Annotated in this window: 47 protein-coding genes and 2 pseudogenes (2 of these 49 cut by a window edge); 34 read left to right on the forward strand and 15 right to left on the reverse strand. The window is 52.5% G+C overall.

The annotated features are described in order from the left end of the window. From hscB to sseB, 6 genes are all read left to right on the forward strand, one after another. On the forward strand, positions 1-174 hold the 3' end of the coding sequence (gene hscB / locus OGV82_RS08750; RefSeq protein ID WP_047462000.1) for a co-chaperone HscB. The gene continues 342 nt to the left of window position 1, outside the view; the window shows 174 of its 516 coding nt (coding positions 343-516); its start codon lies beyond the left edge, outside the window; the stop codon is at positions 172-174. Between the two features lie 15 nt (positions 175-189). Continuing rightward, on the forward strand, positions 190-2040 hold the full coding sequence (gene hscA / locus OGV82_RS08755) for a Fe-S protein assembly chaperone HscA (RefSeq protein ID WP_047462003.1): 1851 nt from the start codon (positions 190-192) through the stop codon (positions 2038-2040). A 1-nt stretch (position 2041) separates the two neighbouring features. Next, a complete protein-coding gene (gene fdx / locus OGV82_RS08760) occupies positions 2042-2377 on the forward strand; it encodes an ISC system 2Fe-2S type ferredoxin (protein WP_012131251.1) in 336 nt (111 codons plus the stop codon). An 11-nt stretch (positions 2378-2388) separates the two neighbouring features. Beyond that, positions 2389-2589 carry a Fe-S cluster assembly protein IscX gene (gene iscX / locus OGV82_RS08765; RefSeq protein ID WP_012131252.1) on the forward strand — a complete coding sequence of 67 codons (201 nt, stop codon included), beginning with the start codon at positions 2389-2391 and terminating at the stop codon, positions 2587-2589. A gap of 59 nt (positions 2590-2648) precedes the next feature. Continuing rightward, positions 2649-3932, forward strand: coding sequence for an aminopeptidase PepB (gene pepB / locus OGV82_RS08770; RefSeq protein WP_049010618.1), 1284 nt, complete (start codon positions 2649-2651; stop codon positions 3930-3932). Positions 3933-4026: 94 nt separating this feature from the next. Further along, positions 4027-4803 (forward strand): enhanced serine sensitivity protein SseB, encoded by a 777-nt coding sequence (gene sseB, locus OGV82_RS08775; protein ID WP_012131255.1) that lies wholly within the window; start codon positions 4027-4029, stop codon positions 4801-4803. A gap of 90 nt (positions 4804-4893) precedes the next feature. Here the strand turns inward: sseB and sseA are convergent, their stop codons facing one another. Then, positions 4894-5736, reverse strand: a complete 843-nt coding sequence (gene sseA / locus OGV82_RS08780; protein ID WP_024130118.1) for a 3-mercaptopyruvate sulfurtransferase — start codon at positions 5734-5736, stop codon at positions 4894-4896. Positions 5737-5946: 210 nt separating this feature from the next. Between sseA and OGV82_RS08785 the strand changes: the two genes are divergently transcribed. The 12 genes from OGV82_RS08785 to OGV82_RS08840 all read left to right on the forward strand — a co-directional run bounded on the left by OGV82_RS08785 (position 5947) and on the right by OGV82_RS08840 (position 24673). Then, on the forward strand, positions 5947-10881 hold the full coding sequence (locus OGV82_RS08785; RefSeq protein WP_101744312.1) for an alpha-2-macroglobulin family protein: 4935 nt from the start codon (positions 5947-5949) through the stop codon (positions 10879-10881). After that, positions 10882-13194: a peptidoglycan glycosyltransferase PbpC gene (gene pbpC, locus OGV82_RS08790; protein ID WP_101744313.1), complete on the forward strand. Its 2313-nt coding sequence runs from the start codon at positions 10882-10884 to the stop codon at positions 13192-13194. It abuts the gene before it with no gap. 148 nt (positions 13195-13342) lie between these two features. After that, entirely contained in the window at positions 13343-13774 is a 432-nt protein-coding gene (gene ndk / locus OGV82_RS08795; RefSeq protein WP_012131261.1) for a nucleoside-diphosphate kinase, read from the forward strand. 285 nt (positions 13775-14059) lie between these two features. Beyond that, entirely contained in the window at positions 14060-15226 is a 1167-nt protein-coding gene (gene rlmN, locus OGV82_RS08800; protein WP_012131263.1) for a dual-specificity RNA methyltransferase RlmN, read from the forward strand. 290 nt (positions 15227-15516) lie between these two features. After that, positions 15517-16530, forward strand: a complete 1014-nt coding sequence (gene rodZ / locus OGV82_RS08805) for a cytoskeleton protein RodZ (protein ID WP_047462013.1) — start codon at positions 15517-15519, stop codon at positions 16528-16530. Between the two features lie 26 nt (positions 16531-16556). Then, entirely contained in the window at positions 16557-17675 is a 1119-nt protein-coding gene (gene ispG / locus OGV82_RS08810; RefSeq protein ID WP_012131265.1) for a flavodoxin-dependent (E)-4-hydroxy-3-methylbut-2-enyl-diphosphate synthase, read from the forward strand. A 109-nt stretch (positions 17676-17784) separates the two neighbouring features. Then, positions 17785-19059 (forward strand): histidine--tRNA ligase, encoded by a 1275-nt coding sequence (gene hisS / locus OGV82_RS08815; RefSeq protein WP_024130119.1) that lies wholly within the window; start codon positions 17785-17787, stop codon positions 19057-19059. A 13-nt stretch (positions 19060-19072) separates the two neighbouring features. After that, positions 19073-19693, forward strand: a complete 621-nt coding sequence (locus tag OGV82_RS08820) for a YfgM family protein (protein WP_012131267.1) — start codon at positions 19073-19075, stop codon at positions 19691-19693. Between the two features lie 10 nt (positions 19694-19703). Then, positions 19704-20882 (forward strand): outer membrane protein assembly factor BamB, encoded by a 1179-nt coding sequence (gene bamB / locus OGV82_RS08825; protein WP_047462014.1) that lies wholly within the window; start codon positions 19704-19706, stop codon positions 20880-20882. Between the two features lie 118 nt (positions 20883-21000). Further along, positions 21001-22473 (forward strand): ribosome biogenesis GTPase Der, encoded by a 1473-nt coding sequence (gene der, locus OGV82_RS08830; protein ID WP_047462015.1) that lies wholly within the window; start codon positions 21001-21003, stop codon positions 22471-22473. A gap of 300 nt (positions 22474-22773) precedes the next feature. Further along, positions 22774-24327, forward strand: coding sequence for a peptide MFS transporter (locus OGV82_RS08835; protein ID WP_012131270.1), 1554 nt, complete (start codon positions 22774-22776; stop codon positions 24325-24327). A 130-nt stretch (positions 24328-24457) separates the two neighbouring features. After that, complete coding sequence (locus OGV82_RS08840; RefSeq protein ID WP_047463957.1) at positions 24458-24673, forward strand: zinc ribbon domain-containing protein; 216 nt, start codon at positions 24458-24460, stop codon at positions 24671-24673. Here the strand turns inward: OGV82_RS08840 and xseA are convergent. Continuing rightward, complete coding sequence (gene xseA, locus OGV82_RS08845; RefSeq protein WP_047462018.1) at positions 24670-26043, reverse strand: exodeoxyribonuclease VII large subunit; 1374 nt, start codon at positions 26041-26043, stop codon at positions 24670-24672. The two genes, OGV82_RS08840 and xseA, sit on opposite strands and share 4 nt — an antisense overlap. A 161-nt stretch (positions 26044-26204) precedes the next feature. Between xseA and guaB the strand changes: the two genes are divergently transcribed. The 6 genes from guaB to OGV82_RS08875 all read left to right on the forward strand — a co-directional run bounded on the left by guaB (position 26205) and on the right by OGV82_RS08875 (position 33052). Continuing rightward, positions 26205-27671, forward strand: a complete 1467-nt coding sequence (gene guaB, locus OGV82_RS08850) for an IMP dehydrogenase (protein WP_012131273.1) — start codon at positions 26205-26207, stop codon at positions 27669-27671. Between the two features lie 68 nt (positions 27672-27739). Next, positions 27740-29317: a glutamine-hydrolyzing GMP synthase gene (guaA, locus tag OGV82_RS08855; RefSeq protein ID WP_047462021.1), complete on the forward strand. Its 1578-nt coding sequence runs from the start codon at positions 27740-27742 to the stop codon at positions 29315-29317. Between the two features lie 308 nt (positions 29318-29625). Further along, a complete protein-coding gene (locus OGV82_RS08860; RefSeq protein ID WP_001297323.1) occupies positions 29626-30834 on the forward strand; it encodes a tyrosine-type recombinase/integrase in 1209 nt (402 codons plus the stop codon). Between the two features lie 282 nt (positions 30835-31116). Further along, positions 31117-31347 (forward strand): helix-turn-helix transcriptional regulator, encoded by a 231-nt coding sequence (locus OGV82_RS08865; protein WP_021542196.1) that lies wholly within the window; start codon positions 31117-31119, stop codon positions 31345-31347. A gap of 80 nt (positions 31348-31427) precedes the next feature. Continuing rightward, positions 31428-32486, forward strand: a complete 1059-nt coding sequence (locus OGV82_RS08870; protein WP_001297333.1) for a replication initiator protein A — start codon at positions 31428-31430, stop codon at positions 32484-32486. Between the two features lie 455 nt (positions 32487-32941). Next, positions 32942-33052 (forward strand): hypothetical protein, encoded by a 111-nt coding sequence (locus tag OGV82_RS08875; protein WP_232192652.1) that lies wholly within the window; start codon positions 32942-32944, stop codon positions 33050-33052. A 740-nt stretch (positions 33053-33792) separates the two neighbouring features. Here the strand turns inward: OGV82_RS08875 and OGV82_RS08880 are convergent. The 5 genes from OGV82_RS08880 to OGV82_RS08900 all read right to left on the reverse strand — a co-directional run bounded on the left by OGV82_RS08880 (position 33793) and on the right by OGV82_RS08900 (position 37492). Further along, positions 33793-34101: a hypothetical protein gene (locus OGV82_RS08880; RefSeq protein WP_001297325.1), complete on the reverse strand. Its 309-nt coding sequence runs from the start codon at positions 34099-34101 to the stop codon at positions 33793-33795. A gap of 166 nt (positions 34102-34267) precedes the next feature. Continuing rightward, complete coding sequence (trbL, locus tag OGV82_RS08885) at positions 34268-35767, reverse strand: P-type conjugative transfer protein TrbL (RefSeq protein ID WP_021542195.1); 1500 nt, start codon at positions 35765-35767, stop codon at positions 34268-34270. Positions 35768-35993: 226 nt separating this feature from the next. Beyond that, on the reverse strand, positions 35994-36785 hold the full coding sequence (trbJ, locus tag OGV82_RS08890) for a P-type conjugative transfer protein TrbJ (protein WP_001297334.1): 792 nt from the start codon (positions 36783-36785) through the stop codon (positions 35994-35996). A gap of 270 nt (positions 36786-37055) precedes the next feature. Further along, on the reverse strand, positions 37056-37280 hold the full coding sequence (locus tag OGV82_RS08895; protein ID WP_001565720.1) for a hypothetical protein: 225 nt from the start codon (positions 37278-37280) through the stop codon (positions 37056-37058). Positions 37281-37282: 2 nt separating this feature from the next. Beyond that, complete coding sequence (locus OGV82_RS08900) at positions 37283-37492, reverse strand: TraC family protein (RefSeq protein WP_000101768.1); 210 nt, start codon at positions 37490-37492, stop codon at positions 37283-37285. Between the two features lie 736 nt (positions 37493-38228). Here OGV82_RS08900 and OGV82_RS08905 point away from each other — a divergent pair. From OGV82_RS08905 to OGV82_RS08925, 5 genes are all read left to right on the forward strand, one after another. Next, positions 38229-39305 (forward strand): SIR2 family protein, encoded by a 1077-nt coding sequence (locus OGV82_RS08905; protein ID WP_001297336.1) that lies wholly within the window; start codon positions 38229-38231, stop codon positions 39303-39305. 7 nt (positions 39306-39312) lie between these two features. Beyond that, positions 39313-41103: an ATP-binding protein gene (locus OGV82_RS08910; protein WP_001297331.1), complete on the forward strand. Its 1791-nt coding sequence runs from the start codon at positions 39313-39315 to the stop codon at positions 41101-41103. 61 nt (positions 41104-41164) lie between these two features. Beyond that, positions 41165-41362 carry a hypothetical protein gene (locus OGV82_RS08915; protein ID WP_001297329.1) on the forward strand — a complete coding sequence of 66 codons (198 nt, stop codon included), beginning with the start codon at positions 41165-41167 and terminating at the stop codon, positions 41360-41362. A 302-nt stretch (positions 41363-41664) separates the two neighbouring features. After that, a complete protein-coding gene (locus OGV82_RS08920) occupies positions 41665-42918 on the forward strand; it encodes a tyrosine-type recombinase/integrase (RefSeq protein ID WP_047462025.1) in 1254 nt (417 codons plus the stop codon). A 52-nt stretch (positions 42919-42970) separates the two neighbouring features. After that, positions 42971-44629: a hypothetical protein gene (locus OGV82_RS08925; RefSeq protein ID WP_047462028.1), complete on the forward strand. Its 1659-nt coding sequence runs from the start codon at positions 42971-42973 to the stop codon at positions 44627-44629. 65 nt (positions 44630-44694) lie between these two features. Here OGV82_RS08925 and OGV82_RS08930 read toward each other — a convergent pair whose 3' ends face one another. Next, a complete protein-coding gene (locus tag OGV82_RS08930) occupies positions 44695-45570 on the reverse strand; it encodes an integrase domain-containing protein (RefSeq protein WP_101744314.1) in 876 nt (291 codons plus the stop codon). Positions 45571-45806: 236 nt separating this feature from the next. On the opposite strand from OGV82_RS08930, the gene OGV82_RS08935 reads away from it, so the two are divergent. Beyond that, positions 45807-46394, forward strand: coding sequence for a hypothetical protein (locus OGV82_RS08935; RefSeq protein ID WP_127891259.1), 588 nt, complete (start codon positions 45807-45809; stop codon positions 46392-46394). Positions 46395-46602: 208 nt separating this feature from the next. On the opposite strand, the gene OGV82_RS08940 is transcribed toward OGV82_RS08935, so the two are convergent. The 4 genes and pseudogenes from OGV82_RS08940 to OGV82_RS08955 all read right to left on the reverse strand — a co-directional run bounded on the left by OGV82_RS08940 (position 46603) and on the right by OGV82_RS08955 (position 50713). Further along, positions 46603-47205, reverse strand: coding sequence for a site-specific integrase (locus OGV82_RS08940; RefSeq protein ID WP_047462037.1), 603 nt, complete (start codon positions 47203-47205; stop codon positions 46603-46605). Between the two features lie 179 nt (positions 47206-47384). Next, the gene (locus OGV82_RS08945) at positions 47385-48752 is read right to left on the reverse strand and encodes a LysM peptidoglycan-binding domain-containing protein (protein ID WP_047462041.1); all 1368 of its coding nucleotides are present in this window, start codon (positions 48750-48752) and stop codon (positions 47385-47387) included. Between the two features lie 62 nt (positions 48753-48814). Beyond that, positions 48815-49780, reverse strand: coding sequence for a hypothetical protein (locus tag OGV82_RS08950; RefSeq protein WP_127891260.1), 966 nt, complete (start codon positions 49778-49780; stop codon positions 48815-48817). Positions 49781-50068: 288 nt separating this feature from the next. Then, positions 50069-50713, reverse strand: a pseudogene (locus OGV82_RS08955) (hypothetical protein). 301 nt (positions 50714-51014) lie between these two features. Here OGV82_RS08955 and OGV82_RS08960 point away from each other — a divergent pair. Continuing rightward, positions 51015-51248, forward strand: coding sequence for a type II toxin-antitoxin system Phd/YefM family antitoxin (locus tag OGV82_RS08960; protein ID WP_020801504.1), 234 nt, complete (start codon positions 51015-51017; stop codon positions 51246-51248). A 30-nt stretch (positions 51249-51278) separates the two neighbouring features. Beyond that, the gene (locus OGV82_RS08965; protein ID WP_047462046.1) at positions 51279-51611 is read left to right on the forward strand and encodes a type II toxin-antitoxin system RelE/ParE family toxin; all 333 of its coding nucleotides are present in this window, start codon (positions 51279-51281) and stop codon (positions 51609-51611) included. 119 nt (positions 51612-51730) lie between these two features. On the opposite strand, the gene OGV82_RS08970 is transcribed toward OGV82_RS08965, so the two are convergent. Beyond that, the gene (locus OGV82_RS08970) at positions 51731-51922 is read right to left on the reverse strand and encodes a YfgG family protein (RefSeq protein WP_012131276.1); all 192 of its coding nucleotides are present in this window, start codon (positions 51920-51922) and stop codon (positions 51731-51733) included. Positions 51923-52041: 119 nt separating this feature from the next. Here OGV82_RS08970 and OGV82_RS22945 point away from each other — a divergent pair. Together OGV82_RS22945 and OGV82_RS08975 are read left to right on the forward strand one after the other, a co-directional pair. Further along, positions 52042-52110 (forward strand): annotated as a pseudogene (locus OGV82_RS22945) (hypothetical protein); the annotation flags it as partial. A 164-nt stretch (positions 52111-52274) separates the two neighbouring features. After that, positions 52275-54524, forward strand: coding sequence for a sensor domain-containing phosphodiesterase (locus OGV82_RS08975; RefSeq protein WP_101744315.1), 2250 nt, complete (start codon positions 52275-52277; stop codon positions 54522-54524). 7 nt (positions 54525-54531) lie between these two features. On the opposite strand, the gene ppx is transcribed toward OGV82_RS08975, so the two are convergent. Together ppx and ppk1 are read right to left on the reverse strand one after the other, a co-directional pair. Next, positions 54532-56073, reverse strand: coding sequence for an exopolyphosphatase (gene ppx, locus OGV82_RS08980; RefSeq protein ID WP_101744316.1), 1542 nt, complete (start codon positions 56071-56073; stop codon positions 54532-54534). Positions 56074-56077: 4 nt separating this feature from the next. Continuing rightward, on the reverse strand, positions 56078-57671 hold the 3' portion of the coding sequence (gene ppk1 / locus OGV82_RS08985; RefSeq protein WP_012131280.1) for a polyphosphate kinase 1. 473 nt of this gene lie beyond the right edge of the window; 1594 of the gene's 2067 nt are visible here — the last part of the coding sequence; the start codon falls outside the window, past its right edge; it ends in the stop codon at positions 56078-56080.

Here is a 57671-nt window from a genome sequence, read left to right on the forward strand (position 1 = left end):
GAAAGTTTCATCAAGCGCGTGAAAACAATGTTTGATACCCGCCATCAGCTGATGGTGGAACAGTTGGACAACGAGACGTGGGATGTGGCGGCGGACACCGTGCGTAAACTGCGTTTTCTCGATAAACTGCGAAGCAGCGCCGAACAACTCGAAGAAAAGCTGCTCGATTTTTAATTCCCGGAAGCGAATATGGCCTTATTACAAATTAGTGAGCCTGGTCTGAGCGCTGCGCCGCACCAGCGTCGTCTGGCGGCAGGCATCGATTTAGGTACTACCAACTCATTGGTTGCGACCGTTCGCAGCGGCCAGGCAGAAACGCTGGCCGATCACGACGGTCGCCATCTGTTGCCGTCAGTCGTTCACTATCAGCAGCAGGGCCACACGGTCGGTTACGCGGCGCGCGCGAACGCGGCGCAGGACACGGCTAACACCATCAGCTCGGTAAAACGCATGATGGGCCGCTCGCTGGCGGATATTCAGACGCGCTATCCCCATCTGCCGTATCAGTTCCAGACCAGTGAAAATGGTCTGCCGATGATTGAAACGGCGGCAGGTCTGCTCAACCCGGTACGTATTTCTGCCGATATCCTGAAAGCGCTGGCGGCGCGGGCGACGGAAGCGTTGTCGGGCGAGCTGGATGGCGTGGTCATTACCGTGCCCGCTTACTTTGACGATGCACAGCGCCAGGGAACGAAAGACGCGGCGCGTCTGGCGGGGCTGCACGTCTTGCGTCTGCTCAATGAACCTACGGCGGCGGCGATCGCCTACGGTCTGGACTCCGGCAAAGAAGGCGTTATCGCGGTTTACGACCTCGGCGGCGGCACCTTCGATATCTCTATTTTGCGCCTGAGTCGCGGCGTGTTTGAAGTGCTGGCGACCGGCGGTGATTCCGCGCTCGGCGGCGACGACTTCGACCATCTGCTGGCCGATTACATCCGTGAGCAGGCGGGCATTGCCGATCGCAGCGATAACCGCGTCCAGCGTGAACTGCTGGATGCCGCCATCGCGGCAAAAATCGCGCTGAGTGATGCCGATTCCGTTAGCGTCAATGTGGCGGGCTGGCAGGGCGACATCACCCGTGAACAGTTTAATGACCTTATCGCCGCTTTAGTTAAACGTACTCTGATGGCCTGTCGCCGCGCATTGAAAGATGCGGGCGTTGAGGCGCAGGAGGTGCTGGAGGTGGTGATGGTCGGCGGCTCCACTCGTGTGCCGCTGGTGCGCGAACGCGTGGGCGAATTTTTTGGTCGTCCGCCGCTGACGGCAATCGACCCGGATAAGGTCGTCGCCATTGGCGCGGCGATTCAGGCGGATATCCTCGTCGGCAACAAGCCGGACAGCGAAATGCTGCTGCTGGACGTGATTCCGCTGTCGCTGGGGCTGGAAACTATGGGTGGCCTGGTGGAGAAAGTGATCCCGCGTAACACCACCATTCCGGTGGCGCGCGCGCAGGACTTCACCACCTTTAAAGATGGTCAGACCGCGATGTCGATCCATGTCATGCAGGGCGAGCGCGAGCTGGTGCAGGATTGCCGTTCGCTGGCGCGCTTCGCGCTACGCGGGCTCCCGGCGATGCCGGCGGGCGGGGCGCATATCCGCGTCACCTTCCAGGTGGATGCCGATGGCCTGCTGAACGTCACCGCGATGGAGAAATCCACCGGCGTTGAGGCGTCTATCCAGGTCAAACCGTCTTACGGTCTGACGGACAGCGAAATCGCCACCATGATTCAGGATTCAATGAGCTTTGCCGAGCAGGATGTAAAAGCCCGTATGCTGGCAGAGCAAAAAGTGGAAGCGGCGCGCGTGCTGGAAAGCCTGACCGGCGCGCTCGCTGCTGATGCCGCGCTGCTAAGCGCCGCAGAACGTCAGGTCATTGATGATGCCGCCGCGCACTTGAGCGAGGTAGCGCAGAGCGATGATGTTGACGCGATAGAACAAGCCATTAAAAACGTAGACAAACAAACCCAGGAATTCGCCGCTCGTCGCATGGACAAATCTGTTCGTCGCGCGCTGCAAGGCCATTCCGTGGACGAGGTTTAATATGCCAAAGATTGTTATTCTGCCTCATCAGGATCTCTGTCCCGATGGCGCAGTTCTGGAAGCTGAGACCGGCGAAACCATTCTTGACGTTGCCCTGCGTAACGGTATCGAGATTGAACACGCCTGTGAAAAATCCTGTGCCTGCACGACCTGCCACTGCATCGTGCGTGAAGGTTTCGATTCCCTGCCGGAAAGCACGGAAGACGAAGACGATATGTTGGATAAAGCCTGGGGTCTGGAGCCGGAGAGTCGTTTGGGCTGTCAGGCGCGCGTCACCGATGAAGATTTGGTGGTCGAAATCCCACGTTACACAATCAACCATGCACGCGAGCATTAACAGAGGGTAGTATGGGACTGAAGTGGACTGATAGCCGCGAAATCGGCGAGGCGCTGTACGACGCGTTCCCCGATCTCGATCCTAAGACCGTTCGTTTCACCGACCTGCATCAATGGATTTGCGATCTTGAGGATTTTGATGATGACCCGCAGGCATCAAATGAAAAGATCCTTGAGGCTATCCTGCTGGTCTGGCTGGACGAAGCTGAATAAATAAACGGGCTGCCCACGGGTGGCCCGTTTTCCTGTATGCGCGAAGAAGGAAAAGAACAATGACTGAAGCGATGAAAATTACGCTCTCCACCCAACCGGCTGACGCTCGCTGGGGAGACAAAGCCACATACAGCATCAATAACGACGGCATTACCCTGCACCTGAACGGTAAAGATGACTCCGGTTTAATCCAGCGCGCGGCGCGTAAAATCGACGGCCTGGGCATTAAACACGTACAACTGACCGGCGCTGGCTGGGATGTGGAGCGTAGCTGGGCATTCTGGCAGGGTTACAAAGGGCCGAAAGGCAGCCGCAAGGTCGAGTGGCCAGATCTTGACGATGAGAAGCAGAAGGAACTGGACAACCGTCTGGCGATCATTGACTGGGTGCGCGACACCATTAACGCGCCGGCGGAAGAGCTGGGGCCGGAACAGCTGGCGCAGCGTGCCGTTGATCTGCTGTGCAGCGTCGCGTGCGATCACGTCTCTTACCGCATTACCAAAGGCGAAGATCTGCGCGAGCAAAACTACATGGGGCTGCATACCGTTGGCCGGGGTTCCGATCGCGCGCCGGTGCTGCTGGCGCTGGATTACAACCCAACCGGCGATAAAGACGCGCCGGTTTACGCCTGTCTGGTGGGCAAAGGCATTACCTTTGACTCCGGCGGTTACAGCATCAAGCAAAGCGCATTTATGGACTCGATGAAGTCCGATATGGGCGGTGCGGCAACGGTAACGGGCGCGCTGGCATTTGCGATTACCCGTGGTCTGAACAAACGCGTGAAGCTGTACCTGTGCTGCGCGGATAACCTGATCAGCGGCAACGCGTTTAAACTGGGCGATATTATTCATTATCGCAACGGTAAGAACGTGGAAGTGATGAACACTGACGCGGAAGGGCGCCTGGTGCTGGCGGATGGCCTGATCGACGCCAGCGCGCAAAAACCAGAGCTGATCATCGATGCGGCGACGCTGACCGGCGCCGCGAAAACCGCGCTGGGTAACGACTACCACGCGTTGTTCAGTTTTGATGACGCGCTGGCGGGGCGTCTGCTGGCGAGTGCGGCAGAAGAAAACGAACCGTTCTGGCGTCTGCCGCTGGCGGAGTTCCACCGCAATCAGTTGCCTTCTAACTTTGCGGAACTGAACAATACCGGTAGCGCGGCGTATCCTGCCGGGGCGAGCACCGCAGCGGGCTTCCTGTCGCACTTTGTCGAAAACTACCAGCAGGGCTGGCTGCACATTGACTGCTCTGCAACCTACCGTAAAGCGCCGGTTGAGCAGTGGTCGGCAGGGGCGACCGGTTTGGGTGTGCGCACCATCGCTAACCTGTTAACAGCATAATTATGTAGGCCGGATAAGCGTTAGCGCTATCCGGCAAGATAACGGCGGGGGCGCTTCGCTTGCCCGCCCTACACGCATCTCTATTGTGATCCTTATGTCCGAAACAAAAAACGAATTAGAAACCCTGCTGGAGAAGGCGGCGACTGAACCCGCGCATCGTCCGGCATTTTTCCGTACCTTACTGGAGTCCACCGTTTGGGTGCCAGGCACAGCGGCTGAAGGCGAAGCGATTGTTGACGATAGCGCGCTGGATTTGCAGCACTGGGAAAAAGAAGACGGCACGACGGTCATCCCGTTTTTTACCTCTCTGGAAGCCTTGCAGCAGGCGGTAGAAGACGAGCAGGCATTCGTGGTGATGCCGGTGCGCACGTTATTTGAAATGACGCTCGGCGAAACGCTCTTCCTGAACGCAAAACTGCCTACCGGCAAAGAGTTTATGCCGCGTGAGATCAGCCATCTGATCGGTGAAGAGGGCAATCCGCTGAGTACACAGGAAGTGCTGGAAGGTGGTGAATCGCTGATTCTGTCTGAGGTAGCAGAACCACCTGCGCAGATGATCGACTCCCTGACCACGCTGTTTAAAACCATCAAACTGGTTAAGCGCGCCTTTCTTTGCACCATTAAAGAGAGCAATGACGCCCAGCCGAATCTGTTGATTGGCATTGAAGCGGATGGCGACATCGAAGAGATCATTCATGCGGCGGGCAGCGTGGCGACTGATACCTTGCCCGGCGATGAACCGATTGATATCTGTCAGGTGAAAAAAGGTGAGCAGGGCATCAGCCACTTTATTACCGAGCACATCGCGCCGTTCTACGAGCGCCGCTGGGGCGGGTTCCTGCGCGATTTCAAACAGAATCGGATTATCTGATCCCGGTAGCCGGATGGCGTTAACGTCATCCGGGACAACCCGCACTGTAGGCCGGATAAGCGCAAGCGCCATCCGGCACATTACAAAACGTCAGGCCGGCTCTACCGGTAAATCATTACGCGCGCCCCATTCGCTCCATGCGCCGTCATACAACGCGACATTGGGCACATCCAGCGTGGCGAGCGCCAGCACCACGACCGCTGCGGTGACACCTGAACCGCAGCTGGCGATAATCGGTCTGTCAAAACTGACGCCGTGACTGAAGAAAATGACGTCCAGTTCATCGGTCGTTTTTAATTCCCCTTCACGCACCAGCTCTGTCCAGGGCACGTTCAACGCGCCGGGAATATGGCCACGCTTCAGACCCGGACGCGGTTCATCGGCTTCGGCATTAAACCGTGGCGCCGGTCGGGCATCAACGATTTGCGCGGTTCTTTCATGGCTCGCCAGGAGTACATCGGTCAGACGCACAACCTTCTCCGCCGTGAATTTAACGTCAAATTCCCCTTCCGGGAGTTCCACTTCGCCTTCCTGAAGCGGCAGCTCATCGCGCTGCCAGCCCGCCAGACCACCGGCAAGAATTGAGACGTTTTCTACGCCAAACGTTCGCAGCATCCACCACGCGCGCGGGGCGGAAAACAGGTTGCCTTCATCGTAGACCACCAGATGTCTGTCCTGGTGTACGCCCAGTTCACGCATCGCCACGGCGAAGGCTTCCGGGCGCGGCATCATGTGCGGCAGCGGCGAGGTGTGATCGGAGAGCGCTTCAATATCGAAAAAGAGTGCTCCGGGGATGTGGCCTGAACGATATTCACCCGCAACATCCCTGTCTTCCTGTCCGGGAGGCGCCATGCGGGCGTCGATAATTTGAATTTGCGGATCGTCGATATGCTCTGCCAGCCAGTCGGCGGCGACAAACCAGGAGGTGGACATAGGCGTCTCCATCTTTTGCCATAATAATGCCAAATTGTCGGACGTTTACCGCAAAGGGACAAGTAAAAGAGGCTGATTTGGCTGGTGAAACCACATTTCTGATGAAAAAATCAGAACTTATATAACGAATACTGGCTTTCACAACGGGAAATCTCACGCATAATAGTTACTCTACGTTGCTAACGGGCCACTGTGGCCAGGGATGAAAGAATGAAACACATACGCGTAGCCGCTTGCATGCTTATGCTGGCGTTGGCGGGGTGCGATAACAACGATAACGCGCCAACGGCGGTGAAAAATGATGAGACGCCCGCCGCGCAATCCGCTCCGACGAAAGATCCGGCACAACTGCAAAAGCTGGCGCAACAGAGCGAAGGTAAAGAACTGACGCTGCTGGACGCCTCCGAAGTCCAGTTGGACGGCGCGGCGACGCTGGTGCTGACGTTCTCCATTCCGTTAGATCCTGAACAAGATTTTGCCCGCACCGTGCATGTGGTCGATAAAAAAAGCGGCAAGGTTGATGGCGCCTGGGAGCTGTCGCCGAATCTGAAAGAGCTGCGCTTGCGCCACCTGGAACCCAACCGCGATCTGGTGGTGTCCGTTGAACGTGATTTAACGGCGCTGAATAAAACCGCTTTTGGCCGCGCGTATGAAAAAACCATTACCACGCGGGACGTTCAGCCGAGCGTCGGCTTTGCCAGCCGTGGCTCGCTGCTGCCGGGAAAAGTGGTGGAAGGTTTGCCGGTCATGGCGCTGAACGTGAACGACGTGGATGTAAACTTCTTTCGCGTGAAGCCTGAGTCGCTGGCGGCATTCGTCAGCCAGTGGGAATACCGCAATGCTCTTTCGAACTGGGAATCTGACAACCTGCTCAAAATGGCGGATCTGGTCTATACCGGGCGTTTTGATCTCAATCCTGCGCGTAATACGCGTGAAAAACGCCTGCTGCCGCTGGGTGACATTAAGCCCCTGCAACAGGCGGGCGTGTACATTGCGGTAATGAATCAGGCCGGACATTACAACTACAGTAATCCTGCCACGCTCTTTACCCTCAGCGACATTGGCGTTTCCGCCCACCGTTATCACAATCGTCTTGATATCTTTACGCAGAGTCTGGAAAACGGCGCAGCGCAGCAGGGGGTTGAGGTTGCTCTGCTTGATGAGAAAGGTCAGACGCTGGCGCAAGCCGCCAGCGATGCGCAGGGGCATGTACAGCTGGAAAATAGTCAGCAGGCGGCGCTGTTGCTGGCGCGAAAAGACGGGCAAACCACGCTGTTGGATCTGAAACTGCCCGCGCTGGATCTGGCGGAGTTCGCGATTGCGGGCGCGCCGGGCTACAGCAAGCAGTTCTTTATGTTCGGCCCGCGCGATCTGTATCGTCCTGGGGAAACGGTGATCCTCAACGGACTGCTGCGCGACAGCGACGGTAAAACCTTGCCCGATCAGCCCGTCAAACTGGAAGTGGTAAAGCCGGACGGTCAGGTACTGCGCACCGTTGTCAGCCAGCCTGAAAACGGGTTATACCGCTTTACGTATCCGCTGGATAGCGGTGCACCAACCGGCATGTGGCACATCCGCGCGAACACGGGCGATAACCAGCCCCGGATGTGGGATTTCCATGTCGAAGATTTTATGCCGGAGCGAATGGCGCTTAATCTCAGCGCGCAGAAAACGCCGTTAGCCCCGTCGGAAGAGGTGACGTTCTCCGTTGTTGGTTACTACCTGTACGGAGCGCCTGCCAATGGCAACACGTTACAGGGGCAACTCTTCCTGCGCCCGCAGCGTGAAGCGGTACAGGCGTTGCCGGGCTTCCAGTTTGGCGATATTGCGGAAGAAAACCTTTCCCGCAGTCTGGACGAAGTCCAGCTTACGCTGGATGAAAATGGCCGTGGCGACGTCTCCGCCAACAGCCAGTGGCAGGAAGCGCATTCGCCGTTACAGGTGATCCTACAGGCAAGCCTGCTGGAATCAGGTGGTCGCCCGGTCACTCGCCGTGCGGAACAGGCTATCTGGCCTGCCGATACCTTGCCGGGTATTCGTCCGCAATTCGCCTCTAAAGCGGTGTATGACTATCGTACTGACGCCACGGTTAACCAACCCATCGTGGATGAGGGCGGTAACGCCGCCTTTGATATTGTCTACGCCGATGCGCAAGGCAATAAAAAAGCTGCTTCGGGTTTGCAGGTTCGTTTGATCCGTGAACGGCGCGATTACTACTGGAACTGGTCGGAAAGCGAAGGCTGGCAGTCGCAGTTTGATCAAAAAGATCTGGTTGAAGGGGAGCAGACGCTGGATCTCAGCGCCGATGAAACGGGCAAGGTGAGCTTCCCGGTTGACTGGGGATCGTATCGTCTCGAAGTGAAAGCCCCGAACGATGCGATCAGCAGCGTGCGCTTCTGGGCAGGTTACAGCTGGCAGGATAACAGCGACGGCAGCGGCGCGGCGCGCCCGGATCGCGTCACCCTGAAGCTGGATAAACCCACCTATCGTCCTGGGGACACCATCAAACTGCATGTCGCCGCGCCGGTGGCGGGTAAAGGCTACGCGATGGTGGAATCAAGCGACGGCCCGCTCTGGTGGCAGGAAATAGATGTACCTGCCGAGGGTCTCGACCTGTCGATTCCCGTCGATAAAGCCTGGAATCGACACGATCTCTACCTGAGCGCGCTGGTTGTGCGTCCGGGCGATAAGTCGCGTTCAGCGACGCCGAAACGCGCGGTTGGGCTGCTGCACCTGCCGTTGGGGGATGAAAATCGTCGTCTGGATCTGACGCTGGAAAGCCCGGCTAAAATGCGTCCAAACCAGCCGCTGACGGTGAACGTCAAAGCCAGCGCTAAACATGGCGAAACGCCAAAACAGATCAACGTACTGCTCTCTGCGGTGGACAGTGGAGTGTTGAATATCACCGATTACGTTACGCCAGATCCGTGGCAGGCATTCTTCGGGCAAAAACGCTATGGCGCGGATATTTATGATATCTACGGTCAGGTGATTGAAGGGCAGGGACGTCTGGCGACGCTGCGTTTTGGCGGCGACGGCGATGAACTCAAACGCGGCGGCAAACCGCCGGTCAACCATGTCAACATCGTGGCGCAGCAGGCGCTGCCGGTCACGCTTAATGAGCAGGGCGAAGGTTCCGTTACGTTGCCGATTGGTGATTTTAACGGCGAGTTACGCGTTATGGCCCAGGCATGGACGGCAGAGGACTTCGGCAGCAGTGAAAGCAAGGTGATTGTTGCCGCTCCGGTTATTGCGGAACTGAATCAGCCGCGCTTTATGGCGGGCGGCGATACTTCGCGCCTGACGCTGGATGTCACTAACCTGACAGACAAACCGCAGACGTTGACGATTGAACTCGCCGCCAGTGGGTTACTGGAACTGGTGAGTCAGCAACCTGCTCCGGTAAACCTGGCGCCGGGCGTGCGTACGACCTTGTTTATCCCGGTACGCGCAAAAGAAGGGTTTGGCGAGGGAGAATTGCAGGCCACGCTGACCGGCCTGAACCTGCCTGGCGAGACGCTTCCCGCTCAGCATAAGCAGTGGAAAATTGGCGTCCGTCCGGCCTGGCCTGCGCAGACGGTAAATAGCGGAACGGTGCTTCAGGCGGGGGAAACCTGGCATGCGCCCGCCCAAAATCTGGAGAACTTCTCGCCGGTAACGTTGCAGGGGCAGTTGTTGCTTAGCGGCAAACCGCCGCTGAACCTGGCGCGCTATATTCGGGAGCTGAAGGCTTATCCGTATGGTTGTCTGGAGCAAACCGCCAGCGGCCTGTTCCCGTCGCTCTATACCAACGCGGCGCAACTGAAGGCGTTGGGGATCGCGGGCGATACCGATGAAAAACGCCGTGCGGCAGTCGACACGGGGATCTCCCGGATGCTGCAAATGCAGCGTGATAACGGCGGTTTTGCCCTGTGGGATAACAACGGGCCGGAAGAATACTGGCTTACCGCATATGCGATGGATTTCCTCGTGCGCGCTGGCGAGCAAGGGTACAGCGTTCCGGCCGATGCGATTAACCGGGGAAATGAACGCCTGCTGCGCTATTTGCAGGACCCGGGCATGATGTCGGTGCGCTATAGCGACGATACCCAGGCCAGCAAATTTGCCGTTCAGGCGTATGCGGGACTGGTGCTGGCGCGTCAGCAAAAAGCGCCGCTTGGCGCGCTGCGTGAAATCTGGGAACGCCGGAGTCAGGCCGCGTCGGGCTTGCCGCTTCTGCAACTGGGCATTGCGCTGAAAAATATGGGCGATGCCGGCCGCAGTGAACAGGCGCTGACGCTGGCGCTGAACACGCCGCGCCGTGACGCGCAGCAATGGATGGCGGATTACGGTAGCCCGTTGCGTGATAACGCGCTCATGCTGTCGCTGCTGGAGGAAAATAAACTGCAACCCGAGGCGCAAAATACGCTGCTGACGACGCTTTCTGAACAGGCATTTGGTCAGCGCTGGCTTTCGACGCAGGAGAGTAATGCGCTGTTCCTTGCTGCGCGCACACTACAGGATCTGCCGGGGACATGGCAGGCGCAGACCTCGCTCGCTGACCAGCCGTTGACGGGCGATAAAGCGCAAACGCGTAATCTGGATGCCGATCGGCTTTCCGCGTTGCAGGTGACCAACAGCGGCGACCAACCGCTGTGGCTGCGTCTGGACAGCAGCGGATACCCGCAAACGGCGCCCGTACCTGCCAGCAATGTGTTGCACATCGAGCGCCAGATTCTGGGAACCGATGGTCAGAGTAAATCGCTCAGTTCCCTGCGCAGCGGTGAACTGGTGCTGGTCTGGCTCGAAGTGAAAGCGAGTCAAAACGTGCCAGACGCGCTGGTGGTCGACCTGCTGCCTGCCGGTCTGGAGCTGGAAAACCAGAACCTGGCAAACAGCAGCGCCAGCCTGCAGGACAGCGGCAGTGAAGTGCAAAACCTGTTAAATCAGATGCAGCAGGCGGATATTCAGCATATGGAATTCCGTGACGATCGCTTTGTCGCGGCGGTGGCGGTTAACCAGGGGCAGCCGGTGACGCTGGTGTATCTGGCGCGCGCGGTGACGCCGGGAACCTATCAGGTTCCTGTCCCGCAGGTGGAGTCAATGTATGTTCCACAGTGGCGGGCGATGGGATCAACCGAGGGGCTTTTGATTGTCACGCCATAAATGATCGTCCTGCGCAGTCTACGCGGTGGCTGGCGCTGGCTGGCCATCGCTCCATTTCTGATGATTCTGACAGTCTGGGCGGCGGACAAAATCTGGCCGCTGCCGCTGCACGAGGTCAATCCGGCACGGGTGGTGGTGGCGCATGACGGCACACCGCTGTGGCGCTTTGCCGATGCGGAGGGGATCTGGCGCTATCCCGTGACGATTGAAGACGTTTCTCCCCGCTATCTTGACGCGTTAATCAATTACGAGGACCGCTGGTTCTGGCAGCATCCGGGCGTGAATCCGTTTTCGGTACTACGTGCCGCCTGGCAGGATCTGTCGTCAGGACGCGTGATTTCCGGCGGCAGTACGTTGACCATGCAGGTGGCGCGACTGCTGGATCCGCATCCGCGAACCTTTGGTGGTAAATTTCGCCAGCTCTGGCGCGCGCTCCAGCTGGAGTGGCACCTGTCCAAGCGCGATATTCTGACGCTGTATCTGAACCGTGCGCCGTTTGGCGGAACGTTGCAGGGCATCGGCGCCGCCAGTTGGGCTTATCTGGGTAAACCACCGGTGCAACTGAGCTATTCGGAAGCGGCGTTGCTGGCGGTTTTACCGCAGGCGCCGAGCCGCTTGCGTCCCGATCGCTGGCCGGAACGCGCGCAAGCGGCGCGCAATAAAGTGCTGGAGCGGATGGCGGCGCAGGGCGTATGGTCGGCCCGGCATGTTCAGGAGGCCCGCGAAGAACCCGTCTGGCTGGCGCCCCGACAAATGCCGCAACTGGCGCCGCTGTTCTCACGCATGATGCTGGGTAAAAGCAACAGTGACAAAATCGTCACCACGCTGGATGCCGGGTTGCAGCGTCAGCTTGAAGAGCTGGCGCAAAACTGGAAGGGACGGCTTCCGGCGCGCAGTTCGCTGGCGATGATCGTTGTCGATCATACCGATATGAGCGTGCGTGGTTGGGTTGGATCGGTGGATATGAATGATGACAGTCGTTTTGGTCATGTGGATATGGTCACTGCGATCCGATCGCCGGGATCGGTGCTTAAACCCTTTGTTTATGGGCTGGCGCTGGATGACGGGTTGATCCATCCCGCCTCGCTGTTACAGGATGTGCCGCGCCGTACCGGCGATTATCGTCCGGGAAACTTTGACAGCGGGTTTCATGGCCCCGTCAGCATGAGCGAAGCGCTGGTGCGTTCGTTAAATTTGCCTGCGGTACAGGTGCTGGAAGCATATGGCCCAAAACGTTTTGCGGCAAAACTGCGTAACGTTGGCCTGTCGCTGTATCTGCCTGCGGGCGCGGCCCCTAATCTTTCCCTGATTCTGGGCGGCGCGGGCGCAAGGCTGGACGAGATGGTGGCGGCATACAGTGCGTTCGCCCGTCATGGCAAGGCGGCAACATTGCGCTTGCAGCCAGGGGATTCGTTGCAGGAGCGTCCGCTGATGTCGCCGGGTGCGGCGTGGATCATCCGGCGGGTGATGGCCGATGAAGCGCAGCCGTTGCCGGATAGCGCCCTGCCGCGCGTAGTGCCGCTCGCCTGGAAAACTGGCACCAGCTATGGCTATCGCGACGCGTGGGCGATAGGTGTTAGCTCCCGCTACGTGACTGGCATCTGGACGGGCAGGCCCGACGGCACACCCGTTGCCGGACAGTTTGGTTTTGCCAGCGCGGTGCCGCTGCTTAATCAGGTGAATAATATGCTGATGGCGCACGCCGCGACGCAGCCTGAAGATCCGCGTCCGGCGTCGGTGAGCCGGGGCGTTATCTGCTGGCCGGGCGGACAGGCTCTTTCGGCGGGAGACAGTAACTGCCGCCGTCGACTGGCGACCTGGCTGCTGGAAAACAGCCAACCACCGACGCTGCTGTTACCTGAACAGGAAGGGATTAGCGGCATTCGTTTTCCTGTCTGGCTGGATAATGACGGAAAACGCGTCGCCGCCGATTGCGCTCAGGCGCGGGAGCAGACGTTGATTGTCTGGCCGTTGCCGCTGGAGCCCTGGTTGCCCGCTGCTGAACGCCGCGCTGCGCGACTACCGACGGCTTCGACGACCTGCCCGCCGCTGGGGCAGGATGCGCCTTTACCTCTACAGTTAACGGGCGTGCGTGATGGCGCGATAGTGAAACGGTTACCCGGCGCTTCCGGGGTGGATTTATCGATTCAGAGCAGTGGTGGCGCGGGGGCGCGCTGGTGGTTCCTCAATGGTGAGCCGTTGGGAGAACGCGAGCGGAATATTACGTTACATCTTGCCGAAAAAGGCGAGTATCAATTACTGGTTATGGATGCCGCTGGACAGATTTCTGCGCTGCGATTTACTCTGCAATAGACCTGATAGCAACAGTTTGTTGCTAATACTCATCTTATTTTAAAAAAATGTTACCTTCATCCATAGGCAATAACCCGGATGCTCTTTATAATCCGCGCCAGGTCGTACAAGCATATATACAACAGCAGAACACATTACAGAGGTAATCATGGCGATTGAACGTACTTTTTCCATCATCAAACCAAATGCGGTGGCAAAAAACGTTATTGGCAACATCTTTGCGCGCTTTGAAGCAGCAGGGTTCAAAATTGTCGGTACGAAAATGCTGCACCTGACCGTTGAGCAGGCGCGCGGTTTCTATGCCGAGCACGATGGTAAGCCGTTCTTCGACGGCCTGGTCGAGTTCATGACCTCTGGCCCGATCGTGGTTTCCGTACTGGAAAGCGAAAATGCCGTGCAGCGTCACCGCGACCTGCTGGGCGCAACCAACCCGGCTAACGCGCTGGCGGGCACCCTGCGTGCCGACTACGCGGACAGCTTCACCGAAAACGGCACCCACGGTTCAGATTCTCTGGAATCCGCTCAGCGTGAAATCGCCTATTTCTTTGGTGAAGGCGAAGTGTGCCCGCGCACTCGTTAATAAATCAGTGATGTAGTATGTAGGCCTGATAAGACGCATCTGCGTCGTTATCAGGCAGTCGCACAATGCCGGATGGCGCTGATGCTTATCCGGCCTACGACTTATCAGGTCTACGACGCTGCTCTGCCTTTACACATTATTTTCGCTAATGTCCCGCGCAGGCGTGGCATCCTTGCGATAGAATTTGTACAATGCAGCGCCCCAGGACGAGCACCGCTCACTGGGGCGCTTCTTTTTTCAACCCTCCAGGGGCCATAACGTGTAATAACGAGGCCGGAATAGAATATGTCTGAACAAATTGTCACGTCTGAAATCATCACCCCGGTTGTTCCTGATAAAAATGGAAAAATTAACCTGCTGGATCTGAACCGTCAGCAGATGCGGGAGTTTTTTAAAGAATTAGGTGAAAAACCCTTCCGCGCCGATCAGGTGATGAAGTGGATGTACCACTATTGCAGCGATAACTTTGATGAGATGACCGACATCAACAAAGTGTTACGTGGCAAACTGAAAGAGGTGGCGGAAATCCGCGCGCCAGAGGTGGTGGAAGAACAGCGTTCTTCAGATGGCACCATCAAATGGGCGATTGCCGTTGGCGATCAGCGCGTGGAAACGGTCTACATCCCGGAAGACGATCGCGCCACGCTGTGCGTCTCTTCACAGGTTGGTTGCGCGCTGGAGTGTAAATTCTGCTCAACTGCGCAGCAGGGCTTTAACCGTAACCTGCGCGTCTCTGAAATTATCGGCCAGGTGTGGCGTGCGGCGAAAATCGTCGGCGCGGCGAAAGTCACCGGGCAACGTCCGATCACCAACGTGGTGATGATGGGCATGGGTGAACCGCTGCTGAACCTGACCAACGTCGTACCGGCGATGGAAATCATGCTGGATGATTTCGGTTTCGGTCTGTCTAAACGCCGCGTCACGCTGTCGACGTCAGGCGTTGTTCCGGCTCTGGATAAACTGGGCGACATGATTGACGTTGCGCTGGCGATCTCTTTGCATGCGCCGAACGATGAAATTCGCGATGAAATTGTACCGATCAACAGAAAGTACAACATCGAAACGTTCCTCGACGCGGTTCGCCGTTATTTGCAGAAATCCAATGCGAATCAGGGACGCGTCACAATTGAATACGTCATGCTGGACCACATTAACGATGGAACGGAACATGCGCATCAGCTGGCGGAACTGCTGAAAGATACGCCGTGTAAGATTAACCTGATTCCGTGGAACCCGTTCCCGGGCGCGCCGTATGGCCGGAGTTCCAACAGCCGCATCGATCGTTTTTCTAAGGTGTTGATGAGCTATGGTTTCACGACCATTGTGCGTAAAACACGCGGCGACGATATTGATGCCGCTTGTGGTCAGCTTGCCGGGGATGTGATTGACCGTACCAAACGTACTCTGCGTAAGCGTATGCAAGGTGAGGCTATCGACATTAAGGCGGTCTGATACGGCTTGCGCCATTGTGTGTTTTGTGTACAGTGGCGCAATGTTGGTTGAATGATGCCTCAAGTTGTACTTATCTGGTCAATATTAACGGTGCGTTTTTGTCAACTTTAGGGCAGTATGTAGCGGTGCAACAATAGTTTAGCCTTAAGGATTAAGCTGTTTTGTCATAAGTAGCCTGACAGTCTTATACTGTCCAACTAAGGTTAACTGACCAGATGTTTCGCGGTGCGGGTGGGCATTGTGTCTCACCGGCGCCTGAACCCCAATTTACGTACCAGCAGCTGTAGCGAATGAATACTGAAGCCACGCACGACCAAAATGAAGCACAATCCACCGGCGTTCGTCTGCGCAATGCCCGTGAACAACTCGGACTCAGCCAGCAGGCGGTTGCAGAGCGACTTTGCCTGAAGGTTTCCACGGTACGCGATATTGAAGAAGATAAGGCCCCGGCCGATCTCGCTTCAACGTTTCTGCGCGGGTATATCCGCTCTTATGCGCGTCTGGTGCACATCCCTGAAGAAGAACTGCTGCCCGGTCTGGAAAAACAGGCGCCGGTTCGTCCTTCCAAAGTCGCGCCAATGCAGAGTTTCTCTTTAGGTAAGCGTCGTAAAAAGCGCGATGGCTGGTTGATGACGTTCACCTGGCTGGTGCTGTTTGTGGTGGTTGGCCTGACGGGGGCCTGGTGGTGGCAAAACCATAAGGCGCAGCAGGAAGAACTCACCACGATGGTCGATCAATCCTCTGCTGAACTGAATGCCGGCGGCGATAGCGCCCAGAGCGTACCGCTGGACACCAGCGAAGCCGCAAGCCAGGATTCGACGCCAGCGCCAACTGCGCCTGTTGACTCTACGGCGACAAACACCGTGCCGCAGACGCCGGATGCGTCCGCGACGACCACGGCACCAGCCGCAGACGCTCAGCAGAATGCGGTCGTTGCGCCTTCTCAGGCGAATGTGGATACCGCAACCACGGCGCCTGCCGCGACGGGTGATGCGGCGTCATTGCCGACCGATCAGGCGGGCGTGGCTACGTCAGCGGTCGATCAGAACGCGCTGGTGATGAACTTTACCGCCGATTGCTGGCTGGAAGTCACCGATGCGACAGGTAAAAAACTGTTTAGCGGAATGCAGCGTAAAGATGGCAATTTAAACCTAACCGGTCAGGCGCCTTATAAGCTTAAAATTGGCGCCCCGGCTGCGGTACAGATCCAGTATCAAGGAAAACCTGTCGATCTGAGCCGTTTTATCAGAACTAACCAGGTTGCGCGTCTGACCCTTAATGCCGAACAATCACCGGCGCAGTAACAGACGGGCAACGCGGGAGATTTTTCATGCATAACCAGGCTCCAATTCAACGTAGAAAATCGAAACGTATTTACGTTGGGAATGTGCCGATTGGCGATGGCGCCCCCATCGCCGTACAGTCAATGACCAATACGCGCACGACGGATGTGGAAGCGACGGTCAATCAAATTAAAGCGCTGGAACGTGTTGGCGCGGATATCGTCCGCGTCTCCGTGCCGACAATGGATGCCGCAGAGGCGTTTAAGCTGATCAAGCAGCAGGTTAATGTCCCGCTGGTTGCTGATATCCACTTCGACTATCGCATTGCGCTGAAAGTGGCGGAATATGGCGTGGATTGCCTGCGAATCAACCCAGGCAACATCGGTAACGAAGAGCGTATTCGTACCGTTGTCGACTGCGCTCGCGATAAAAATATTCCTATCCGTATCGGCGTAAACGCCGGATCGCTGGAAAAAGATCTACAGGAAAAATACGGTGAGCCGACGCCGCAGGCGCTGCTGGAATCGGCGATGCGCCATGTGGATCATCTCGATCGCCTGAACTTCGATCAGTTTAAAGTCAGCGTGAAAGCCTCGGATGTTTTCCTCGCGGTAGAATCCTATCGTCTGTTGGCGAAACAGATCGAACAACCGTTGCATCTTGGGATCACCGAAGCGGGCGGCGCGCGCAGCGGCGCGGTGAAATCGGCGATTGGCCTCGGTTTACTGCTGTCGGAAGGCATTGGCGATACGCTGCGCGTCTCTCTGGCGGCCGATCCGGTAGAAGAAATTAAAGTGGGCTTCGATATTCTGAAATCGCTGCGCATTCGTGCGCGTGGGATCAACTTTATCGCTTGCCCAACCTGTTCCCGTCAGGAGTTCGACGTCATCGGCACGGTCAACGCGCTGGAACAACGCCTTGAAGACATCATCACGCCAATGGACGTTTCCATCATCGGCTGTGTGGTGAACGGGCCGGGCGAAGCGCTGGTTTCGACGCTGGGCGTAACGGGCGGCAACAAGAAAAGCGGCCTGTATGAAGACGGTGTGCGTAAAGACAGACTCGACAACGATGATATGATTACGCAGCTTGAAGCCCGTATCCGCGCGAAGGCCAGCATTATGGACGAAGCGCGTCGAATCGACGTGCAGCAGGTTGAAAAATAATAACGCGATGGGAAGCGGCGCGCTTCCCGTGTATGATTGAACCCGCATGGCTCCCGTATCGTTTGGGAAGCGCTGAGGGTTCATTTTTATATTCAGAAAGAGAATAAACGTGGCAAAAAACATTCAAGCCATTCGCGGCATGAACGATTATCTGCCTGGCGAAACCGCCATCTGGCAGCGCATTGAAGGCACACTCAAAAACGTGCTCGGCAGCTACGGTTACAGTGAAATCCGTTTGCCGATTGTAGAGCAGACCCCGTTATTCAAACGCGCTATCGGTGAAGTCACTGACGTGGTTGAAAAAGAGATGTACACCTTTGAGGATCGTAATGGCGACAGCCTGACGTTGCGTCCTGAAGGGACGGCGGGTTGCGTACGCGCCGGTATCGAACATGGTCTCCTGTACAATCAGGAACAGCGCTTGTGGTATATCGGGCCGATGTTCCGCCATGAGCGTCCGCAGAAAGGGCGTTATCGTCAGTTCCATCAGTTGGGTGTCGAAGCTTTCGGTCTGCAAGGGCCGGATATTGATGCGGAGCTGATTCTGCTGACCGCGCGCTGGTGGCGTGCGCTGGGTATTGCTGAACATGTGAATCTGGAGCTGAACTCCATCGGTTCGCTTGACGCGCGCGCCAACTATCGTGATGCGCTGGTGGCATACCTTGAACAGCATAAAGAGAAGCTGGACGAAGACTGTAAACGCCGCATGTACACCAACCCGCTGCGCGTGCTGGATTCCAAGAACCCGGACGTTCAGGCGCTGCTCAACGATGCGCCTGCTCTGGGCGACTATCTGGATGACGACTCCCGCGAGCACTTTGCCGGTCTGTGCAAACTGCTGGAAGCGGCGGGTATCGCTTACACCGTCAACCAGCGTCTGGTTCGCGGCCTTGATTACTACAACCGCACCGTATTTGAATGGGTAACCAACAGTCTGGGTTCTCAGGGCACAGTGTGCGCCGGTGGTCGTTATGACGGTCTGGTGGAGCAACTTGGCGGTCGCGCAACCCCGGCGGTGGGCTTTGCGATGGGTCTGGAACGACTTGTTTTGTTAGTTCAGGCAGTTAATCTGGAATTTAATGCCGATCCTGTTGTCGATATATACCTGGTAGCCTCAGGCGCGGATACGCAGTCTGCGGCGATGACACTGGCGGAGCGCCTGCGTGATGAAAATCCGGGCGTAAAACTGATGACTAACCACGGCGGCGGCAACTTTAAGAAACAGTTTGCCCGTGCCGATAAATGGGGCGCCCGCGTTGCACTGGTGCTGGGTGAGTCCGAAGTGGCTGACGGCACCGTTGTAGTGAAGGATTTGCGCTCTGGTGAGCAAACGGCAGTCGCACAGGATAGTGTGACCGCACATTTGCGCACGTTATTGGGTTAAGGAGAAGGACAGCGTGGAAATTTACGAGAACGAAAACGACCAGGTTGATGCGATTAAACGCTTCTTTGCTGAAAATGGCAAAGCGCTGGCTGTTGGGGTGATTTTAGGGGTTGGCGCGCTGCTCGGTTGGCGCTACTGGACCAGTCATCAGACGGAGTCCGCACGCTCTGCTTCTCTGGCATATCAAAATGCGGTGACCGCGGTGAGCGCGGGCAAACCGGATAGCATCTCCGCTGCGGAGAAATTCGCCACGGAGAATAAAAATACCTACGGCGCGTTAGCTTCTATGGAACTGGCGCAGCAGTTTGTTGATCAAAATGAACTTGAGAAAGCCGCAGCCCAGCTACAGCAAGGACTGGCGGCCACCAGCGATGAGAACCTCAAAGCGGTGATTAATCTGCGTCTTGCCCGCGTTCAGGTGCAGCTCAAGCAGGCCGATACCGCGCTGAAAACGCTCGATACCGTAAAAGGTGAAGGATGGGCTGCGATTGTCGCCGATCTGCGTGGCGAAGCGTTGTTGAGCAAAGGCGATAAACAAGGCGCGCGCAGCGCATGGGAAGCAGGCGTGAAAAGTGATGCCAGCCCGGCGCTGAGTGAAATGATGCAGATGAAAATCAATAATTTGTCCATCTGAGAGGGACCCGATGCAATTGCGTAAATTACTTCTGCCAGGACTGCTTTCTGTTACGTTATTGAGCGGTTGTTCACTGTTTAGTGGCGAAGAAGATGTTGTCAAAATGTCCCCGTTGCCGACGGTGGAAAACCAGTTTACGCCGTCTACCGCATGGAGTACGTCTGTAGGTAGCGGTATCGGTGAGTTTTATTCCAACCTGCACCCGGCGTATGCCGATAACGTGGTCTACGCGGCTGACCGTAAAGGCACCGTAAAAGCGGTAAACGCGGATGACGGGAAAGAAGTCTGGTCCGTGAACCTGGCGGAGAAAGACGGCTGGTTCTCCAGAGCGCCTGCGTTGCTGTCTGGCGGCGTAACGGTCTCCGGCGGCCATGTCTATATTGGCAGCGAAAAAGCGCAGGTTTATGCGTTGAACGCGGCTGACGGTACGACGGCGTGGCAGACGAAAGTCGCCGGTGAAGCGTTATCTCGCCCGGTTGTCAGCGATGGCCTGGTGCTTATTCATACCAGCAACGGTCAGTTGCAGGCGCTGAATGAGGCGGACGGCGCGATCAAATGGACCGTGAACCTCGACATGCCGTCGCTTTCGCTGCGCGGTGAGTCCGCTCCGGCTACCGCGTATGGCGCCGCCATTGTGGGTGGTGATAACGGTCGCGTCAGCGCCGTGCTGATGCAGCAGGGCCAGATGATTTGGCAACAGCGTATTTCCCAGGCGACCGGTTCGACTGAAATCGACCGTCTGAGCGATGTCGATACCACGCCGGTTATCGTCAATGGCGTCGTTTACGCGCTGGCTTATAATGGTAACCTGACGGCGCTGGATCTGCGCAGTGGTCAGATTATGTGGAAACGTGAGCTGGGCTCGGTGAATGATTTCATCGTTGACGGCGATCGTATCTACCTGGTGGATCAGAATGACCGTATTCTGGCATTGACCACCGACGGCGGCGTGACGCTGTGGACGCAAAGCGATCTGCTGCACCGCCTGCTGACATCGCCTGCGCTGTATAATGGCAATCTGGTGGTAGGCGATAGCGAAGGCTATATGCACTGGATTAACGTTGAGGACGGTCGTTTTGTGGCTCAGCAAAAAGTGGATAGCTCCGGCTTCCTGACCGAACCGGTCTCTGCCGATGGCAAACTGCTGATCCAGGCGAAAGACGGTACGCTGTATTCTATTACGCGTTAATCGTCACGGCCGCACGCTTTGAAAAACGGCTCCTGGTGCAGGGGCCGTTTTACTGTTTTTAACAACGGCGCAAAAATCGCGCGCGTTGTTTGATGATTTTTTAAATGAGGCTTTAAACATGGTACCTGTGGTCGCGCTTGTCGGGCGCCCTAACGTCGGAAAATCCACGTTATTTAACCGTCTAACTCGCACCCGAGATGCGCTGGTTGCGGATTTCCCGGGTCTGACTCGTGACCGTAAGTACGGTCGTGCGGAGATTGAAGGCCGCGAGTTTATCTGTATTGATACCGGCGGTATTGATGGCACCGAAGACGGTGTGGAAACCCGCATGGCGGAACAGTCGCTGCTGGCGATTGAAGAGGCTGATGTTGTGCTGTTCATGGTGGATGCGCGTGCTGGCCTGATGCCAGCGGATGAAGCGATCGCCAAACATCTGCGCTCCCGCGAAAAACCCACGTTCCTTGTGGCAAACAAAACTGACGGGCTCGATCCCGATCAGGCGGTTGTCGACTTCTATGCACTGGGTTTAGGTGAAATTCACCCGATTGCAGCTTCTCACGGTCGTGGCGTGCTCAGCCTGCTGGAGCATGTTCTGCTGCCGTGGATGGACGACGTCGCCCCGCAGGAAGAGGTGGATGAAGACGCCGAATACTGGGCGAAACTGGCAGCGGAAGAGAACGGGGAAGAGGAGCCGGAAGATGACTTCAACCCTCAGGATCTGCCAATCAAACTGGCGATTGTCGGTCGTCCGAACGTAGGTAAGTCCACACTGACTAACCGTATTCTGGGTGAAGACCGCGTAGTGGTCTATGACATGCCGGGAACGACGCGCGACAGTATCTATATTCCGATGGAACGCGACGAGCGTGAATACGTGCTGATTGATACCGCAGGCGTACGTAAGCGTGGGAAAGTCACCGATGCTGTAGAAAAATTCTCCGTCATTAAAACGTTGCAGGCGATTGAAGATGCCAACGTGGTGATGCTGGTTATCGATGCGCGCGAAGGGATTTCCGATCAGGACCTGTCACTGCTGGGCTTTATCCTTAATAGTGGGCGCTCACTTGTCATCGTCGTGAACAAATGGGACGGTCTGACCCAGGAAGTGAAAGAGCAGGTGAAAGAGACGCTGGACTTCCGTCTGGGCTTTATCGACTTTGCGCGCGTACACTTTATCTCTGCGCTGCATGGCAGCGGCGTGGGCAACCTGTTTGAGTCCGTACGTGAAGCGTATGACAGTTCAACCCGTCGCGTCAGCACCGCCATGCTGACCCGCATCATGACTATGGCGGTTGAAGATCACCAGCCGCCGCTGGTTCGCGGTCGCCGCGTGAAGCTGAAATATGCCCACGCCGGGGGATATAACCCGCCAATCGTGGTGATTCACGGCAACCAGGTGAAAGACCTGCCGGACTCTTACAAGCGCTATCTGATGAACTACTTCCGCAAATCGCTGGACGTGATGGGAACGCCTATCCGTATTCAGTTTAAAGAAGGGGAAAACCCGTATGCGAATAAGCGCAATACGCTGACCCCGACTCAGATGCGTAAGCGTAAACGTCTGATTAAGCACATTAAGAAAAGCAAATAATCGTCGCTGACGTTGATAAAACCCGCGCCTGTCGCGGGTTTTTTTGTTTTGCTCCAGCCGATGGTTTCCCTGTGTGATGTCAATGACTATTCGTTTTCTTCCAACTTTAAATCTAAGAAAGTAGACAATTGTCGAATTTTCATCTTAAAGTCCAGGGGTTGGTACTAGACAAAACTGGCTCCAGGTTATCAAATGGTTAAATAACCCTTCGCCGCATGTAAAAAAATCGGCCAGATACGTAACTGGTCGGCGTGCATTGCGGTGTTTATAAGCACAACGACATACCTTTTCGGGAGAATTATGCAATCCTCTGTTAATCAAAAAGAAAGCCGAACGTTCTTCGGCCATCCTTATCCGCTCGGTTCGCTGTTCTTCACCGAGATGTGGGAACGTTTCTCGTTTTACGGCATCCGTCCGTTACTGATCCTGTTTATGGCTGCGACCGTCTATGACGGGGGCATGGGACTGGCGCGTGAAAACGCCTCCGCGATTGTTGGTATCTTTGCCGGTACGATGTATCTCGCGGCGTTGCCTGGCGGCTGGCTGGCGGATAACTGGCTCGGCCAGCAGAAAGCGGTCTGGTACGGCTCGATTCTGATTGCGCTCGGCCACCTGTCGATTGCGCTCTCTGCCGTGATGGGCGACAACCTGTTCTTTATCGGCCTGATGTTTATCGTGCTCGGTTCTGGCCTGTTCAAGACCTGTATCTCGGTCATGGTAGGGACGCTGTATAAAAAAGGCGATGCGCGTCGTGACGGCGGTTTCTCGCTGTTCTATATGGGCATCAATATGGGGTCGTTCATTGCGCCGCTGATCTCCGGCTGGCTGATTAAAAGCCACGGCTGGCACTGGGGCTTTGGTATCGGCGGCATCGGGATGCTGGTGGCGTTGATCATCTTCCGCGTGTTTGCCGTTCCGGCAATGAAACGCTACGACAGCGAAGTGGGGCTGGACTCCACCTGGAACAGCCCGGTAGTGAAGAGAAACGGCGTGGGCGCATGGCTGCTGGCGCTGGCAGTAGGCGTGGTGGTTATCGTTGCGCTGATCGCTCAGGGCGTGATTGTGATTAACCCGGTCGCGGTAGCCAGCATGCTGGTGTACGTGATTGCGGCGTCTGTTGCGCTCTACTTTATCTACCTGTTTGTTTTTGCGGGCCTGAACCGTAAAGAGCGCGCACGACTGCTGGTCTGCTTTATCCTGCTGGTTTCAGCCGCATTCTTCTGGTCTGCGTTTGAGCAAAAGCCGACCTCATTCAACCTGTTCGCCAACGACTACACTAACCGCATGATCGGCGATTTTGAGATCCCGGCCGTATGGTTCCAGTCGATCAACGCCCTGTTTATCATCCTGCTGGCGCCGGTGTTCAGCTGGGCATGGCCAAAGCTGGCGAGCATGAACATTCGCCCGAGCAGCATCACCAAGTTTGTTATCGGTATTCTGTGTGCGGCGGCGGGCTTTGGCCTGATGATGCTGGCGGCGCAGAACGTGCTGAATAACGGCGGGGCGGGCGTATCACCGTTCTGGCTGGTAGGCAGCATTCTGATGCTGACGCTGGGCGAGCTGTGCCTGAGCCCGATTGGTCTGGCGACCATGACGTTGCTGGCGCCGGAAAGAATGCGCGGTCAGATGATGGGGCTGTGGTTCTGTGCGAGCGCGCTGGGTAACCTGGCTGCGGGCCTGATTGGCGGCCATGTGAAGGCCGATCAGCTCGATATGCTGCCGGACCTCTTCGCGCGTTGCTCCGTCGCCCTGCTGATTTGCGCTGCGGTGCTGATCGTGCTTATTGTTCCGGTTCGTCGTATGCTGGAAAATACACAGACTAAAAATGAGCAGAAGCCGGTCACTAACGCCTGATGCAACATCCGACCTGGCCGGGACGTGAGTGACGCCCCGGCAGTTCAACGAACGAGACGGGAACAGGCGTTCAGGGATTTATTGGTCATGGGTTTTGATGCTCAGCCCGCAACATATCAAAGGAGTTACCGTGTCGATTACCTGCCCGGATTGCCATGCAGAACTGGAACCGCAAAACGGTGCGGCGCATTGCGACAGCTGCAATAAAGATATTGAACTTGAAGCGCGCTGCCCGGATTGCCATAAGCCGCTCCAGGTGTTAAAAGCCTGCGGCGCGGTGGATTATTTCTGCCAGAATGGTCATGGGCTGATCTCTAAAAAGCGCGTGGAGTTTGTGCCGCTTTAATCCGTCTTTTTCCTGCGCGTTTTCTTCGCGGTCGTCACGCCTTTCACTTCGCTTTCCACCCAGCCGTCTGACAGCCGGGTGGTGAGCACATCACCGGCTTTCACCTGTCTGGTTTGCTTCAGCACCTTGCCGTCCGTCGCCGTGGTTACGCTATAACCGCGCGCCAGCGTGGAGAGCGGGCTGACAGCTTCAAGATGCGTTACCGCATTGCCAAAGCGTTCGCGTGTGGCGCTCAGACGTGCGCGCACGTTCTCGGCCAGACGATACTCCAACTGCTGAATACGCGTTTGCGCGCGATAAATTCGCGGCTGCGGGTTTTGCTGGTTTAAACGCTGGAGGACACGTTGCTGGCGCGAGGCCACGCGCTTGAGTTGATTATCCAGCGCGAAGTTCATCCGCTGGCGCAATCTTTCCAGCATCGTCTGCTGGCGCGCCAGGCGCAGTTGCGGGTGTTGCTGCTGTAACCGGTGGAAAAGCTGCGTAAAACGGCGGTTGCGGTTTGCCAGATAGTAATCCATCGCCATCCCGAGGCGTTGTTGCGCGGACTGAATCTGGCGCAGCAACTCCTGCTGATTACGGCTGACTATCTCGGCGGCTGCGGAAGGCGTCGGCGCACGCAGGTCGGCAACAAAATCGGCGATGGTGACGTCGGTTTCATGGCCGACGGCGCTAACGACCGGAATGCGGCTGGCGAAAATCGCCCGCGCGACGCGTTCATCGTTAAAACTCCACAGATCTTCCAGTGAACCGCCGCCGCGCCCGACGATCAGCACGTCGCATTCATTTCGGGCGTTAGCCCGTTCAATGGCGCGAACAATCTGGCCCGGCGCGTCATCACCCTGAACAGCGGTCGGGTAGATGATAACCGGCAGGGAGGGATCGCGGCGCTTCAGGACATGAAGAATGTCATGTAAAGCGGCACCGGTTTTTGAGGTGATCACCCCGACGCAGTGAGCGGGCGAGGGGAGCGGTTGTTTATACTGCTGATCGAACAGCCCTTCAGCCTGCAATTTTGCTTTCAGTAATTCATACTTCTGCTGGAGCAGGCCCTCACCCGCAGGCTGCATGCTTTCAACGATGATCTGATAGTCGCCGCGCGGCTCATACAGGGTGATATTGGCGCGAACCAGCACCTGTTGCCCGTGCTGCGGGCGAAAAGTGACGCGGCGGTTGCTGTTACGGAACATCGCGCAGCGTACCTGGGCGGTGTCATCCTTTAGCGTAAAATACCAGTGACCGGAGGCGGGCTGCGTGAAATTAGATATTTCACCGCTGATCCATACTTGCCCCATTTCCTGCTCAAGCAGCAGACGAACCGTCTGATTAAGGCGGCTTACGGTAAAGATTGAGGAGGTCTGAGAGGATAACATGTGAGCGGGATCAAATTCTAAATCAGCAAGTTATTCAATCGATAGTAACCCGCCCACAGGGGATCGCAAGCATTATTTGCAAAAAAGTGTGGATGCAATCGGTTTCGCTCTGTATAATGCCACGGCAATATTTATCCACCCCCAGGTTAGAGATATTGCCCATGCTACGTATTGCTAAAGAAGCTCTGACGTTTGACGACGTCCTCCTCGTTCCCGCTCACTCCACCGTTCTGCCGAATACTGCCGACCTCAGCACGCAGTTGACGAAAACCATTCGTCTGAACATCCCTATGCTCTCCGCAGCAATGGATACCGTGACGGAAGCGCGCCTTGCAATCGCCCTGGCACAGGAAGGCGGCATCGGTTTTATCCACAAAAACATGTCTATCGAGCGTCAGGCGGAAGAAGTTCGCCGCGTGAAGAAACATGAATCCGGCGTGGTTACCGACCCGCAAACCGTTCTGCCAACCACCACGCTGCGTGAAGTGAAAGAACTGACCGAACGTAACGGTTTTGCTGGCTATCCGGTTGTCACCGAAGATAACGAGCTGGTCGGTATCATTACCGGTCGTGATGTGCGTTTTGTCACCGACCTGAGCCAGCCTGTCAGCGTGTATATGACGCCGAAAGAGCGCCTGGTCACGGTGCGCGAAGGTGAAGCGCGTGAAGTGGTTTTTGCCAAAATGCACGAAAAACGCGTTGAGAAAGCGCTGGTTGTGGATGACAGCTTCCATCTGATCGGCATGATCACCGTAAAAGATTTCCAGAAAGCGGAACGTAAACCGAACGCCTGTAAAGATGAGCAGGGTCGTCTGCGCGTTGGCGCGGCAGTCGGCGCGGGTGCGGGCAACGAAGAGCGCGTTGACGCGCTGGTTGCCGCAGGCGTTGACGTACTGCTGATCGACTCCTCTCACGGCCACTCCGAAGGCGTTCTGCAACGCATTCGTGAAACCCGCGCCAAATACCCGGATCTGCAAATCATCGGCGGCAACGTAGCAACCGGCGCAGGCGCGCGCGCGCTGGCAGACGCTGGCGTCAGCGCGGTGAAAGTGGGTATCGGTCCAGGCTCTATCTGTACGACCCGTATCGTCACTGGCGTAGGCGTTCCGCAGATCACCGCGGTTTCTGACGCAGTTGAAGCGCTGGAAGGTCTGGGCATTCCGGTTATCGCCGATGGTGGTATTCGTTTCTCCGGCGATATCGCCAAAGCGATCGCCGCAGGCGCAAGCGCGGTAATGGTCGGTTCCATGCTGGCGGGTACTGAAGAATCCCCGGGTGAAATCGAACTGTACCAGGGCCGTTCTTACAAATCCTACCGTGGTATGGGTTCTCTGGGCGCGATGTCCAAAGGCTCCTCTGACCGTTATTTCCAGAGCGATAACGCGGCAGACAAACTGGTGCCGGAAGGTATCGAAGGCCGCGTAGCGTATAAAGGCCGCCTGAAAGAGATCATTCACCAGCAGATGGGCGGCCTGCGCTCCTGTATGGGTCTGACCGGCTGTGGTACTATCGACGCGCTGCGTACCAAAGCGGAGTTTGTACGCATCAGCGGTGCGGGTATTCAGGAAAGCCACGTTCATGACGTGACCATCACCAAAGAGTCCCCGAACTACCGTCTGGGCTCCTGATTTTCTTCGCCCGACCTCGTGTCGGGCGATTTATTTAATCTGTTTCACTTGCCTCGGAATTAGCGTCAATGACGGAAAATATTCATAAACATCGCATTCTCATCCTGGATTTTGGTTCTCAGTACACTCAGCTGGTTGCGCGTCGCGTGCGTGAACTCGGCGTTTACTGCGAACTGTGGGCGTGGGATGTTACGGAAGCACAAATTCGCGAATTCAACCCAAGCGGTATTATTCTTTCCGGCGGCCCGGAAAGCACCACTGAAGAAAACAGCCCACGCGCGCCGGAGTATGTGTTTGAAGCTGGTGTGCCGGTATTCGGCGTGTGCTACGGCATGCAGACGATGGCGATGCAACTGGGCGGCCATGTTGAAGCATCCAATGAACGTGAATTCGGTTACGCGCAGGTGGAAGTGAGAACCGACAGCGCGCTGATTCGCGGCATTGAAGACTCCCTGACCGCAGACGGCAAGCCGCTACTGGACGTGTGGATGAGCCACGGCGATAAAGTTACCGCTATCCCGTCTGACTTTGTCACCGTTGCCAGCACCGAAACCTGCCCGTTCGCCATTATGGCTAACGAGGAAAAACGTTTTTACGGCGTGCAGTTCCACCCGGAAGTCACGCATACCCGTCAGGGTATGCGCATGCTGGAACGCTTTGTGCGTGATATCTGCCAGTGTGAAGCGCTGTGGACTCCGGCGAAGATCATCGACGATGCGGTAAATCGCATCCGTGAACAGGTTGGCGACGACAAAGTGATCCTCGGCCTGTCTGGCGGCGTTGACTCTTCCGTTACCGCGATGCTGCTGCACCGTGCCATCGGTAAAAACCTGACCTGCGTATTTGTTGATAACGGCCTGCTGCGTCTGAACGAAGCCGAGCAGGTAATGGACATGTTCGGCGATCATTTTGGTCTCAACATTATTCACGTTCCGGCGGAAGAACGTTTCCTGACCGCGCTGAAAGGCGAAAACGATCCTGAAGCGAAACGTAAGATCATCGGTCGCGTATTCGTTGAAGTCTTCGACGAAGAAGCGTTCAGACTGGAAGACGTGAAATGGCTGGCGCAGGGCACTATCTATCCTGACGTTATCGAGTCCGCCGCTTCCGCCACCGGTAAAGCACACGTCATCAAATCTCACCACAATGTGGGCGGCCTGCCGAAAGAGATGAAGATGGGTCTGGTTGAGCCGCTGAAAGAGCTGTTCAAAGACGAAGTGCGCAAGATTGGTCTGGAACTGGGCCTGCCGTACGACATGCTGTACCGTCACCCGTTCCCGGGGCCGGGTCTTGGTGTTCGCGTACTGGGCGAAGTGAAGAAAGAGTACTGCGACCTGCTGCGTCGTGCGGATGCTATCTTCATCGAAGAGCTGCACAAAGCGGATCTGTACAACAAAGTGAGCCAGGCGTTCACCGTGTTCCTGCCGGTTCGTTCCGTTGGCGTAATGGGCGATGGCCGTAAATACGACTGGGTTGTCTCCCTGCGTGCGGTAGAAACCATCGACTTTATGACCGCGCACTGGGCGCACCTGCCGTATGATTTCCTCGGCCGCGTCTCTAACCGCATCATCAACGAAGTCAACGGCATCTCCCGCGTGGTGTATGACATCAGCGGTAAGCCGCCAGCAACCATTGAGTGGGAGTGATCCCACGTCCGGCATAGACTGGCACCAAAGAGCATTAAAACACCCATAAGCCCGCATAATTGCGGGCTTTTTTCGTTCTTGGCGTAGCAATGTCTGGCAAATTTTCGCATCGCCAAGCACCCCGTTTCTATGGCATGGTAGATGGTACAATTTGAACCTGATGCCATGTTCGGCACTCGATACCATGCCGCCCCTGATGGGGTGTTCATGGTACTGAATTTAGGTAACACATTGTTCTTAAAGATGTTTTTTGAGAATTTGTGGGGCTTTTTGAGCATGGTATTTTTGAGAGGAAACCTAACCCGACCATGCTGACCGATACCAAGCTGCGCAACCTCAAGCCAAAGGACAAGCTCTACAAAGTGAATGACCGTGACGGCCTCTACGTGGCCATCACGCCAGCGGGTTCGATTTCATTCCGCTACAACTACTCGATCCACGGTAGGCAGGAGACCATCACCTTCGGCCGCTACGGTGTCGGAGGGATCACGCTAGCGGAAGCTCGCGAACGGCTGGGCGAAGCCAAGAAGATGATCGCCGCAGGGAAATCTCCAGCCAAAGAGAAGGCGCGGGACAAAGCCCGCGTTAAGGACGCTGAAAACTTTGGTGCTTGGGGCGAAAAATGGCTACGCGGCTATCAAATGGCGGACGTTACCCGCGATATGCGTCGAGCTACCTTCGAGCGCGAGCTTAAGCCGAAGTTCGGTAACCAGAAGCTGACAGAAATCACCCATGAGGATTTACGGGCGCTGACTGATGCGATTGTGGAGCGCGGGGCACCGGCAACGGCCGTGCTTTGCCGCGAAATTGTGATGCAGGTCTTCCGTTGGGCTATAGAACGTGGCCAGAAGGTTGAGAACCCGGCCGATCTGGTGCGCCCGTCGACTATTGCAAAGTTTGAGCCGCGAGATCGAGCACTTACGCCCGATGAAATCGGCTTGATGTACCAGTACATGGAGCGCATTGGCACCACACCTTCGATCCGCGCGGCCGCCAAGTTGCTGTTGCTGACGATGGTACGCAAAAGCGAACTGACCAACGCAACGTGGAGCGAAATCAATTTCACCGAAGCGCTCTGGACAATCCCCAAGGAGCGGATGAAGCGCCGCAATCCCCATCTGGTGTTCCTGTCGAGGCAGGCGCTCGACATTTTCATAGCTCTGAAAACCTTCGCGGGCGGCTCGGAGTACGTGCTGCCATCGCGCTATGACTCGGACTTGCCGATGAGCAGCGCCACGCTCAATCAGGTGCTCACGCTGACCTATCGTCTGGCCCAGAAGGAAGGGCAGTCGCTTGGCAAGTTCGGACCGCACGACTTGCGGCGTACAGCCAGCACGCTGCTGCATGAGGCAGGCTATAACACTGACTGGATCGAGAAGTGCCTTGCGCACGAACAGAAGGGCGTTCGAGCCATCTACAACAAGGCCGAGTACCGCGATCAGCGGCGGGCAATGCTACAGGATTGGGCGGACATGATTGACGAGTGGACAATCAGGAAGCCCCGCCTCAAGGACTGATTCGGAGTCTTGAGACCTGCATTTTGTAGCGAAATGCCCACTTCGGTGGGCTTTTTTTTGTCCGTAAAACGTATTCCATATGGACAGGCAATTTTCGCTATCTGCGTCAAATAAAGTGCCAAGAAAACAAAGAATTGCGAAGGTTTTTGTTTTGAAAGGTGGACAATTTACGGACGCTAAGACATTGATTTTATTGAGAAAAAGTTCTCTATACTGCTGGAAATCACCGGCATTGTGGGGCAATAATTAAACCTCGGGCGATGACAAAACGAGGTATTCGGTGTGGAAAGAGAATTAAGGAGAGTGAGTAAAGTTCTCATTAGCAAAAAGCAGCTGCTGGAGATGATTCCACTGTGCGAGCGCACGATCTACAACTTTGAAAAGCAGGGAAAATTCCCTAAGCGCATCGCACTTAGTAGTCGCAAGGTCGTGTGGGATTTAGCCGAGGTCGAGGCATGGATTGATGCGTGCAAACATTCCGGCTCGGCCCCTCGTCCCGGAATGGGGGCCTGAATTGTGGCGGCCAACTTGCAGGCAACATTTACGAGTAGACCGCTTGTACTGGGCTTAATACAGCTCCGGTTGGGCCGTGCATGAGTAGCCGAAACAGCGGTCTTAAGCCCATAGGCGCGGTAATAGGCGACTCTGGCGGGCTACTGGAACGCCTTGAAAATATCAGGAAGCGGAACAGTGACCGAACTCCGGCTGCTGAACGCGGTAGACCGTCTAACGTCTCGACCGTGCATGAACAGATGGAAAGGGCAAAAGAGCGGGACAAAGCGTTGTCACTTGTCCGCAAGCCTCCACAAGGCGACGCTCAGCCAGATTTTTTTGCGCCCAGCCTTTATGACGTGGGCGGCCGCGACAATCGCAGCGTCATGGATGTGGCCGTGTTCCGTTTATCCAAGAAGGACAAGCGAGCCGGAGAACTGATCCGCTACGACCTGCCGGATGGATACGTGGAAGTGTCCGCAGGAGCGCACGGAATGGCCTCTGTTTGGGACTACGACATTGTGCTGATGATGGTGTCTCACTTGACCGAAGCTATGAACCGCTATCGAGAAGGAAAGGGTGGCAAGCCGGGGAGAGTGTTTCGGCTGCATGTTAGCGACATCCTCAGATTTGCCCGACGTGGTAACGGTAGTAGTCAGGTTAAGGGAGTGGAAGCCGCGCTAGATCGGTTGCGGGGTACTACCATCAAGACAGTGCGCGAAAGCGGCAAGTTCCGGACAACCGAAGCCGAGGGGCTGATCGCGCGCTATCGTGTTCTGTCACGCACGGACACCAAGAAGATAAGTTCTGTCGAGATTGAAGCCCCGGAGTGGATTTATCGAGAAGTCACCGAGGGCAAGCGGCCGGAGGTACTTACAGTACACCGGGACTACTTTCTGATCGAGCCGGGCATAGGACGCTTTATCTACCGACTGGCTCGCCGTGCCGCAGGCAGGGATAGCGCTAAATGGGCTTTCAAGACCCTTTACGAACGCAGTGGAAGCGGTGGCTCGTTCAAAAAATTCTGTTTCTTCCTTCGCGGGATCATCAAAGCCGATGACCTGCCTGAATATGCCTTGTGCGAAGAAGCGGGGAAGGATGGCCCTCTACTGGTCATGAGGCACCGCAATTCCTCGTCGGAACCGCTGGGCGGTTCCTAATAGACGGTGAGTGAGATCGCAAAAGAGCCCCGTTGCGGGCTTTTTTCATTTTGATTGACGGACAGTTTACGGACAAAGTGGGAACAACCCGCCACGCTGTGGATAGAGTGTCTATTAGGAACCTGAAACCGTCTATTAGGAACCGTTTCGCCGTCTATTAGGAACCGGTATCCGTCTATTAGGAACCGGTGTTGCGCGTAATTCATTGAATTAAAAAAGTAAATTTCCTTCTTTTTACGCTAAATCTTTTAAAACTATATATAAAACTGTTTAAAACCCTTTTGCCTGTGCATAAGTCGATGGCCCCCATCCGTTAGTTCGGAACTCCTATTGGTGCGAAATCGCGCCACGATCCAAAAGCGTGGCCCCTGCGGGGTTCCCACCGCTTCGCGGCAGCTCCCCTCCCTCATGAAAGGCGTTCGCTCCGCCCCAACGCGCTGGCCGAGCTTGCTGCCGTGGGTTGGAGGCTGGACGAGTACGCTAAGGGCAAATGGGAAACGGGCGACCCAAGGCATCCGACCGTAACGCTGCTCCCCCTGTTTAATGGCACCTCACCCTCTGTTTAACAGTACCCAACCCCCTGCTTAACGGCACCCGGCCAGTTTCTGAAAACCCAGCAACGGCGGGCCTTTGCGGGCCGTTCGCAAATTCCATCCAAGATTCTCTAAGAATCTCCAGCATGCGCGCTAAGCGCCGCGCCTTGATGGCGCAGCTCATCGCTTGCTGCTCTTGGTCGGCCTACGGCCGTTGGGCACCAAAAAAAGGTAGGGCGGGCCTGCCGTCGTCGACGCGGTTAGTTCCGTGGATTACCCACCGGTCGCAGCACCTGGTCGAGCCGTTGAAACCGGCAAAAAGACATCAGGCACCAAAAAGGGAAGGGCAGGGCCAAAACCCACATAAGGCCTCTAACGGCCTGCGAAAGCGTTCCAGAATCCCTCCCGTATGGGTCGTGGCGGCGTTTTTTCAGTGTCGGAATGGGGTTATGGCTATCATGTGTGAAAACTTCTCACAGCGCGATACACGCCGTTTTTGCGGTGTGTAATAGACGGCTGCCCGCACTGACCCTGTGCCCCGTGTATCGGGGTTATCTTCACAGGGGCGGCTGCCCCTACTTTGAAACGAGTGTCAGGCTTCGCAGGCGGCCCGGAGAGCCGTTTTCAGAGGGGGCTAGAGTTGTGTGGCGGGGAGGACCATAAAAGCGCTTACGCTGTCATTACAGCCGATTTGCGAGACGTAGGGCCGGATCGGCCGGAGCCTTTCTTTTGGTGCCCATAAAAAAGCCCTGCACTTGGCAGGGCGGGCGAGATCATTTGCGGCGCTGCTGGCGCTCCCTTAGTGCTTGTTCGGACATGATGGCCATGCGCAGTTGCTCTATCATTACCACCTGATGTTTGCTTCCGAACAGGGGCAGGCGGTTGATGGACTGCGCCGCCCCAAACAGGCCATTAGCAGCCTTAAAGCGATAACGGTTCATGCGTTGCTCTCGTGGTTCCAGCCACCGCGCAAACGCATCGAGTTGCGGCCCATAGCCCCGCGAGCGCAGGTATTCGCGCAGCAAGTACATGCCGAAGGCGGCAGCGAAGGCCACCACGCAAAAAATCAGATATTCAATCATTGGTCAGTCTCCGGTGCATTGGCCGCCTTGGCAGCAGTTGATTGGGTTTCATCGCTCTGGCGGTTCCCAACCGCTATTGGCGCGTCAGCCTTAGCCACCGCTTCCGCTGACATGCCGGGCACCTTCATGCGAGCAAGGGTGCCGGGGATTGGTTTGCTATACGGGTTCATGCCTCACTTTCCTGTTTCGGGTTGTTGGATTTCTCCACGCCGTTCGGTTGAGCCGGGGCGGCGGACGGTTCTTGTGCGGGACGAATAACGTTTGTTTCTTCGGCAACATCCGCGGATACACCGCTGTTAGCTGGACGTTTTTCGTCACCCTCATCGCTGTCAGGCATTTGCGGTGGGGGGCCGCCGCCCATGCTCGCCGCGCCTTCCATACCCGGCACAGAGATAGCGGCGAGCGTCCCGAGGCCGCGGGCGGCCACACTAGCCAAGTTGTTCGCGCCGGAGGCCGCTTTTTTCAGTGTTTGCGCCGCCTGCTGCGGCCCACTCAGACCACTGCTGCGCGGAGTGTCGCTCTGGCTGTTGATGCCGCTACCTGACGGCGATTTGCCCGCCTGCGAGCCACCGACGCGAGAACCGGCTGACTGAGCTGCTGCGCTACCGCCCGTTGCCGTTCTTGTGGTCGCCGCACTGTTCATGGACGGCATGGCGGACGCTGCGGGGTTCTGCTGGCCACCGGCCATGCTGGCATTGATGCTGTCGGCCAGTCCACTGCCAGCGCCACCACCAGAACCGCCGCCCAAAGCACCCGCAGCACCACCGGCCGCGTTTGCGCCGCCCGCCATCATGGTGCCTGCCGCCAAGCCAGTAGCCGCCGCAGCGGCCGCCATTGCCATGCCGCCGATCGCACTGCCTCCCCCAAATGATGAGCCGGTGATCATGCCCGCAATCAGCTCCGGGATAGACCGAGACAGATAGGCGCACACCAAGGACAGGCCCAATAGTGTCAATGTTGGCCCAATAGTGCCGTCGTAGTTGGCGAACCACCTGTCCGATACGGACATAATCAGGCCGACAATCAAGGTCAGGACGAACAGCTTAGCGCCTACCGCAACGGCATAGCGAAGCGGGGCTATTGCAAATTCCCGTGTCCATTGTGAGCCGCCGAAACCGATGAACAGCACGGCCGCATTGATAATCACATACGACTCGACAAGCGTAACGAACATAAACGCGGCGATGAACGCGAAGCACAGCAAAATGATGACGCCGGATAGCGCAATCACAACCGCAGTTTCGAGGTCAAACAACGAAATGTTCGACAGGACTTTTTGTGCCAATTTGATAGCTAAGGTGAACACGTCACCGGGCATCAACTCCTGCGCAAACCCGGAGGCTTGCGATCCCGCTTCGCGGAAGCTGTTCACGATAGCCGTGCTCCACTCTGTGGAGTACGTCAGCAAGGCAAGGAAAAAGCCTATCGTCATGACGAACTTGATCAGCTCGCGGAACATTTCGCCAACATCGGCGCTTTGCCAAATCAGGTTGCCGAACGTCCAAACAAACTGAATCCCAGCGAGCAGGAACAGCAAGTTTCTGGCATAGCCCTGCAACTTTGGCCCCCACTGAGCAGACGCATTATGAATGTCTGTTAGCAGCCCGTTCATCTCCACATTACTTTGTAAACCGGCGGCCATTGCACTCCCGGTCATCAACAGCATGGCTATCCCGACGCAACTTAGAAAGAGTGGTCTACTCATAATCAAAACCCCTTCGACGGGCCGGGTTCGTCTTTCCCTTCCCAGAACTTTTTGGTAGCCGCCGCTTTTTGCTTCTGTGAAGCCGAACATTCTTCGCCCGAAGAAATGACGACGCTAGTCATTACGGCCCCACCCACAGCAGAACCGAGACACAACACCAAAAGAAGAATCTTAGAAATCGTCATAATCAAAACCCCTTGGATGGGCCGGGAGTGTCTGTACCTCCCCAGAACCTTTCACTGGCCGCGTCCTTCACGGCTTCCTGTTCGGTTTGTTTGGCCATGTAGTTGCCTTGCAGGGTGATTTGCGTGGCCACCAGATCGCGCAGTTTCTGGAGCTGCTGCACGTTCTGCGCCGCAATCTCGTTCCCGGCTTGAATGGCCTGCTGACGGCCAACGGCCGACTGCGAACGGCTCACCAACTGATCCAGCATCGCGTTCTCATCCTCGAATGTGCTCGTATTTACGCCAGCGGCCTGCATGGCCGTGCGGGCGTTATCGAAGCCGGATTGTGCCCAGTCCCGATAGCGCTGCGGCATGTTGTTTTGCCCTTGGCCAATCGAGTTCAGATAGCTGTCATAGCCTTTGAACTGCTGGCGAAACTGTTCGTCCAGATTGCTGATGTTGCGGCCGAGCGACTGCGCCGAGTTGTAGATGCTGGCCACGCGCTGAAGGTCGCCAGTGATGGTGTTGAACATGCGGCTGGGCAGTGACATGCCCTGCTTAATCATGTTGTCGTACTGCTGGATCTGCGTCTGCAACTGCTGGGCCGTGTTCAGTTGCGTGTTGACCGCTTCGGCGTACTCGTACATCTGCTGATAGAACGTCGAGCAGTTCGAGCAGTAGATGGCATAGGCCGGAGCCGGTGCCATGTAGAGACTTACACCAAGGCCTGCGCTTGCCATTGCAAGAGCGAGCGCCGCGCCTCGACCGAATTTTCGGGCGGCATAAGCCGACATTTTTTGCGATTCTAGTTCCATACCGAATACCTCGTTTTGTCATCGTCCGAGGTTTAATTATTGCCCCACAATGCCGGTGATTTCCAGCAGTATAGAGAACTTTTTCTCAATAAAATCAATGTCTTATTGTCCGTAAATTGTCCGCCTTTCAAAACAAAAACCTTCGCAATTCTTTGTTTTTCTTGGCACTTTATTTGACGCAGATAGCGAAAATTGCCTATCCACATGGAATACGTTTTGCGGACAAAAAAAGCCCACCGAAGTGAGCTTTTGATAGGGCAGTGCGCGGTGTCAGTGGGCAGCGTAATAGGGATTCTGTGCGCGATAGAGGTCACGCTCCGGTTCAGGAATGTGTAGCGTTTCAAGGTGCCAATCTTCGAGTGAAGAAGCCAGCTCGGCCGCTATGCGCTGGGCTTCCATAACGCTGTTGCTAGGCCGCCCACTGGCTCGACCGAGGCAGGCTTGCAGTTCGTTGAGTTGATTGGCCAATGCGCTGATGCGGTGAGCTGTCTTCATGATCAATTCCCCTTGCTGATCCTTTCCACGATTCTGTCGAATTCTTCCCGGACCTGATCGTCCGTAAGCTCAAGATTAACCAATCCTGACTTTATTGCAATTCTTCCTATTCTTTCTGCTGCCTCATTGTCGAGTTTTGCCAATCTGGCTTTCGCCATTTCAAGCTCTGAAAGGGCATCAGAACGGCGCTCTGCGAGGGTTTTTCGTGCCATGATTACTCCGTTGTTTCTTGATGATCGAGTTTCGAAAAAAAGCGCGTAAACGGAGGCTATGTTCTCACCCGAGTCGAGCAATTTACAAGACTTAGATTTGGCTGGCCTAGCTGATGGCCTCTCAAAGCCCCCTCCTTTTGGTGTCAGTCCGTCCCTGATGCTCATGAACTCAGTCGGAAACGCGTTTTTATGCGAATGTATGCGATTCTATGCGATTAGAAGAATTGATTAATGCGATGCTATGCGAATGTATGCGAATTAACGCGAATGTACGCGATTACGCCATATTTTACTGGCCATTCTGCTCCAGTCGCATAGAATCGCATGAAGCAGTACGGCAGGATGTGTGTTGTACCGGTACGGGCAAGCCCGCACCAGTCCAACACCGCCCCTTACTCACCTACGGTTCGACGGCATCCTGCTCTGCGAGGCTAACGGTCGCTGCCGCGACAAAGGAGCCACGGGCACCGAATGGAGTCATTTCTCACAGTTGTTGGTATGGCCCATTTTCAATTTACCTATGTGCAATAAGCTGTCTTTTTTTATTAGTTGCTGCGTGTATGATGAATATGCAGTAATGACAATTTGTTGGGGGGGATTCTGTCCGTTCAGATTCTTGCTGTTGCAGATGCACGACGCTTATAGCTTCGTGATGATTGCGGATAAGGATTTTCTGTAATTAACCTTCGCTGCTCGAAGTGCCTCCGCACTTCGAGGGCTGTTGAAGTAGGTGGGTATGACGGCAGTCGAGCTACCAGAGGATTTTTTTGCAAATATACAAGGGGTTTTCCGCAAAACACCTGTTTTACTTATTGGGTCGGGATTCTCATGTGGTTATGGCCTGCCAGGGATGGGGGCGTTGGCTGAGCATCTGGCTAATAACGTTTATGACGCACTCTCGACGGATTCGGCACGGAATGCTTGGACCCAATCAATTAATGCGATAAAGGAGAATTTGGAGACAGGCTTAAATAATATTCCACTTGGAATGGCGGGGTGGGATGAGATTTTGTCGGCAATCCGTGGGGAAACAGCGAAGCTAATTCTTGATAAAACAATAGCGGCAGAGGCGCAAATTCTTGTCGAAAAAATAGCGGACCACCATGCCCCCTCACGCCTTCTGAAGCGTCTATTTTTAGGATCTCCTCAGAATGCGGAAAGCATTCATGTCATCACGACAAATTACGATACCCTGCTAGAGCTCTTTTGCGATCTGGCAGAGTTGCCGTTAGACACTGGATTTATGGGGTTTCGACGGCGTAGGCCGCGACCTCATCCGCTTTTTCAAACTCAATACAGCCGAGTGTTAGTAGCCGAAAAGCGCCAACAGCAGGTCGATCACCGTCTATGTAAAACGGTGCGATTATACAAACCGCACGGTTCTATCAGTTGGTTGACAACAAAAGATGGACCAATTGAAGTACTAAATGACGTATCTGTTGCTGAGCGAGCTATTGTTGTGCCGGGCCCTTCGAAGTACCAAGACGCATTAGTCAACACCCTATTTGACGCAATGCGTACTGAGATGAATCAGGTACTTGCGGAGGCTCAAGCTCTCCTGTGTATAGGTTTCGGGTTCAACGATGATCATTTACAAGGCGTTATCAAACACCGTTTGGCGGCTGGAATGCCTGCAATCATAGTCACTCGTGATTCAACCTCCAGCATTGATCGGTTGCTCGGTGAACATCCTCACGTGATCGCTTTGTTTAAGGATGGTGATGGAGCTATTTGTCATTGGAATGGTGAGCAGTTCAGAGTGTCCGAGCCTCTTTGGCAACTTGACGATTTCCTCAAAAAATTTCTGGAGTGAGAGCGCGATGAGTATTTTTAATTTTTCAGAAGAGCAATCCTTGGGAGAAGTTCGCAGTGTTGAAACCTCAAGAATAACTGTGCGAGTGACTGACGGCCAGCGTTTACAGAAAGCACGAGTTGGAAGATTAGTAGCTATTCAATCTGTAGGAGATGAATGGTTAATTGGAATTATCGAAAGAGTTTGGCGACATCCAGTAGAGTTGCCTTCGTTTCCAGAAGTAGATGAAACAATTGATTTGTCAGCAGTGCCGCAAGAAGAAAATGGAATTTCTATAAGTTTGGTAGGAACTTATCGTTCTCGTGATGGCCTGCGAAAGGATGTATTTACGCGTGCAGTATTTATATTGCCAGAGATTAATAGGTCAGTGTTCCCTATTGAGGAAAAGTCACTCGAAGATTTTATGGGCATATTAAGCGCGTCATCTAAAGCTGATGCAGTCGCGCCGCTCAAAGTGGGTACTTATACTTTAGATGGCAAAGCTAGTGCTTATATTGACGGTGATAAACTTTTTCAACGTCATGCGGCGTTATTGGGGAGCACCGGTTCAGGGAAATCTTTCACTGTTGCTTCCATACTTGAACAGTCTGCGCAGCTAGCTCACGCCAATATTGTTGTTCTTGACTTACATGGCGAATATTCCAGTATGAAGTTCGCTTCCCATTATCGTATCGCGGGCATTAGCGATATTAAGTCGAAGGGGGATGGTGCAATTTTTCTGCCGTTCTGGTTGCTGACCTATGATGAGATGCAATCGGTATTTGTTGATCGTTCGGGAGATAATGCACCTAATCAGGCTCTGGCCCTTATGGATTCCGTGGTAGAGATGAAGCGTGCTGCCATAGCGGCGCTTGGCAAACATGAATTACTTGAAGGTTTTACGGTCGATACGCCAGTACCTTACAATTTAGATGACTTGGTTAAATCCCTTGATAAGAAAAATGAAGAAGTTATTCCAACTGGGGAAGAATACGTCACTGGGGCGAAGAAGGGGCAGCCTAAGACTGAAAAAGGTCCATTGAACGGCAAACTCTCTCGATTCCTCATTCGGTTGAAGACAAAAATGAATGATCGACGTTATGCCTTCATGTATCAATCTCCCAAGGAATACGAAACTTATGAAGCATTGCACGAACTAGCGAGTAAGTTGCTCGGTACGGGAAATGTTGCAGATGGTGTAAATCCAGGTATCAAAATTATCGACTTTTCAGAAGTTCCCTCAGATATTTTGCCTGTTGTAGTAGGTTTGGTTGGGAGGTTGATCTATCAAATTCAGTTCTGGAGCGATCCGGGTAAAGATGGTGATGGACGTCATCCAGTAGTGATCGTTTGTGATGAGGCACACTTGTACCTTCCCAGCAGTGCAGCCTCTACTGGACCATTAGAAAAGCGGGCTTTGGAGAACTACGAGCGCATCGCGAAGGAGGGACGTAAATACGGTGTTGGTTTAATGGTGGTTAGCCAGAGGCCTTCTGATGTGAGTACAACCATTTTGAGTCAATGTAGCAACATTATAAGTTTGCGTCTCGCTAATAAGACAGACCAATCTGTAGTTAAGCAACTTTTGCCCGAGAGCTTGGAGGGGTTGATGGAGGTGCTGCCGACGCTGGACGTAGGTGAAGCTGTCGTTGTGGGAGATGCAACATTGCTACCCACACGGATTAAAATGTCTAAGCCCAAGCATGAGCCTCGTAGCGCAACTATTCCGTTCTGGACGCGCTGGGATAAGCCAAAGGCCGACGTTGATTTGATTGCTGCCGTAGAGAACATGCGTCGACAGTCGCGGACCAACGATTGAGTTACGATTTAGTCTGAGCTGATATGGGCTATTTGCTAACTTATCGAAAAGGATACACGAAATGAAAGATAGACCGCATAACGTGGCGATGGCCGAGCACTTCCGCGCCCATCCGACGTATGCAGCGGAGCTGCTTGCTGAAGTCTGCCGCGAAGGCAACCCTGCTGAGCTAGCCATTCTGTTGCGGCAGATGGTCACGGCCTCGGCAGGTGATGAGAGGTCGGATGACACCGATACAGAGCGCGCTCTACCTCTCTGATTTGAGCATGGTATTTTTCATGGTTCAACAAATAGACATGGTTTCAAGGTGTTGATTTGTACGGGTGTTTTTAGTTAATTTACAATTGAGTGGGAATAAGCCGATAACCCTTCCTGAGTTTTCATGAACAGGTAAAAATGCAATCAACCCTCTGTTTTTACAGAGGGTTTTTATTTATGTGCATTCATGTTTCCTCACTCCAGTTCACACTTTTTAGCGGTATTTCTCACGGTATCGCCTTAGAGGTGTATTCTTCTCTCTGTCTGATACCGTTGTAAAAATGATGCCAAAATGGTGATTTTATGCTGACTGATATCAAACTGAAAAACCTCAAGCCAAAGGACAAACTTTATAAAGTTACTGACCGGGATGGTTTGTATGTTGCAGTGCTGACGTCAGGCACAGTCTCGTTTCGCTACGATTACAGCATCAACGGAAGACGAGAAACACTGACATTAGGAAAGTATGGTATTGACGGTATTTCTCTGGCTGAAGCAAGGGAAAAACTCCATACCGCGAAAAAGCTGCTCAAGTCAGGCATATCACCTGCTGTAGACAAGCGTTACGGTAAAAATAAGCTCCGGGAGAGTGAGACGCTGACGGTATATACCGACAATTACATGAAGCATGTAACACTGGCGGACAGTACCAGAGCGATGAAAGAAGCGGTTATTGAGCGAGATATCCTGCCTGTGCTGGGCAACAAATTAATGACCGAAATTACTACGGCAATGGTGCGCGACCTTTGCGATCGGATAATAGATCGAGGAGGTAATGCAACAGCGGTACAGGTTCGCGAGATAATCAGCAGTGTCTATCGTTATGCAAATGATCGAGGGCACAGTTTTTCTAATCCGGCCCAGGATATTAAAGCGAGTTCTATCGCAACGTTTACTCCGAGGCTCAGAAGCCTTTCCCCGCGAGAAGTTGGCATTTTCTTCAATACACTGGATACCGTTGCAGGGATGCCAACGCTCAAACTGGCATTGAAGATTATATTTCTGACAATGGTACGTAAAAGCGAGTTCACTTTAGCGACCTGGGATGAGGTTGATTTCAAAACCAACGAGTGGACCATTCCTGCTGGCCGTATGAAAGGAGGCCGGACTCATGTCATCTATCTTTCGCGCCAGGTTAATGATTTGCTGACAGGCCTGAAAATGTGTGCCGGAGGAAGTCCTTACTTACTTGCAGGGCGCTATAACATCAACAAACCACTGTCTAATGCAGCCCTGAACGGCGTTATCACTACAACCGTAAAAGTGGCACAGTCGCAAGGGAAGGCACTGGAGCACTTTACTGTCCATGACATGCGGCGGACGGCTAGCACGTTATTGCATGAGGCAGGGTATCCATCGGACTGGATAGAAAAATGCCTCGCGCATGAGCAAAAAGGGGTGAGGGCAATTTACAACAAGGCCGAATACGCGCGACCGCGAACTTACATGTTGCAGCAGTGGGCGAATATGGTTGATGGTTGGATTGCTGGAACAACAATGACGCTCACTCCGTTTTCGCCGAGAAAGTATGAGGAGTGGATGAACCTTGATATGTAATGGTTTATTGCTCGATTAAGATAAAATTTTTATAAAATTAGTGGGTTCGACTATGCTTTTTAATATGCTTAATAATAAACAAAAAAAACGTCTTTTTATTAATCAAGTAAATGTGTTTTACAATTATTCGTTAGGTTTTGAAGTTCCTTCGGTAGATTTACTGAAGACTGCTAATAAACTTCTTAAATCAGGTTTTTCTAAATGTGTTTGTTTTTCAGATTTTAATTTTTTATATCTTAATGAAAATAATCAAATAAAATACAGTAATTTGCATCCAGAAGGAAGAAGTTGGGATTCTTCATGGGAAATAAATTTTGATGATGGCATACCAAAAGAAATAATTCCTGATTTAATGATTTCTTCCGAGTTGTTTTTCCATGAAAATAGACTCGTGAATGATAATCAGGCTTACATAAGAACATCATTACCTCCCTTTGTTTTGGAGACAAGTAATGAGCAGTACCCTATGTATCCAGGAGTAAAGATCTACCGTGATGGAATCGCTATCATTTATTTTCAATTTGATGGTAAATGGAATGGAATTGATGATAACAGTTTCTTATCATCAATTATAAACATGAGTCAAAGATATTTTGATAAAATATGGGTTGATGCGAAACTTCAAATGCTGGATGGTGAAGTGGTTTTAGAAAATAGCTTTGAAGATGTTTTTTCAATTGGTGGAAGTCTTCTTGATGGAAGAGAAATAAGAAAATTAAAACAAAAGATGCGAGATAATAGCATGAAAGTATTAACTGAATCTTTTGAGAAAGAAGGTTGTACTTTTTCGTTCGATAATCATAGAGAATGGATTTTGCATCAGATTGCAGGAACGGAGGGGAATGAATCATGGGAATCTACGATTGAAATGTGTCGTTCTATATATTCAAACGTTATTAGCAGCATGTTGGTTCCACAATATAAGAATAATAAAACTAAGTCATATAGTTATCTCTGGCACGGACGGCCTTCTGTTTCTCTTTTACGTTTTGATAAGCAACCTCAGGATAAAAGTGCTTTGTTGAAAAATTTCTCTGAGTCATTGGTTAAGTTTTTGAATAGAGCTGATATCAGCGAAAAGAAAAACTCCTTGCCGCCAGATTTACGGAAGTTTAATGATTATTGTCTACATGCAAATAGATCCATTTACTTATGGACTTGGTTAAGAGGAGAGAATGAGTCAGAAGATATTTGGGATGACAGAAATACCTCATCAAGAATACTTGAAAATCAGGCAAGAGTTGAGCAGGTTGAATATCATAATATGAGTATTTCTAGAGCGTGCTCTTGGGCTAATAACCCGCCATCTGAACAGCATCTATTTATCTCCTATACAACATTGGCAGAAACAGAAAATAACATTCATCATAGTAGTATATCTGGGGAAATTTCTGATACGCTTTCATATCTCGTTAAATCTTTTGGGACAGAGAGTTTAATTGCTTCTGCGAAAGAGATGGCTAGATTTCGCATGGACGAACTTAAATATAGGTCAGATTCAGCAAGAAACTCTAGCAATTATTGGTTAACATTTATTTTCGGTTTGGTTGGTGTTACAAGTTTTGCTGAATTTGCAGTTAATCCACTAATTCTTAATAAATGGAGTGGAATGAATAAAGTTATAGCGCCTTTTATTTCTTTTGGGATCTCTGCTGTTTTAGTTTTAGCAATATCTGCAATTATCTGGTATTACACAAAGAGAAAATACTAGCATTTAGAGTGATTGATACTAGAAGTTATGTTGCTATTTATATTGCTTTTATGATGGATATCGGGCTAATTAATTTTGCCATAAACTTGCTCGATATACCGTCCTCGCCCATCCCCATGTCCCAGATCTGTTGAGGTTACCGCCAGTGCCTCTTTGTGGCTTAACCCCTGATCCTTGTAATAGCGGATCGCGTCCTGCGCCCAAGCATAGCGCAGGGAGTGAGGGGAGTATTCACCCGTCAGCCCGGCATCGCGGAGATGGTTGTGCCAGTAATCCATTGCGGATTTCAGATCCGGTTTGTCAATCAGATGCCCGTCACGTTCCCCCGCAATATTCAGCGCCTCTTTCACCGCCTGACGAACCGCTTCCCTGTCTATCACCTGCGTCATGCGCGGTCGTCCGCCTTTGGTGCCGAAGATCACCGACAGACGTTCAGCGCCTTTTTCCAGCTGTTTATCCCAGGTTTTCAGCGACTGGCAGCACTGTACCGCTTCCTGACCACGCAGGCCCATCACCCTTGCCAGTTGCAGGCTGGCCGCGAGACCAGCGTCGGTTTGCTGGACCCGATCCAGTACCTGCTGGTAAAGCGCATCCGGAATGGCCCGGTGCGTCCCGTCACGGCTGGCACCACTGATACCGAGTGATTTGTTGCTGATTAATTCGGACTGGCTGAGTTGTGTGCGTCCGGCTTCAGCCAGAATAGAGCGCACCATTGCCATCTCATTCTGTAGAGTTCGCAGAGAAATACCCTGCGCCAGCCGTTCATGGATATATCCCGCGATGTGTCTGGCTTTGAGCTGGCTGGTGCTGGTTACCTGAATATTCTGCGCCAGCAGATGATGGGCAAAACGCTGCGCCATCTGTTCGCGGTCGTGGACTGTTTTGTGGCTGCCACCTGTGCGGTGCGCCAGCTTTTTCATATCCTGTGCCAGTCGCGACATACTGACTCCTCTGCCTGATGCGGTAGCAATATTTTCCGGCGCGTGGGGAATGCATGGGAGAGCGAAAGCTGCGCCATGCTGAACAATACCGGTGCGCCGGAAGGCGAGAGTTGAGGTATGGTGAGGTACGGTACTGCACGATGTGCAGGCCGCCTGCGTCAGCAGGGATGCCCCCGGATCGTCGTGATCCGCCTCCGGTACTGTTCATTCCTCCTTGTTATCTTTTTGACGCAGAAATGATGGCGTCAGAGGCCCAAACACTTACTGCACTGCGTCCCAAGTACGAATTTATCCAATATGATTGTGAAGCTATTGAAAGACAATTACTTGAGAATCCAAGAGGTCAAGGTCTTGCTGCCCGATATACTCCAGTTTCATTTAATAAATGGATGATTGCCTCTCAAATGGTTCATACACCTGCTATAATAAATGACCCGCAGCATAGTATTAATCACTTTTTTCTGCGCCATCCTCATGTTAATTTAACAGATGCTTTAATTGAAGCATCTGCCCGTAATATCCCATTATTTATAGTCATATATGATCCTGAACATCCTAGCAATAGCCGCATTGAACTTTCTTTAGGATACTTCATGGAGTATCACACTACAAAAAAACTGGTTGATCAGAACTTTGTCGCTGTAGTGGTGCCTAATCTTACTCCTGAAATTATAGCGTTGATACCGGCGGATGACCCACTAGAAAAATGCCTTTGGGTTGTAATGCAACCAAATGGCGACATAATACGACGAGAAGGCGTATATGCCAATCCAGACGAAGGAATGAAGCGTGTTCGAGCAGTAATAACATCGCTTGGACTCTAATTTCTTTATTCAAAAAAATGAACAAGGCTACATGTAGTGGTATTCCCTTGTGGCCTTTTGAGTTGTTTACTTGTGAACTATTAATACCAATTTAAGTCACGTCCGTTTGTAGTGTAAGTGTTCCCGAAAAGGAACCATCAACTTTTAAAGGCTCTGCCACTTGAATTTCCGCTTCTGGCACAGGGTTGCTGTTGCAGCCCTGACAACCTTAGACTTCAATCGATTCAGAGATCTCTAACGCATCATCGACTTCAATGCCCAGATAACGGACTGTGCTTTCCAGTTTCTTATGGCCCAACAGAAGTTGGATCACCCGAAGATTCTTGGTTTTCTTGTAGATCAGGTAAGGTTTTGTTCTTCTCATGGAGTGTGTGCTGTAAAGCGAAGCTTCGAGACCAAGCTTTTCTACCCACCCATGAAAAATTCGGCTGTATTGCCGGGTTGATATGTGCCGGTTAGTTCCGATCCGAGACCGAAACAAGAAGTCTTTACTGTGCAAATTGCCAAGCTTTATCAATGCAGCAACAGCTTCTCTTGTCCCTTTGGTTATCTCAAATTGCACAGGGCTACCGGTTTTCTGTTGCAACACCGTTGCTCTGCTTGAAACCGAGCTACCATATGCCACATCAGATACTTTGAGTTTGACCAGATCACAGCCTCGAAGCTTACTGTCCAGGGCCATATTGAACAGAGCTAAATCGCGCGTTTTACCTTCCAGTTCAAGCCGGATTCGGATCCCCCAGATATGAGATATCTGAAGTGGTCTTTTTTGGCCGATGATACGGTCTTTGTTCCACGGTGACGTGTTCATACTCAAATCTCCTGCAATGTGGGAGATTTGAGTATGGTTGTCCCTTATGAGCGAGAAGCGGAAATTGGCACTAATCGGTCAACTTAAAATATGGTTCCCATCAACCTAACTGTTTAGCCAAATAGTTTTTAACTTTGATGATATTTACTTACAAAACACGCGCAATTGGTTTATAGCAATCAATTTGCATTACATCCATTTACTATTTGTAATGGATAGATTCTATCATTCGAACTCGAACCAGCGATTTTTGTTTTTTTGAATATTGACCATGATGTTTTAGGACAGTTTTCCTTCCAAAAAGACCAAAGACTATCCCCAGGTAGAATGTATTTCTTTCTTATTTCACTCAGAGTATAAAGAGGAGGTATTACTATTTTTTGGTTTGGCTTTATAATCATCTTGGATTTCGTTATATTGTTTAATTCTGCAAGGGAGTACATCAATTCTCCCGTCCCATAATATGACTTAGACAAACTCCATAGCGACTCCCCACGAATGACATTATGTTCTATATTATCTGCACCAAGAGATTCTATATACTTCAATTCTGAATCCTTAATGCTATAAAAAGTTCTAATCTCAGTAGCAGGCACCATAGTAAAACTAGAAATGTTTAAAGACATTTGTTCGTTAAAAGCAGATGTATTTTTCTCAATGAAATAGTCCTTTATTAATCCGAGATTTTCAAAATCATCATAGAATTTTGGAACTGAATCGATGTTGTTTATTTCGGAAAGTTTTGAGTACGTTATTCCTATTGATAAATTTTCTTTTTGAATTTCACTTGATAAGTCTCTAAATCCGATATCAAAAGCACCTAAATGTAAGTCATCAATAGCCAAGCCTGTATGGATTACGAAATATTCAAATATTTGACCAGCCACACTATTAGCATCTATAAAACCTAACAACGAGCGATTATCGATTGTTGGTACTATTGTTGGAATATCTACACCAATAGTGCCTTTAGATGTGCCATTGTTCAGATCAGGGGCGGAGATATTTAAATTCACATAAATAATACCATAACCACTTGCGGTTGCGAGATCATATGACCAATCTACACCGAACGTACTTCCACAGGCCCTTTTATGTGCCTTTAAGTCAAATTTGAATATCATCTGGATGTTGTTATAAGAAATCCGTCTGAGCGGTGAAAACTTCAAATCTGAACAAGCATCTTTTTCATTTGCCTTCAAGGCCATTTTAATAGCCGACTCAAGCTGCGATAGATCTAGCCCTATATTTCTTTTGACAATATAGTGTTTTTGTGAGGTTTTTTTGGGATTACATAGCGATGGAGCTTTGTAAGTGCAACTACTGACAGGTTCAAATGTATATTTGATATACAATATTTTACTCAGGTAAGGACGCATCGACTTAGGTAGGTCTTTATATTCAATAAAAAGTCTGTCAATTGATTTTTGACTACTAAATGGGGCGTTTAGACGTAAGGGGGGTATGTCATCTGATGAGCCATTAGCCTTTGATAAAATCAAAATTTGAAATATAGCCAGAAGAACAACTGTCAATATTATGTTCACATTGCAGCCCTCTAATAATTACTGTTTAGGCAATAAATTATATTTCGTTAAGTGAAAAATGTTTATTTTACTTTCATGCTTACACAACCGTTTGTGTTTGCCACATATATTGTATCATCGATTTTTGTTATTGACCTAATGGCACCTCCGTAACTATTATTTAAGTCCTCGGCATCTGGACCGGAGAAACCAAAACTTGGCGCGAGTTGACCATCTGAAAAAAATATCTCTTGTGCATTGGATAGCGGTAATACTTCACCTGAGTTCAGAGGGGTGTTTTGAGCTGTTATTATTTTTGGCAATGTCAAAGAAAGTGGTACGTTCAAACCATTTGTGTCATCACGTTTTGCTTCAATAGTACAACCACTAGATGACGTGTTTTTTATTTCTCCTGCTTTAATTGTAATGTCACCTCTGTCGCACACATTGTCAGTAGGTTTTTTATTATATTCTTTCAGTATTTCATTAGCAGTGACTGTTTTGTCTGTTTTGGATTGCCCAGCAACTACCAATGCGACTAGTGGTGCTGCGTATTGAGCGGCTTTTGGTCCGAAGGAGTAACAATCACTTTTACTATTGCACAATAATACACATGATTTGTTATCATATGTGAAAAAAGGAGTTGATAATCCCTTAATGTTGGATTTATTGAGAGTATATATGAGAGGTGCGGTGTCGTTAACTTCCCATGAAGTTTCAAGAGAGCAAATGTTTTGCCCATTTGTTTCTTTAGTACAACCAAGCTCTTTTATTCCATTCACAGCAATCACAGCATTATCTTTATGTGTTGTGCTGGGGTTACTAGCGAGCCTGGTTGTTACAGTATATTTTGTAAATATATCATTTTGAGGGTCGGTGTTTGTTAGGTAAGCCATTTTGGATTGAGCACAAGCACATTTGGGACTATCTTGATATACAACTTTTGCCTTAAATTTATATGGCGGTTCAGTATCATCTTTTTTAGCTTCAGTACATGCAATAAGCATTGATACTGCACAAACAAAAACAATGGGATTATATATTTTCATTGTAATGGCCTTATGATGGTTGGAGTACTCACTAAATTATAAGCGATAATTTTTGTATCAATGTCTTATTTTAGAGTGTAACCAAAAAAATAATACTTTCTGACGAGCATCTAAATTTAACATGTCATGGTTATGATCATGCCAAAGCGGAAGAATCGACGCTATAGCCAGACAGTCTATAATACCTAAATCGGTATTATAGACTTCCGCTCCTGGCACGAAGCCGACTATACGCCTGAAGTTTCAGAGCTTAATCGGTTCTCTACACCCGACACTGGGAGCACCTACCTACGTTCTCTTCTCCCGCCCCATCTTCAACACCTCGTAAAACGTTCCTCTCCCAAGCCCGTTTGATGGGACTTCCCGTTCCTGCGCCAGCGTTTTCAGCTTTCGAAGTATCAGGTCCGATGCCGGTTTATCAGACGTCCCATACCGTCCGTCAGTCTCCTCAACCAGAAGTTGAACCAGTAACCAGCAGAGCCTGGCAGTATTCTCTCGAGCCTTGTCGCGTTTATGCATCCCACGCTGGGAAGGTTGTGTGGAAGCAGTGAGATCCGGCAGCGCGTCGTCGCCGAGTGTCTTCAGCCACTTGCGGCCGCGACTGTGACGCGACAGTTTCATCACCGCCTTCAGGCTGCGGGCCTTAATTTCTGGCGGAGTGAGTTCGTCATCAATAAGCCGCTAGGCCAGCGCGAACATCTCATCGGCATAGAACATGCGTTTGTTAGCCGGGGCGCTGACCATGCCTGTAGCTTTGATGGTGCGGCTGATGGCGTCGTGCAGGATACGGTAATTTTCCTGATGTTCTTCCGGCAGGGCATTTGCCGGTTGGGAAGCATCGAGGCCGAGAAGCAGAAGGGCGAGATGCCGCGCTTCCAGCAGCGGCATATCACATTCCCGTTCAAACAGATTCTGACGAATGGGACTAGTCACATTATTCTCCTCCCTCAATGGCTCTCTTCCCACTTTCACATCGGTTCTGGCGGATAGGGTTTTACTCTGCCGTTGCTCATTAAACAAACAAAAGGCAGATTACCACCAGAGTGTTGGTAGTTTTGTTCTGACATGTAGGATCTGTGGAGTGCATAAAGGAAATCAGTTTCCGGCAGGAACAAATTGATCTCTGTACTTAATCTGGACCTATTTCTCAGAAGAGTAGGGGGGCATGAGACCTTGTTGGTGGTCTAAATATAGTCTATATTAAAACCGAGACATGACCATTAGGCGGACCAACATGAAAGTAGAGACAATTAGCTACGTTAAAAAGAACGCAGCAACGCTTGATCTGTCAGAACCGATCCTGGTCACGCAAAATGGTGTCCCTGCTTATGTTATAGAATCCTATGACCAGCAGCAGGAGCGGGAAAACGCTATTGCGTTGCTGAAGCTGCTTACCCTTTCAGAGAAAGATAAAGCTGAAGGGCGCGTGTTCTCAAAAGGCCAACTGCTGGATGGACTTGCGGATTAAACGCAGAGCACTCAACGTTAAGGGACTTCCATGGAACAGCAGGTGACCTTTGAGTACACGCTTACTGTAAAACACTGCATTGACACAATAGCGGGTTTCCTCCGACGCGTTGATGTCGAACCGCGCCCGGTTATCGCAGATATTCTTACACAGTTTGAAAGTATCGTTGGGCAGTTCCCGCTGGGATGCCAGATTTGCCCTGAACTGCTGAAAATTGGCTGTGCAAAGTACCGGGAGTTTAACCACGCTGAAGGCTATCGAGTTTTGTATTCAGTAGACGGCACATTAGTGACAGCACATGCGATTTTGTCACATCGGCAGGACATACAGCAGTTGTTGTTCAGGCGTCTGATTGCCGCCTGAACAATCAGGCGACGATACCCGTCTTCCAGAGTCTATTACCAGACTGAGGCACAGCGCTATCTGTCCGGCGAATGCATATGCAATCCAGAAAACAGTATGTCTATGTGAGCAGGAAAAGTTTAGCGTTGAGCAGGTGTCTCGACTGAGAGAGTGGACTGTTGAGCTTCTTTTTTATCCTGATGATGATGCCAGGCACCGATAGAAGAGTAGACGAAGCGTCCGAAGAAGAAGAGAAAACTGATAAACAGTACGATACGGGTCATTCGACTGTTAAATCGATGTCGTTTTCGCATACTGGTTGCCTGACTCACAAAAGGTTCCTTAGGGTATGCCCAGCATAGTGGGCGATGGGTACATTAAGGCACATTGTAAAGGAATGGTCAATTGTCGATTATGTAAAAATACGTCAGTTGATTTATCTCTTATTGTTATGGAAGATAATTTTAGTATTTACATTAATAATAAATTAATGATAACGAAGCAGAAAAAACGTAATTATTAGTTAATGAGAAGGAAATTGATTGATATATATCAAATGTTGCTTCCCGTTGATAACTAGAATCAAGACACATATTGTGACGTTGTTTTTATTATTATTTTAAAGTCAGGTGGGATGCCTGTCTGAAGCACCTTGCAGGAAGCGAGGGTTTTTGCTGAGCATCTATGAAACTAAATCAGACCTATATCAAAATCAGAGATAAATGGTGGGTGCTACCTCTCATTTTACCCTCTTTGCTGTTGCCCATATTAAGCATTGCCAATACCTACGCACATACCAATACGGGTTCCGGTAATGTCACGCTTTTTTACCTTCCTCTGGCATTCACTATCAGCCTGATGTCATTTTTTGACTGGGCGGCATTACCGGGCATTGCGGTCGCAATCTTCTGGAATCGCTATCCGATAGTGGGATTGTATGAGACGCTCTCCATTATCGGGCATTTCATTATCCCGGTCGTGCTCTGCTGGGGCGGGTATCGCGTGTTTACTCCCCGGCGCAATCAGGTGTCTCATGGCGATGCTCATCTGATGTTTCAGCGGATGTTCTGGCAGGTGTTTTGCCCGGCGACGTTATTTCTGGTGCTTTTTCAATTTGCCGCCTTCCTGGGAATGTATGCGAGCAAATCAAGCATGATGGGCGTAATGCCTTTTAATATCAATACATTGATTAACTATCAGGCTTTGCTGGTGGGAAATCTTATCGGCGTTCCGCTGTGTTATTTTATTATTCGCACTGTCCGCAATCCGCTATATCTGCGTGGATATTATGCGCAGCTGAAACAACAGTTTGATAAGAAAGTCACAAAGAAAGAGGTTGTTATCTGGTTGCTCGTGCTGACATTGCTCATGACAATGCTTTGCATGCCATTGAATGAAAATAGTTCAATATTTAGCACTAACTATACCTTGTCATTATTATTGCCGGTAATGCTATGGGGAGCGATGCGCTACGGTTATCGATTTATTTCGCTGATATGGTCGGCTGTTCTCATTACCGCAATTCATTATTACCAGAGCTACATGCCTTATTATTCCGGGTATGACACACAACTCACTATTACGTCTTCAAGCTACCTGGTTTTCTCTTTTATTGTGAGCTATATGGCGGTGCTGGCGACGCGCCAGAGAATCGTCAGCGGTCGGGCGCGTCGGCTCGCGTATCTTGATCCCGTCGAGCATCTGCCTAACCTGCGGGCGCTAAATCGCGCGCTGAAAAATTCGCCCTGGTCAGCACTCTGTTTTTTACGCGTGCCCGGCCTGGAATTACTGGGGAAGAACTATGGCGTTATGCTGCGGATTCAGTACAAGCAAAAGCTCTCCCACTGGATAAACACCTTGCTGGTGCCCGGTGAATGCGTGTATCAGCTGTCGGGGCATGATTTGATTCTGCGTCTGAATATGGAGTCGCATCAACAGCGCATTGAAGCGCTGGACAACCATATCAAGCAATTCCGTTTCATGTGGGATGATATGCCGCTCCAGCCGCAGGTTGGGGTCAGCTACTGCTATGTGCGCTCTCCGGTCAGCCATATCTATCTGTTATTAGGCGAATTAAGTACCATCGCCGATCTTTCTCTGATGACCAACAAACCGGAGAATATGCAGCGGCGTGGCGCAATGCATTTGCAGCGGGACCTGAAAGATAAAGTGGCGATGATGAACCGCTTGCAGTATGCGCTGGAGCACGATCATTTTTGCCTGATGGCGCAGCCGATTTCAGGTATTCGCGGCGATGTTTACCATGAAATACTGCTGCGACTGAAAGACGATAATGGCGGCATGATCAATCCCGATGGTTTTCTGCCCGTTGCTCACGAATTTGGCCTGTCGTCCAGCATCGATCTGTGGGTGATTGAAAATACCCTGCGCTTTATGGCGGAAAACCGGGATAAGCTGCCAGCCCACCGGTTTGCCATCAATCTGTCACCAACGTCGGTATGCCGCGCCCAGTTTCCAATTGATGTCAGTAACCTGCTGAGCCAGTACGAAGTTGAAGCGTGGCAACTGATCTTTGAAGTGACCGAAAGCAATGCGTTCACCAATGCCGAACAGGGGCAGGCAACGTTGTCACAGTTGCAACAGTTAGGTTGCCAGATAGCGATTGATGATTTTGGAACCGGTTATGCCAGTTATGCGCGGCTGAAAAATGTGAGTGCGAATATTCTCAAGATCGATGGCAGCTTTATTCGCAATATCGTCTCTAACAGTCTCGATTACCAGATTGTGGCGTCCATTTGCCATCTGGCGCGAATGAAGAATATGCAAGTGGTGGCGGAATATGTGGAAAGCGAAGAAATTCGTAGCGCGGTGAGCGCGTTGGGAATCGATTACCTTCAGGGCTATTTGCTTGGCGAACCCAGGCCGCTGGCGGCGACGCTGGAAGAGGTACAGGCACCATTGTCTGGTGCCTGAGGCGAAATTACGCCGCGATAGTGGGCGAACTCTCTTCTTCGATTTTGAGACGCCAGCCCGTGACCGCTTCCCAGTATTGCTGCTCTTTTTCCAGATCGAGCAGGACAAGCGCGTTTTGGCTAAACCAGTCATGCGGGAAGCGCAACGTCCAGTGATTGTCGTCAGTTTTAAGCCGTAGCGTTGGCGGCGTTGTGGTGGCCTGGCGCTGATTATTCAGCAGAACGCCCAGGCGTAATAGCTGAATCAACGGCAGGAATTGTTTTTTCTTGAACAGCGTAAAGCGGGGCAAGTCATCCAGCTTAACGGCTTTACGATGATAACGGACTAATGTCGCCATCATCAGTTGCTGTTCCTGGTTAAAACCCGGCAAATCGCTGTTTTGCAGAATATAGGCAGAGTGGCGGTGCAGGCCGCTGTGGTTGATGTTCAGCCCCACCTCATGCAGCATTGCAGCCCACTTCAGTAACGCTTCCAGCTGCGGATGCGCCAGCTTTGGCTGTTGCGTCTGCCACTGTTCATACATCTGCATGGTTGTTTCCAGCACGCGCCGGGCCTGATCGCTGTCGATGTTATACTGATTCGCCAGGCTTTTGGCCGTACGGCTGCGCACATCCTGATGACGGAAGCGGCCTTCCATTTCGTACAGCACGCCTTCGCGCAGCGCCCCGTCGGAAAGGCGGAGTTCGCGGATTGCCAGCGCATCAAAAACGCCGCACAGAATGGCCAGACCCGGTACAAAGACCGCTTTTCGCTCTTCAGACAGACCCGGCAGGCTCAGTGCTTCAAAGGAGCGGTGCCTGAGCACTTCAGCCATCAGTTTATCCAGCCGTTCTGGCGTAATGAAGCCGTCCTTCTCACCCATTTCCAGCAACACTTCATGGGCGGCTTTGATGGTGCCGGACGCGCCCAGCGCGACGTTCCAGCCCTGAATGCGGAACTGCCAGGTTAACGTCTCCAGTTTTTGCGCAGCGGCCATTCGGGCGCGCTGGAAATTTTCCGGGCTGATGGCGCCGTCAGGAAAATAGATTTGTGCGAAACTGACGCACCCCATGCGACGGCTTTCGACCAGTTTTGGCTCGAAGTTTTCGCCGATGACTAACTCCGTCGAGCCCCCGCCGATATCGATCACCAGCTTGCGGCCCTTTTCCGGCTGCGTATGCTCCACGCCCATAAAAATCAGGCGGGCTTCTTCGTTACCGGAAATGATTTCGATCGGGTAGGGGATGACCTTCTCCGCGCGCTTCAGAAACTCGGTGGCGTTCAGCGCCTGGCGCAGGGTATGGGTGCCTACGATACACACGCTTGACGGGGAGAATCCCTGTAGGCGTTCGGCGAATAACGATAAGCAGCTTAACCCGCGTTCTATCGCTTCTTCACTTAACATATTGTCTTCGCCGAGACCATCCGCCAGATGTACGCGCTGTTTCAGCCGACCGATGATCTGCATGGCGCCGTCCACCACGCGGGCAATGACCATATGAAAACTGTTCGAACCGAGGTCGACCGCCGCGAACTCCTGCGGCCGGGGTGTCTTGTCATGTATTGGCATAGCGTTAGTCAGGTTGCTCGAGTGATTTGATGTAGTCGTAAATCGCCAGTTGCGACTGCACCTTGCGACGATTTCCGCGCGGCACGTAGCGATTACTCAGTTCTTTATCTATGTAGCGGGCTTTTACCGTGTCGCTAAACAGGATGTCAATAATATCCAGCACGCGTTGCTTAAGGCACGGGTCGAGCAGCGGCGCAGCAACTTCGATACGGTAATCGATATTTCTCGTCATCCAGTCAGCGGAGGAAAGATACACCTGCTTGTCGCCGCCGTTGGTAAAAATATAAACCCGGTCATGTTCGAGATAACGATCCACGATACTGATCACGCGGATATTGTCGCTAATGCCTTCCAGATTTGGAATCAGCGAACACATCCCACGAACCAGCAGATTGACCGGCACACCCGAGCTGGATGCGGCGTACAGACGGTCGACCAGCCCCTTGTCCACCAGGTTATTCAACTTCAGCGTAATGCCGGAGGGGAGACCTTGCTGGGCGTTGGCGATTTCTTTATCGATCATCTCGTACAGCAGGCGTCGTGAGTTCTGCGGAGAGACCAGCAAATAGTCGAACGTCACCGGGCGGTAAGGGTTCTCGATAAAGTTGAACACGCGACGGACTTCGTTCGTGATACGCGCATCGGCGGTCAGTAAGGAATAGTCGGTGTACAGGCGTGCCGTTTTTTCGTTGAAGTTCCCTGTGCCGATGTGCGCATAACGCACCACCTCATCGCCTTCTTTACGCGAGATGAGGAACAGTTTGGCGTGAATTTTCAGGCCTGGCGCCGAGAAGATCACATGTACGCCTGCTTCGGTCAGCCGCTTCGCCCAGTGGATATTCGCCTCTTCATCGAATCGCGCCTGCAATTCCACCACCACGGTGACTTTCTTGCCGTTATGGGCGGCGTGAATCATCGAGTCGATGATGCGTGAATCCTTCGCCACACGGTAGATGTTGATTTTGATCGCCAGCACGCTGGGGTCAAAGGAGGCCTGGCGCAGCAATTCCAGCACATGTTCGAAAGTGTGGTACGGATAATAGAGCAGAACGTCGCGCTCGCGAATGGCGTCGAACCCGTTGCGGAACTTCTCTTTATCGAACCAGAGATGGCGCAATCGCGGCAGCGGCTTGTTCACCAGATTGGCTTTGCCCACGTTGGGGAAGCTAATGAAGTCTTTGAAGTTGTGATACCGGCCGCCGGGTACGATGGAGTCGTAGCGGGAGATGGTCAGCTTTTCACGCAGCACTTCCACCAGCGCGTTTGGCATATCGCGCTGATAAACAAAACGCACCGGCTCGGCGGTCAGGCGTTGTTTCAGGCTGGAGGACATCAGCTCCATCAGGCTTGATTCCATCTCGTGCACCAAATCGTATTCGGCATCACGGGTCATCTTCATTGAGTAGGCATTCAGCGCGTCGTAGTCAAAGAAGCCTTTGAAGATGTCGTCCAGGCAGTAGCGCAAAATGTTATCCAGCAGGATCATCGGCTTACGGCGACGCGGCGCTTCCGGCGGCAGATTCACAAAACGCGGCACTTTGTCGGATGGAATTTCCAGCAGCGCGTAGCGGATAGCATCGCCGCGAATAATCTCTACG

Origin of the sequence: Citrobacter sp. CK191 (assembly GCF_030333435.1) — a bacterium.
Classification (GTDB): Bacteria; Pseudomonadota; Gammaproteobacteria; order Enterobacterales; family Enterobacteriaceae; genus Citrobacter_B; species Citrobacter_B koseri.

Bases quoted from the DNA above. Each gene is read 5' to 3' on its own strand.
- OGV82_RS08965 (WP_047462046.1), top strand. From the start codon at position 51,279: ATGGAACAGCAGGTGACCTTTGAGTACACGCTTACTGTAAAACACTGC.
- OGV82_RS08860 (WP_001297323.1), top strand. From the start codon at position 29,626: ATGCTGACCGATACCAAGCTGCGCAACCTCAAGCCAAAGGACAAGCTC.
- OGV82_RS08920 (WP_047462025.1), top strand. From the start codon at position 41,665: ATGCTGACTGATATCAAACTGAAAAACCTCAAGCCAAAGGACAAACTT.
- OGV82_RS08915 (WP_001297329.1), top strand. From the start codon at position 41,165: ATGAAAGATAGACCGCATAACGTGGCGATGGCCGAGCACTTCCGCGCC.
- OGV82_RS08925 (WP_047462028.1), top strand. From the start codon at position 42,971: ATGCTTTTTAATATGCTTAATAATAAACAAAAAAAACGTCTTTTTATT.
- trbJ (WP_001297334.1), bottom strand. From the start codon at position 36,785: ATGGAACTAGAATCGCAAAAAATGTCGGCTTATGCCGCCCGAAAATTC.
- ndk (WP_012131261.1), top strand. From the start codon at position 13,343: ATGGCGATTGAACGTACTTTTTCCATCATCAAACCAAATGCGGTGGCA.
- OGV82_RS08900 (WP_000101768.1), bottom strand. From the start codon at position 37,492: ATGGCACGAAAAACCCTCGCAGAGCGCCGTTCTGATGCCCTTTCAGAG.
- OGV82_RS08870 (WP_001297333.1), top strand. From the start codon at position 31,428: ATGAGTAGCCGAAACAGCGGTCTTAAGCCCATAGGCGCGGTAATAGGC.
- OGV82_RS08895 (WP_001565720.1), bottom strand. From the start codon at position 37,280: ATGAAGACAGCTCACCGCATCAGCGCATTGGCCAATCAACTCAACGAA.
- OGV82_RS08940 (WP_047462037.1), bottom strand. From the start codon at position 47,205: ATGAACACGTCACCGTGGAACAAAGACCGTATCATCGGCCAAAAAAGA.
- bamB (WP_047462014.1), top strand. From the start codon at position 19,704: ATGCAATTGCGTAAATTACTTCTGCCAGGACTGCTTTCTGTTACGTTA.
- rodZ (WP_047462013.1), top strand. From the start codon at position 15,517: ATGAATACTGAAGCCACGCACGACCAAAATGAAGCACAATCCACCGGC.
- pepB (WP_049010618.1), top strand. From the start codon at position 2,649: ATGACTGAAGCGATGAAAATTACGCTCTCCACCCAACCGGCTGACGCT.
- OGV82_RS08880 (WP_001297325.1), bottom strand. From the start codon at position 34,101: ATGATTGAATATCTGATTTTTTGCGTGGTGGCCTTCGCTGCCGCCTTC.
- guaA (WP_047462021.1), top strand. From the start codon at position 27,740: ATGACGGAAAATATTCATAAACATCGCATTCTCATCCTGGATTTTGGT.
- OGV82_RS08950 (WP_127891260.1), bottom strand. From the start codon at position 49,780: ATGAAAATATATAATCCCATTGTTTTTGTTTGTGCAGTATCAATGCTT.
- ppx (WP_101744316.1), bottom strand. From the start codon at position 56,073: ATGCCAATACATGACAAGACACCCCGGCCGCAGGAGTTCGCGGCGGTC.
- OGV82_RS08835 (WP_012131270.1), top strand. From the start codon at position 22,774: ATGCAATCCTCTGTTAATCAAAAAGAAAGCCGAACGTTCTTCGGCCAT.
- iscX (WP_012131252.1), top strand. From the start codon at position 2,389: ATGGGACTGAAGTGGACTGATAGCCGCGAAATCGGCGAGGCGCTGTAC.
- xseA (WP_047462018.1), bottom strand. From the start codon at position 26,043: ATGTTATCCTCTCAGACCTCCTCAATCTTTACCGTAAGCCGCCTTAAT.
- sseA (WP_024130118.1), bottom strand. From the start codon at position 5,736: ATGTCCACCTCCTGGTTTGTCGCCGCCGACTGGCTGGCAGAGCATATC.
- OGV82_RS08960 (WP_020801504.1), top strand. From the start codon at position 51,015: ATGAAAGTAGAGACAATTAGCTACGTTAAAAAGAACGCAGCAACGCTT.
- OGV82_RS08905 (WP_001297336.1), top strand. From the start codon at position 38,229: ATGACGGCAGTCGAGCTACCAGAGGATTTTTTTGCAAATATACAAGGG.
- rlmN (WP_012131263.1), top strand. From the start codon at position 14,060: ATGTCTGAACAAATTGTCACGTCTGAAATCATCACCCCGGTTGTTCCT.
- OGV82_RS08975 (WP_101744315.1), top strand. From the start codon at position 52,275: ATGAAACTAAATCAGACCTATATCAAAATCAGAGATAAATGGTGGGTG.
- ispG (WP_012131265.1), top strand. From the start codon at position 16,557: ATGCATAACCAGGCTCCAATTCAACGTAGAAAATCGAAACGTATTTAC.
- guaB (WP_012131273.1), top strand. From the start codon at position 26,205: ATGCTACGTATTGCTAAAGAAGCTCTGACGTTTGACGACGTCCTCCTC.
- sseB (WP_012131255.1), top strand. From the start codon at position 4,027: ATGTCCGAAACAAAAAACGAATTAGAAACCCTGCTGGAGAAGGCGGCG.
- OGV82_RS08785 (WP_101744312.1), top strand. From the start codon at position 5,947: ATGAAACACATACGCGTAGCCGCTTGCATGCTTATGCTGGCGTTGGCG.
- OGV82_RS08930 (WP_101744314.1), bottom strand. From the start codon at position 45,570: ATGTCGCGACTGGCACAGGATATGAAAAAGCTGGCGCACCGCACAGGT.
- trbL (WP_021542195.1), bottom strand. From the start codon at position 35,767: ATGCTGTTGATGACCGGGAGTGCAATGGCCGCCGGTTTACAAAGTAAT.
- fdx (WP_012131251.1), top strand. From the start codon at position 2,042: ATGCCAAAGATTGTTATTCTGCCTCATCAGGATCTCTGTCCCGATGGC.
- hscA (WP_047462003.1), top strand. From the start codon at position 190: ATGGCCTTATTACAAATTAGTGAGCCTGGTCTGAGCGCTGCGCCGCAC.
- OGV82_RS08910 (WP_001297331.1), top strand. From the start codon at position 39,313: ATGAGTATTTTTAATTTTTCAGAAGAGCAATCCTTGGGAGAAGTTCGC.
- der (WP_047462015.1), top strand. From the start codon at position 21,001: ATGGTACCTGTGGTCGCGCTTGTCGGGCGCCCTAACGTCGGAAAATCC.
- pbpC (WP_101744313.1), top strand. From the start codon at position 10,882: ATGATCGTCCTGCGCAGTCTACGCGGTGGCTGGCGCTGGCTGGCCATC.
- OGV82_RS08935 (WP_127891259.1), top strand. From the start codon at position 45,807: ATGATGGCGTCAGAGGCCCAAACACTTACTGCACTGCGTCCCAAGTAC.